General features: G+C 68.2%; 51 protein-coding genes and 1 pseudogene (2 of these 52 only partly in view). 20 read left to right on the top strand and 32 right to left on the bottom strand.

Annotation, left to right across the window (positions count from 1 at the left end):
• Positions 1 to 323 carry the 3' portion of a universal stress protein gene (locus tag IP92_RS20990; RefSeq protein WP_145878716.1) on the top strand. 508 nt of this gene lie to the left of the window's left edge, so the window shows 323 of its 831 coding nt (coding positions 509-831); its start codon lies beyond the left edge, outside the window; the stop codon is at positions 321 to 323.
• Here IP92_RS20990 and IP92_RS20985 read toward each other — a convergent pair whose 3' ends face one another.
• Positions 324 to 3,866, bottom strand: coding sequence for an indolepyruvate ferredoxin oxidoreductase family protein (locus IP92_RS20985; protein WP_145878712.1), 3,543 nt, complete (start codon positions 3,864 to 3,866; stop codon positions 324 to 326).
• Between the two features lie 129 nt (positions 3,867 to 3,995).
• Here IP92_RS20985 and IP92_RS20980 point away from each other — a divergent pair, with 129 nt between their 5' ends.
• Complete coding sequence (locus IP92_RS20980) at positions 3,996 to 4,463, top strand: Lrp/AsnC family transcriptional regulator (RefSeq protein ID WP_145878709.1); 468 nt, start codon at positions 3,996 to 3,998, stop codon at positions 4,461 to 4,463.
• A gap of 4 nt (positions 4,464 to 4,467) precedes the next feature.
• Here the strand turns inward: IP92_RS20980 and IP92_RS20975 are convergent, their stop codons facing one another.
• Complete coding sequence (locus IP92_RS20975; protein ID WP_145878707.1) at positions 4,468 to 4,668, bottom strand: DUF2905 domain-containing protein; 201 nt, start codon at positions 4,666 to 4,668, stop codon at positions 4,468 to 4,470.
• A gap of 56 nt (positions 4,669 to 4,724) precedes the next feature.
• Positions 4,725 to 5,891: a 4-hydroxybenzoate 3-monooxygenase gene (locus IP92_RS20970; protein WP_145878705.1), complete on the bottom strand. Its 1,167-nt coding sequence runs from the start codon at positions 5,889 to 5,891 to the stop codon at positions 4,725 to 4,727.
• Positions 5,892 to 6,011: 120 nt separating this feature from the next.
• Between IP92_RS20970 and IP92_RS20965 the strand changes: the two genes are divergently transcribed.
• Positions 6,012 to 6,902 (top strand): helix-turn-helix domain-containing protein, encoded by an 891-nt coding sequence (locus IP92_RS20965; RefSeq protein ID WP_145878703.1) that lies wholly within the window; start codon positions 6,012 to 6,014, stop codon positions 6,900 to 6,902.
• Between the two features lie 9 nt (positions 6,903 to 6,911).
• Here the strand turns inward: IP92_RS20965 and IP92_RS20960 are convergent, their stop codons facing one another.
• Entirely contained in the window at positions 6,912 to 7,679 is a 768-nt protein-coding gene (locus tag IP92_RS20960) for an IclR family transcriptional regulator domain-containing protein (protein ID WP_145878701.1), read from the bottom strand.
• A 99-nt stretch (positions 7,680 to 7,778) separates the two neighbouring features.
• Between IP92_RS20960 and IP92_RS30815 the strand changes: the two are divergent.
• From IP92_RS30815 to pcaCD, 5 genes and pseudogenes are all read left to right on the top strand, one after another.
• Positions 7,779 to 7,871 (top strand): annotated as a pseudogene (locus tag IP92_RS30815) (hypothetical protein); the annotation flags it as partial.
• A gap of 21 nt (positions 7,872 to 7,892) precedes the next feature.
• A complete protein-coding gene (gene pcaH / locus IP92_RS20955; protein ID WP_371860953.1) occupies positions 7,893 to 8,510 on the top strand; it encodes a protocatechuate 3,4-dioxygenase subunit beta in 618 nt (205 codons plus the stop codon).
• 9 nt (positions 8,511 to 8,519) lie between these two features.
• Positions 8,520 to 9,023, top strand: a complete 504-nt coding sequence (locus IP92_RS20950; RefSeq protein ID WP_145878696.1) for a peptidase associated/transthyretin-like domain-containing protein — start codon at positions 8,520 to 8,522, stop codon at positions 9,021 to 9,023.
• Positions 9,024 to 9,031: 8 nt separating this feature from the next.
• The gene (gene pcaB, locus IP92_RS20945; protein ID WP_145878693.1) at positions 9,032 to 10,432 is read left to right on the top strand and encodes a 3-carboxy-cis,cis-muconate cycloisomerase; all 1,401 of its coding nucleotides are present in this window, start codon (positions 9,032 to 9,034) and stop codon (positions 10,430 to 10,432) included.
• Positions 10,429 to 11,688 (top strand): bifunctional 4-carboxymuconolactone decarboxylase/3-oxoadipate enol-lactonase PcaCD, encoded by a 1,260-nt coding sequence (gene pcaCD, locus IP92_RS20940; RefSeq protein ID WP_145878691.1) that lies wholly within the window; start codon positions 10,429 to 10,431, stop codon positions 11,686 to 11,688. The genes pcaB and pcaCD overlap by 4 nt, the downstream gene beginning before the upstream one ends.
• Before the next feature lie 342 nt (positions 11,689 to 12,030).
• On the opposite strand, the gene IP92_RS20935 is transcribed toward pcaCD, so the two are convergent.
• Genes IP92_RS20935 through IP92_RS20925 form a run of 3 tightly spaced genes read right to left on the bottom strand, consistent with a single transcriptional unit; the run spans position 12,031 to position 15,224 of the window.
• The gene (locus IP92_RS20935) at positions 12,031 to 13,206 is read right to left on the bottom strand and encodes an ABC transporter substrate-binding protein (protein ID WP_145878689.1); all 1,176 of its coding nucleotides are present in this window, start codon (positions 13,204 to 13,206) and stop codon (positions 12,031 to 12,033) included.
• Between the two features lie 24 nt (positions 13,207 to 13,230).
• Complete coding sequence (locus tag IP92_RS20930) at positions 13,231 to 14,187, bottom strand: PDR/VanB family oxidoreductase (protein ID WP_145878687.1); 957 nt, start codon at positions 14,185 to 14,187, stop codon at positions 13,231 to 13,233.
• Entirely contained in the window at positions 14,184 to 15,224 is a 1,041-nt protein-coding gene (locus IP92_RS20925; protein ID WP_145878685.1) for a Rieske 2Fe-2S domain-containing protein, read from the bottom strand. The genes IP92_RS20930 and IP92_RS20925 overlap by 4 nt, the downstream gene beginning before the upstream one ends.
• Positions 15,225 to 15,330: 106 nt before the next feature.
• Here IP92_RS20925 and IP92_RS20920 point away from each other — a divergent pair, with 106 nt between their 5' ends.
• Positions 15,331 to 15,813 (top strand): MarR family winged helix-turn-helix transcriptional regulator, encoded by a 483-nt coding sequence (locus IP92_RS20920; RefSeq protein ID WP_145878683.1) that lies wholly within the window; start codon positions 15,331 to 15,333, stop codon positions 15,811 to 15,813.
• 28 nt (positions 15,814 to 15,841) lie between these two features.
• Here IP92_RS20920 and IP92_RS20915 read toward each other — a convergent pair whose 3' ends face one another.
• The 7 genes from IP92_RS20915 to IP92_RS20885 form a co-directional block, all read right to left on the bottom strand.
• On the bottom strand, positions 15,842 to 16,543 hold the full coding sequence (locus IP92_RS20915; RefSeq protein WP_145878681.1) for an ABC transporter ATP-binding protein: 702 nt from the start codon (positions 16,541 to 16,543) through the stop codon (positions 15,842 to 15,844).
• On the bottom strand, positions 16,536 to 17,306 hold the full coding sequence (locus IP92_RS20910) for an ABC transporter ATP-binding protein (RefSeq protein WP_145878679.1): 771 nt from the start codon (positions 17,304 to 17,306) through the stop codon (positions 16,536 to 16,538). The genes IP92_RS20915 and IP92_RS20910 overlap by 8 nt, the downstream gene beginning before the upstream one ends.
• Entirely contained in the window at positions 17,303 to 18,322 is a 1,020-nt protein-coding gene (locus tag IP92_RS20905) for a branched-chain amino acid ABC transporter permease (protein ID WP_145878782.1), read from the bottom strand. Before IP92_RS20905 ends, IP92_RS20910 begins: the two co-directional genes overlap by 4 nt.
• Before the next feature lie 5 nt (positions 18,323 to 18,327).
• Positions 18,328 to 19,191 carry a branched-chain amino acid ABC transporter permease gene (locus tag IP92_RS20900; RefSeq protein WP_145878677.1) on the bottom strand — a complete coding sequence of 288 codons (864 nt, stop codon included), beginning with the start codon at positions 19,189 to 19,191 and terminating at the stop codon, positions 18,328 to 18,330.
• Between the two features lie 112 nt (positions 19,192 to 19,303).
• Entirely contained in the window at positions 19,304 to 20,506 is a 1,203-nt protein-coding gene (gene pcaF, locus IP92_RS20895) for a 3-oxoadipyl-CoA thiolase (protein ID WP_145878675.1), read from the bottom strand.
• A 3-nt stretch (positions 20,507 to 20,509) separates the two neighbouring features.
• Complete coding sequence (locus IP92_RS20890; RefSeq protein ID WP_199271857.1) at positions 20,510 to 21,163, bottom strand: CoA transferase subunit B; 654 nt, start codon at positions 21,161 to 21,163, stop codon at positions 20,510 to 20,512.
• Positions 21,160 to 21,828: a 3-oxoacid CoA-transferase subunit A gene (locus tag IP92_RS20885; RefSeq protein WP_145878673.1), complete on the bottom strand. Its 669-nt coding sequence runs from the start codon at positions 21,826 to 21,828 to the stop codon at positions 21,160 to 21,162. The genes IP92_RS20890 and IP92_RS20885 overlap by 4 nt, the downstream gene beginning before the upstream one ends.
• Before the next feature lie 174 nt (positions 21,829 to 22,002).
• Here IP92_RS20885 and IP92_RS20880 point away from each other — a divergent pair, with 174 nt between their 5' ends.
• Complete coding sequence (locus IP92_RS20880; protein WP_229418891.1) at positions 22,003 to 22,827, top strand: IclR family transcriptional regulator domain-containing protein; 825 nt, start codon at positions 22,003 to 22,005, stop codon at positions 22,825 to 22,827.
• 158 nt (positions 22,828 to 22,985) lie between these two features.
• On the opposite strand, the gene IP92_RS20875 is transcribed toward IP92_RS20880, so the two are convergent.
• Positions 22,986 to 24,050 carry a porin gene (locus IP92_RS20875; protein WP_145878778.1) on the bottom strand — a complete coding sequence of 355 codons (1,065 nt, stop codon included), beginning with the start codon at positions 24,048 to 24,050 and terminating at the stop codon, positions 22,986 to 22,988.
• Between the two features lie 262 nt (positions 24,051 to 24,312).
• Here IP92_RS20875 and IP92_RS20870 point away from each other — a divergent pair, with 262 nt between their 5' ends.
• On the top strand, positions 24,313 to 25,491 hold the full coding sequence (locus IP92_RS20870; protein ID WP_145878669.1) for an ABC transporter substrate-binding protein: 1,179 nt from the start codon (positions 24,313 to 24,315) through the stop codon (positions 25,489 to 25,491).
• Here the strand turns inward: IP92_RS20870 and IP92_RS20865 are convergent, their stop codons facing one another.
• Positions 25,492 to 26,442 carry a 2-hydroxyacid dehydrogenase gene (locus tag IP92_RS20865; RefSeq protein WP_145878667.1) on the bottom strand — a complete coding sequence of 317 codons (951 nt, stop codon included), beginning with the start codon at positions 26,440 to 26,442 and terminating at the stop codon, positions 25,492 to 25,494.
• A 170-nt stretch (positions 26,443 to 26,612) separates the two neighbouring features.
• On the opposite strand from IP92_RS20865, the gene IP92_RS20860 reads away from it, so the two are divergent.
• A complete protein-coding gene (locus tag IP92_RS20860; protein WP_145878665.1) occupies positions 26,613 to 30,524 on the top strand; it encodes a non-ribosomal peptide synthetase in 3,912 nt (1,303 codons plus the stop codon).
• On the opposite strand, the gene IP92_RS20855 is transcribed toward IP92_RS20860, so the two are convergent.
• Entirely contained in the window at positions 30,521 to 31,429 is a 909-nt protein-coding gene (locus IP92_RS20855; protein WP_199272023.1) for an NAD(P)/FAD-dependent oxidoreductase, read from the bottom strand. The two genes, IP92_RS20860 and IP92_RS20855, sit on opposite strands and share 4 nt — an antisense overlap.
• 116 nt (positions 31,430 to 31,545) lie before the next feature.
• Between IP92_RS20855 and IP92_RS20850 the strand changes: the two genes are divergently transcribed.
• On the top strand, positions 31,546 to 31,980 hold the full coding sequence (locus IP92_RS20850; protein WP_145878662.1) for an Rrf2 family transcriptional regulator: 435 nt from the start codon (positions 31,546 to 31,548) through the stop codon (positions 31,978 to 31,980).
• Between the two features lie 44 nt (positions 31,981 to 32,024).
• Here the strand turns inward: IP92_RS20850 and IP92_RS20845 are convergent, their stop codons facing one another.
• The 4 genes from IP92_RS20845 to IP92_RS20830 all read right to left on the bottom strand — a co-directional run bounded on the left by IP92_RS20845 (position 32,025) and on the right by IP92_RS20830 (position 36,161).
• Entirely contained in the window at positions 32,025 to 32,513 is a 489-nt protein-coding gene (locus IP92_RS20845; RefSeq protein ID WP_158206853.1) for a GNAT family N-acetyltransferase, read from the bottom strand.
• Between the two features lie 135 nt (positions 32,514 to 32,648).
• Positions 32,649 to 33,455 carry an SDR family NAD(P)-dependent oxidoreductase gene (locus IP92_RS20840; protein ID WP_145878657.1) on the bottom strand — a complete coding sequence of 269 codons (807 nt, stop codon included), beginning with the start codon at positions 33,453 to 33,455 and terminating at the stop codon, positions 32,649 to 32,651.
• Positions 33,452 to 34,558 (bottom strand): 2OG-Fe(II) oxygenase, encoded by a 1,107-nt coding sequence (locus tag IP92_RS20835; protein WP_145878654.1) that lies wholly within the window; start codon positions 34,556 to 34,558, stop codon positions 33,452 to 33,454. Before IP92_RS20835 ends, IP92_RS20840 begins: the two co-directional genes overlap by 4 nt.
• Before the next feature lie 67 nt (positions 34,559 to 34,625).
• Entirely contained in the window at positions 34,626 to 36,161 is a 1,536-nt protein-coding gene (locus IP92_RS20830; RefSeq protein ID WP_229418890.1) for a methyl-accepting chemotaxis protein, read from the bottom strand.
• 254 nt (positions 36,162 to 36,415) lie between these two features.
• On the opposite strand from IP92_RS20830, the gene IP92_RS20825 reads away from it, so the two are divergent.
• The 4 genes from IP92_RS20825 (at position 36,416) to IP92_RS29970 (ending at position 41,442) form a co-directional block, all read left to right on the top strand.
• Positions 36,416 to 36,904, top strand: a complete 489-nt coding sequence (locus IP92_RS20825; protein WP_145878650.1) for a hypothetical protein — start codon at positions 36,416 to 36,418, stop codon at positions 36,902 to 36,904.
• A 99-nt stretch (positions 36,905 to 37,003) separates the two neighbouring features.
• Entirely contained in the window at positions 37,004 to 39,514 is a 2,511-nt protein-coding gene (locus IP92_RS20820) for an Ig-like domain-containing protein (protein ID WP_145878648.1), read from the top strand.
• An 870-nt stretch (positions 39,515 to 40,384) separates the two neighbouring features.
• Positions 40,385 to 40,738, top strand: a complete 354-nt coding sequence (locus tag IP92_RS29975; protein WP_158206852.1) for a hypothetical protein — start codon at positions 40,385 to 40,387, stop codon at positions 40,736 to 40,738.
• A gap of 332 nt (positions 40,739 to 41,070) precedes the next feature.
• A complete protein-coding gene (locus IP92_RS29970; protein WP_158206851.1) occupies positions 41,071 to 41,442 on the top strand; it encodes an AraC family ligand binding domain-containing protein in 372 nt (123 codons plus the stop codon).
• Between the two features lie 3 nt (positions 41,443 to 41,445).
• Here IP92_RS29970 and IP92_RS20810 read toward each other — a convergent pair whose 3' ends face one another.
• From IP92_RS20810 to IP92_RS20780, 7 genes are all read right to left on the bottom strand, one after another.
• Entirely contained in the window at positions 41,446 to 43,734 is a 2,289-nt protein-coding gene (locus IP92_RS20810; protein WP_145878643.1) for an FdhF/YdeP family oxidoreductase, read from the bottom strand.
• Between the two features lie 41 nt (positions 43,735 to 43,775).
• Positions 43,776 to 44,789, bottom strand: a complete 1,014-nt coding sequence (locus IP92_RS20805; RefSeq protein WP_145878641.1) for an AI-2E family transporter — start codon at positions 44,787 to 44,789, stop codon at positions 43,776 to 43,778.
• 28 nt (positions 44,790 to 44,817) lie between these two features.
• Positions 44,818 to 45,819, bottom strand: coding sequence for a ribonuclease Z (locus tag IP92_RS20800; RefSeq protein WP_145878639.1), 1,002 nt, complete (start codon positions 45,817 to 45,819; stop codon positions 44,818 to 44,820).
• A gap of 54 nt (positions 45,820 to 45,873) precedes the next feature.
• Entirely contained in the window at positions 45,874 to 46,872 is a 999-nt protein-coding gene (locus tag IP92_RS20795) for an OmpA family protein (protein WP_145878637.1), read from the bottom strand.
• A gap of 74 nt (positions 46,873 to 46,946) precedes the next feature.
• Complete coding sequence (locus tag IP92_RS20790) at positions 46,947 to 49,259, bottom strand: chitinase C-terminal domain-containing protein (RefSeq protein WP_145878635.1); 2,313 nt, start codon at positions 49,257 to 49,259, stop codon at positions 46,947 to 46,949.
• A 13-nt stretch (positions 49,260 to 49,272) separates the two neighbouring features.
• The gene (locus IP92_RS20785) at positions 49,273 to 50,286 is read right to left on the bottom strand and encodes a cupin-like domain-containing protein (RefSeq protein WP_145878633.1); all 1,014 of its coding nucleotides are present in this window, start codon (positions 50,284 to 50,286) and stop codon (positions 49,273 to 49,275) included.
• Positions 50,287 to 50,798: 512 nt separating this feature from the next.
• Positions 50,799 to 52,445: a glycosyl hydrolase family 18 protein gene (locus IP92_RS20780; protein ID WP_145878631.1), complete on the bottom strand. Its 1,647-nt coding sequence runs from the start codon at positions 52,443 to 52,445 to the stop codon at positions 50,799 to 50,801.
• 308 nt (positions 52,446 to 52,753) lie between these two features.
• Here IP92_RS20780 and IP92_RS20775 point away from each other — a divergent pair, with 308 nt between their 5' ends.
• Both IP92_RS20775 and IP92_RS20770 read left to right on the top strand, forming a co-directional pair.
• Positions 52,754 to 53,080: a DUF5710 domain-containing protein gene (locus IP92_RS20775; RefSeq protein WP_145878629.1), complete on the top strand. Its 327-nt coding sequence runs from the start codon at positions 52,754 to 52,756 to the stop codon at positions 53,078 to 53,080.
• A 205-nt stretch (positions 53,081 to 53,285) separates the two neighbouring features.
• A complete protein-coding gene (locus IP92_RS20770) occupies positions 53,286 to 54,488 on the top strand; it encodes a pyridoxal-phosphate-dependent aminotransferase family protein (protein ID WP_145878626.1) in 1,203 nt (400 codons plus the stop codon).
• Between the two features lie 18 nt (positions 54,489 to 54,506).
• On the opposite strand, the gene IP92_RS20765 is transcribed toward IP92_RS20770, so the two are convergent.
• Positions 54,507 to 54,773 carry a UBP-type zinc finger domain-containing protein gene (locus IP92_RS20765; protein WP_145878624.1) on the bottom strand — a complete coding sequence of 89 codons (267 nt, stop codon included), beginning with the start codon at positions 54,771 to 54,773 and terminating at the stop codon, positions 54,507 to 54,509.
• Between the two features lie 99 nt (positions 54,774 to 54,872).
• Positions 54,873 to 55,286 carry a secondary thiamine-phosphate synthase enzyme YjbQ gene (locus tag IP92_RS20760; RefSeq protein ID WP_229418889.1) on the bottom strand — a complete coding sequence of 138 codons (414 nt, stop codon included), beginning with the start codon at positions 55,284 to 55,286 and terminating at the stop codon, positions 54,873 to 54,875.
• A gap of 83 nt (positions 55,287 to 55,369) precedes the next feature.
• On the opposite strand from IP92_RS20760, the gene IP92_RS20755 reads away from it, so the two are divergent.
• Complete coding sequence (locus IP92_RS20755; protein ID WP_145878620.1) at positions 55,370 to 55,618, top strand: DUF3297 family protein; 249 nt, start codon at positions 55,370 to 55,372, stop codon at positions 55,616 to 55,618.
• A 16-nt stretch (positions 55,619 to 55,634) separates the two neighbouring features.
• Here IP92_RS20755 and IP92_RS20750 read toward each other — a convergent pair whose 3' ends face one another.
• On the bottom strand, positions 55,635 to 56,012 hold the full coding sequence (locus tag IP92_RS20750; protein ID WP_145878618.1) for a GFA family protein: 378 nt from the start codon (positions 56,010 to 56,012) through the stop codon (positions 55,635 to 55,637).
• Positions 56,013 to 56,192: 180 nt separating this feature from the next.
• On the bottom strand, positions 56,193 to 56,441 hold the 3' portion of the coding sequence (locus tag IP92_RS20745; RefSeq protein ID WP_145878616.1) for a nuclear transport factor 2 family protein. 204 nt of this gene lie beyond the right edge of the window; the window shows 249 of its 453 coding nt (coding positions 205-453); its start codon lies beyond the right edge, outside the window; its stop codon occupies positions 56,193 to 56,195.

The following is a 56,441-nucleotide window of genomic DNA, read 5'->3' as shown; positions in this document are numbered from 1 at the left end:
TCGCGTTCGCGCTCCCGCTCCTCAAGCGCGCGCGCCGCACCGTCGTCGCCGTGCTCGACCCGTGGCGCGGTAACGCGCATGGCGACCAGCCCGGCGCCGACCTGGCGCTGTACCTGTCACGCCATGGCATCGCAGTTGAGGTGCGCGTGCAGCTGGGCCGCGTCGACCGGGGCGACGCGCTGCTGACCCTCGCAGCCGACCAGGGTGCCGACCTGCTCGTGATGGGCGGCTATGGCCACGCCCGGGCGCGCGAACTGCTGCTGGGCGGCGTCACCAAAACCATCTTGCGCAGCATGACGGTGCCGGTGCTGATGGCGCACTGATCACGCGGCGCGCGCCGCGCCCGCGCCCAGCTGCGCGCGCAGCCGTGCTGCTTCCGTGCGCACCTTCTCCAGCGCGGCATGCTTCACGTGGCCGTAGCCGCGCACCTGTTCCGGCAGCTGCGCCAGCTTCAGCCACACGGCCTTGTCCTCTGCCGTCACCCGTGCGCACAGTTCGTCGACGAACGCCAGGCACTCGTCGCGCCAGGCCCGCTCGGCGCGGCGCTCGGCCGTCCAGCCGAACGGATCGAACGGCGTGCCGCGCAGCCGCTTGCCCGGCGCGAGCAGCCGGAACACGGGCAGCATCCAGCCGCCGACGCGAATCTTCGCCGGCACATCGCTGCCAGGCTTGCGGCGCGCCAGCAGCGGCGGCGCCAGGTGGAACGCCAGCTGGAAGTCGCCATCGAACTGGCTGTCCAGCTGGGTGCGCAGCGTGGCGGCATGCAGGCGCGCGACCTCGTACTCGTCCTTGTACGCCATTGCCTTGTACAGCGACCGCGCGACGGCCTTGGCCAGCGGCTGTTTCGATTGCGGCCCGTCGAGGTCGCGCTCGCGCCGCTCCACGCGCCGCACCGCCTCCACGTAGCGCTGCGCGTACGCGGCATCCTGGTACTGCGCCAGCCGTGCGGTGCGGTCGGCGATCAGCTCTTCCAGCGTCGCTGGCGGCGTGAAGCGCACCACGGCCACGGGCTTGCCGGCCAGCCTATCGAGCACCGCCCCATCGGCGGCGGCCAGGCGACCCAGCAGCAGCGCCTTGCGGTTCATCGCCACGGCCACCCCGTTCAGCTCCACGGCGCGCAGCAGCGCGGCCATGCCGACGGGGACGAGGCCGCGCTGCCACGCATAGCCCAGCATCAGCATATTGCCGGCGATCGGCTCGCCCAACAGGCGCGTCGCCAGGTCCTGCGCGTCGAGCGCATGCACGTGCGCGTCGCCGGCCGCGCGGCGCAGCAGTGCCAGCAGGCCCATCACGTCGTTGCTGGCATCCGGGTTGCGCGTGAACGCGGCCGTCGGAATCTCGCGCTCGTTGGCGATCACCTGCGTATGGCCATGCCGCATCACCGCCAGCGCATCGGGCATCGCGCCGACGACGGCGTCGCACGCCAGCACAGCGTCGGCCTGTTGCAAGTCGATGCGCACCTGGTTCAGCGCCGTGGGCGTGCGGGCGATGCGCACGTGCGACATCACGGCGCCGCCCTTCTGCGCGAAGCCCATGAAGTCCAGCGTCGAAGCGCCCTTGCCTTCCAGGTGCGCGGCCATCGTCACCAGCGCGCCCAGGGTAACGACGCCCGTGCCGCCGACGCCGGCCACCAGCATCTCGAACGGTTTGTCGAACGCGGACGCCGGCGGTGGCGGGAACGCGGCCAGCGCGCGTTCGATCTGCGCCTCGTCGATCGTGGCGGCCTGCGGCTTCTTCAGCTGCCCGCCCGTCACGGAGACGAAGCTGGGGCAGAAGCCTTCCACGCACGAGTAATCCTTGTTGCAGGAAGCCTGCTCGATCTGGCGCTTGCGGCCCAGCGGCGTCTCGAGCGGCACGATCGACAGGCAGTTCGACTGCACGCCGCAATCGCCGCAGCCTTCGCATACTTCCGGGTTAATGACGACGCGCCGCGGCGGGTCGACCATCTCCTTCTTTTTCCGGCGGCGGCGCTTCTCGGCAGCGCACGTCTGGTCGTACACGAGCACCGTCACGCCAGCCGTGTCGCGCAACTGGCGCTGCACCACATCCAGCTCGGCGCGGTGATGCACGGTGACACCGGTCGGCAGCGCCACTTGCGCGTAGTTCTCCGGCTGGTCGGTGACGACGACGGCACGCACCGCCCCTTCGGCCAGCACCTGCTCGACGATCTGCGGCACCGACAGCTTGCCGTCGACGGGTTGGCCGCCCGTCATCGCCACCGCGTCGTTGTACAGGATCTTGTAGGTGATGTTGGTGCGCGCGGCCACGGCCTGGCGCAGCGCCAGCAGGCCGGAATGGTAGTAGGTACCGTCGCCCAGGTTCTGGAACACGTGCTTGCGTGCGACGAAGCGCGACGCGGCCGCCCACGTGACGCCCTCGCCGCCCATCTGCGTCAGCTGCACGGTATCGCGCTCCATCCACGTGGCCATGAAGTGGCAACCGATGCCGGCAATGGCGACGCTGCCTTCCGGGACTTTTGTCGACGTGTTGTGCGGGCAGCCGGAGCAGAAGTACGGCGTGCGCACGGCAGTGCCGGCCGGCGCCTTCAGCTCGGCCGCGCAGAACGCCGGCAGGTACTGTGCCAGGTCCAGTTGCGGCAAGTGCGGCGCCAGCCAGCGGATCAGCGCCGACGCGATGCGCGATGGCCGCAGCTCGCCCAGCGCGGACAGCAGCGGCTGGCCTTGCGCATCCGTCTTGCCCAGCACTTGCGGGCGCACGGTGCGGTTGTACAGGTGGGTTTTGAGCTGCTGCTCGATGACGTCGCCCTTCTCCTCGACGACGAGCACTTCGGCCAGGCCGTCCGCAAAAACATCGAGCCGTGACGGCTCCAGCGGCCACGTGAGGCCCGGCTTGTACAGCCGGATGCCCAGCTCCTCGAGCCGGTCGCGCGTCAAGCCCATGCGCTGCAACGCTTCGATCAAGTCGAGGTAAGCCTTGCCGGCACTGATAATGCCCAGCTTCGCCTCGGCCGGCTGCGTGACGAAGCGGTCGATCGACGGGTTGGCGCGGGCGAACGCGCGCACCGCGTTCAACTTCTCCGCCACGCGCTGCTCGATCTTCAGGCTGGGCAGGTCAGGCCAGCGGTAGTGCAGACCGTCCGGCGGATACGTGTAGTCCGGCGCCGCGAACGCGGGTGCCGGCGGCAGCTCGACGACGGCACCGCCTTCGACGGTTTCCGAGATCGCCTTGAAGCCGACCCACGCGCCGGAAAAACGCGACAGCGCCCAGCCGTACAGGCCGAACGACAGGTATTCCTCGATATTGGCCGGGTTCAGCACCGGCATGCTCCACGCGATCAGCGCCTGCTCGCTCTGGTGCGGCATCGACGACGACACGCAGCCATGGTCGTCGCCCAGCACCACCAGCACGCCGCCGTGCGGCGACGAGCCGTAAGCGTTGCCGTGCTTGAGCGCGTCGCCGGAACGGTCCACGCCGGGGCCCTTGCCGTACCACAGCGCGAACACGCCGTCGACCTTGCGGGTCGGATCCGTCTCGACCTGCTGCGTACCCAGCACGGCGGTCGCGCCCAGGTCCTCGTTGATCGCCGGGAGGAACTCCACGTCGTGCGCCTGCAGCAGGTCCTGAGCGCGCCACATCTCCTGGTCGACGGCACCCAGCGGCGAACCGCGGTAGCCGCTGACGAAACCGGCCGTGCGCAGGCCATTGGCGTCGTCGAGCTGGCGCTGCGCCAGCATCAAGCGCACGAGGGCCTGCGTGCCGGTGAGGAAGACGCGGCCGCTGGTGCGGGTCAGATTGTCCTGCAGCTGATAGTCGGGATCGACGACGGCGCCGTGGCCGGCCGATGGTGTGACGGTGCGCTCGGCGGCTTCGTGGGCCGCTTGCGCGCGCGGATTGATCGCGTTCATTGTTATTCCTTGCCTCGTGGGCTGTAGTCTCCGTGCGGAAATGATAAGTTCGCCGGGACGGAATAATTTTTCTCGTTCTTTTAAAGTGTGCTAGGTTTCCGGAATATTCCTTTCGAAATACACCGAATAATGAAAAATTCCTCTCTCGACCCTGCTTCGCTTAAAATCCTTGCCGCGCTGCAGAAGGATGGCCGCATGTCGACGGCCGAACTGGCCGAGGCCGTGGGCCTGTCCGCCACGCCGTGCTGGCGGCGCCAGAAGGAGTTGGAGGACAGCGGCTACATCGCCCGCTACGCGGCCATCGTCGACCGGCGCAAGGTGGGGCTGATGGTGTGCTGCCTGGCGCACGTGACGCTCAACCGGCACTCGGCCGGCGTCGTCGAGGCGTTCGAGGGCGCGATGCAGGCGCGGCCCGAAGTGGTCGAGTGCTACGAGACGACCGGCAACTCCGACTACACGATCAAGGTGATCGTGCCGGACATGGAGGCCTACCAGAACTTCCTGCACGAGGTGATGTTCAAGCTGCAGGGCGTGGCCCAGGTGAACACCAGCGTGGCGCTGCGCGAGGTGAAGTACCAGACGGCGCTGCCGCTGTAGGCCGTCAGCGGCGCAGGAACCAGATCACGAGCGACACGATCACGGAGATGACGAGGCACGTGACGATCGGGAAGTGGAACGAAAAGCCTTCGCGCACCACATGGATGTCGCCGGGCAGCCGGCCCAGCGGCAGCTTGCGCAGCCAGGGCCAGGCCAGGCCGACGGCCAGCAGCGCGAGGCCGAGCACGATCAGGGTTTGCCGCATGATGGTTCACTGAGAACGTGGATACCGTCAGTGTACCGTGCCCGCGCCGGTACGCGTCAGAACGCGCCCACGTAGTTCTCGGCCAGCGCCTGCGCCAGCGCGCGCGAACCGACGACGTTCTCCAGCTCCGCGCGCTGCATCGCCCGTTCGAACGGCGTGGCGTCGGCGAACGTGTGCAGCATGCGGGTCATCCACCACGAGAAGTATTCGGCGCGCCAGATGCGTTGCAGCGCGCGGGCCGGGTAACCGTCCAGCAGCGCCGTGCCGCCGCCGCGGTAATGGCTGTCCAGCGCCTCGGCCAGGAAGCGCACGTCCGAGACGGCCAGGTTCATCCCCTTCGCGCCCGTCGGCGGCACGATGTGGGCGGCGTCGCCGGCCAGGAACAGCCGGCCGTGGCGCATCGTCGTGCAGACGAAGCTGCGCATGCCGATGATGTTCTTCTGGAAGATGCGGCCTTCGTTGATGCGCCAGCCGTCACTCGTCTCGACGCGCGCATGCAGCTCGGCCCAGATGCGGTCGTCCGGCCAGTGCTCGACGCTGTCGTGCGGGTCGCACTGGAAGTACAGCCGTTGCACGGTCGGCGTGCGGGTGCTGATCAGCGCGAAGCCCCGTTCGTGCTGCGCATAGATCAGTTCCTGCGACGACGGCGCCGACTCGACGAGGATGCCGAACCAGCCGAACGGATAGGTGCGCTGGAATTCCTGACGGGCGCTTGCCGGTATGGCATTGCGCGCCACGCCGTGAAAGCCGTCGCAGCCGATGACGAAGTCGGCCTCCAGGCGTTCGTGCTCGCCCCGGTACGTGAACGTGACGGTGGGCGCGTCCGTGTCGATGCCGCCGATCGCCACGTCGGCCACTTCGAACAGGATCTGGCCCTGTGCCGCCAGGCGGGCCGCGACGAGGTCGCGGATCACTTCATGCTGCGGGTAGACGGTGATCGCCTTGCCCGTCAGTTCCGTCAGGTCGATGCGGTGGCGGCGGCAGCCGAACGCCAGCTCGATACCGTGGTGCAGCGCACCCTGTGCGCGCATCCGTTCACCGACGCCGGCATTGGTGAGGATGTCCATCGTGCCCTGTTCGAGCACCCCGGCGCGGATCGTCGATTCGATGTCGGCCCGGCTGCGCGTCTCCAGCACGACCGATTCGATGCCCTGCAAATGCAGGAGGTGGGACAGCAGCAGGCCCGCGGGGCCGGCGCCGATGATGGCTGCCTGGGTACGCATAAGATGTCTCCGTCTTGTATTAATTCTTTGGTTAGACGGATCGTACTGCCCCAACCGCGAGAAAAAAATGGATGAAGCGGGGAAAAGCTTGTACTATTTTACGCAGCCGCCCATGAGACCATGAAGAGACTGACCCGCGAGATTCCCCAGTTCGCCCTGTATGGCGACAATACGCCGATCGACAACGCCGAGTTCGTGCACATCGAGACGATCGAGGCACGCAGCCGCCTGTACGACTGGCACATCGGCCCGCACACGCACCGCGGCCTGTTCCAGGTGCTGTTCCTGATGTCCGGCCAGGTCAATGCGCAGGTCGATTCGATGGTGTGGAACTGTGATGGCCCTACGGTGATCACGATCCACCCCAGCGTCGTGCATGCGTTCGATTTTTCCAAGGACGCGCAGGGCTGGGTGCTGACGCTGGACCAGAACGTGGTGCTGTCGGTGGACCTGTTCGCGCCGCTGTTCGTGCGCCCGCAGGCGCTGCGGCTGCACGAGAATCCCACGCTGCAGGAACGTGTTTCCGCGCTGCTGCAGCAGCTGATGCTGGAAGTGGCCGGGCCCCGCTACGGCCGCGCGCTGATGCTGGAATGGCTGGCGCGCAGCGTGCTGTTGCTGCTGGTCCGGCTGGAAACGGAGCGCCGCCTGGCGGACCAGTCGGGCCGCCTCGAGTTCGAACTGTTCAGCCGCTTCCGCGCGCTGATCGAGGAGCACTTTCGCGAACAATGGCTCGTCGGCCGCTATGCGGACGAGCTGCGCGTGACGGCGCCGCGCCTGAACCGGCTGTGCATGAAACTGGCCGGCAAATCGGCGTTCGAGATGACGCAGGACCGGCTGATGCTCGAAGCGTGCCGCAACCTCACCTACGTGCCCGCGTCGATCGCGACGATCAGCTACGAGCTGGGCTTCCAGGACCCGGCCTACTTCAGCCGGCTGTTCCGCAAGCGGATGGGCGTGACGCCGAAGGAATTTCGCGAGCGGGCGCACAACGCGACCGAGCAGGCGGCCTGACGCCCTGCCCTACAACAGCGCCGACAACTCGGCCTGGATCTTCACCATCGCGGGCAGGCAGCGCTCCACCATTGCGTCGAGCGGCATACGCCCTTCGTGCACGCTGACGTTCATCGCGGCGACGATCTCGCCGCGGAAGTTGCGCAGCGGGACGGCGATGGCCCGCAAACCCAGCTCCAGTTCCTGGTCGACCAGCGCATAGCCCTGCTCGCGCGCCCGCGCGATCTCCAGTGCGAGGCGTTCGCGGTGCACGATCGTGTGCGCCGTGATCCGCTCCGGCTCGACGGTGGCGAGATACCGCTCCACCTCGTCCGGCGGCAGGTGTGCCAGCAGCACGCGGCCGTTCGCGGTGCAGTAGGCGGGCACGCGGGTGCCCGGCTGCAGCGTCGTCGACACCAGGCGGCCCGCGCTGACGGCGGCCACGCAGACCAGCTGGCCATCATCGAGCACGCCGCACGACGCGGCCTCGCCCAGCGAATACGCGAGCCGGTACAGCAGCGGTTGGGCGATGCGCGGCAGCCGCGCCGAATGCAGGTAGGACTGGCCGAGCCGCAGCACGGCCGGCGTCAGCGAGAACAGCTTGTTCTCGTGCCGCATATAGCCCAGGTGCGTCAACGTGATCAGGTAGCGCCGCGCGGCGGCCCGCGTCAGGCCAGTGCGCGCCGCCACTTCGGCGATCGTCAGCCGTGCGCGTTCCTGGTCGAATGCCTCGATCACCTGCAAGCCTTTTTCCAGCCCGGCGACGAGGTCGCGCGGCAGCGGTGCGCCCTGCTCCATCAAATATCTCCTGTTTTGTGCGATTATCGCACAAGGTGTGCGAGTAGCGGACGCCCCGTGCATTGCCCCGCTTGAGCGTCCCGGCCGCAATTGCCTACCATGGTCGCACCCCGATTACACAAGGAGACCTGCGTGAAATTCGACACCGTGCCGCCGGGCGTCTACCCGGACCTCGTCTACCCGCCCTATAAATCCACCGTCAAGCGCGGCCCGTTGCTGGCGCCGCTGCGCGTCGCGGCGGCGCTCCCCGTGACGGCGAACATCGCGATGCCGTCATCGACCATCATCGGCGCGAACGTCGACTTGACGCGGCCGGACGGCTGCGCGGGCGAGGCCATCGGCGAGCGCATCGTCGTGACCGGCCGGGTGACGGACGAAGACGGCAAGCCGGTGCGCAATTCGCTGGTCGAGGTCTGGCAGTGCAATGCGGCGGGCCGCTACCGCCACAAGAAGGACCAGCACAACGCGCCGCTGGACCCGAACTTCAACGGCTGGGGCAAGATGCTGACGGACGACGACGGCCGTTACCGCTTCGTGACGGTCAAGCCGGGCCCCTACCCGTGGGGCAACCACCACAAGGCGTTCCGGCCCGCGCATATCCACTTCTCGCTGTTCGGGAACGTGTATGCGCAGCGGCTCGTGACGCAGATGTACTTCCCGAACGACCCGCTGTTCGACTACGACCCGATATTCCAGAGCATTCCCGATGAAGCGGCGCGGCGCCGCCTCGTCTCCCGCTACAGCCTGGAAGAGACCATGCACGAGCACCTGCTGGGCTATGAATTCGACATCGTCCTGCGCGGACGCGATGCCACCCCGATGGGAATTTAAGGACACCACATGAGCAAGATCACCACTTCGCAGACGATCGGCCCGTTCTCGCACGAGGCGTGGCAATGGGCGGTGGACCTGTCCGACCGCGCCGAGCCAGCCGCACACACCGTGACGATCCACGGCATCATCCACGATGGCGACGGCGTGCCGATCGACGACGCCCAGCTGGAAGCATGGACGCCGCACGCTGCCGGCGCCGAAGCGCGGCAGCCGATGGCGGGCTTCCGGCGCATTCCCAGCGGCGCCGGCGGCGAGTTCGCTTTCCGGCTGTCGCTGGGCGAAGGCGAATCCGATGGCCCGGCGGCCTTTGTCACCGTGTTCGCGCGCGGCCTGGTAAAACACCAGTTCACGGCCGTGTTCCTGGAAGATGGGGCCCCATCACCGCTGCTGGCGCAGGTGCCGGAAGAACGCCGCGCGACGCTGCTGGCCCGGCGAGAGCCGGACGGCAGCTACCGTTGGGACATCCATATGCAAGGCCCGCACGAGACGGTATTCTTCGACTACGTGTAAGGGAGAGCATGAGCGTATCGATCTTCGACAGTTTCCTGACGACGGGCGACATGATCGCCGTCTTCGACGATGCTGCCATCGTGCAGGCGATGCTGCGCTTCGAGCAGGCGCTGGCCGCCGCGCAAGCGGAGGAAGGCGTCATCCCGGCCGCGGCCGCGCGGGCCATTGCGGGCGTGTGCAACGCGCAGCTGTACGACATCCCGGCGCTGATCGCCGCCAGCCGCCGCGCCGGCTCGCTCGCGATCCCGCTGGTGAAGGAGCTGACCCACACGGTGGGGCTGTACGACAAGGAGTGTGCCGCCTGGGTGCATTGGGGCAGCACGAGCCAGGACGTCGTCGACACGGCGATGGTGCTGGCCACGCGCGACGCGCTGGCGCTGATCGAGGCCAGCCTCGCGCGGCTGTGCGACAGCCTGCTGGCACTGGCCGCGGCGCACGTCGACACACCCGTGCTGGCGCGCACGTTGATGCAGCCGGCGCAGGTGACGAGCTTCGGCTGGAAGGTGCTGGGCTGGACGGCCCCGCTGCTGCGCGCCCGCGCGCGACTGCGTGAGGCGGCCGCGCGGGCGCTGCGCCTGCAGCTGGGCGGCGCCGTCGGCACGCTGGCCGTGCTGGACGAGCATGGCGATGCCGTCGCGCAGCGCGTCGCGCACGAGCTGGGCCTGCAAACAGCCGACGCGCCGTGGCATACGCAGCGCGACGAATGGGTGCGCCTGGGGATGGAAATCGCAGTGCTGACGGGCAGCCTGGGCAAGCTCGCGACGGACCTGGCGCTGATGGCACAGGGCGAGGTGGGCGAACTGGCCGAACCTTCCGGCCAGGGGCGCGGCGGCTCGTCGGCGATGCCGCACAAGCGCAATCCCGTGTCGGCGATGATCGCGCTGGCCGCGGCCGGCCGAGCGCCACAGCATGCCGCCGCGCTGCTGCAGGCGATGGGCCAGCAGCACGAGCGAGGCCTGGGCAACTGGCAGGCCGAACTGGCCGAATGGCCGCCGCTGTTCATCGGCGCGCATGGCGCGCTGCAGGCGCTGAACGACGCGTTCGACGGCCTGACGGTCGATACGGCCCGCATGCGCGCCAATATCGATGCGTTGCAGGGGCTGATCTTCGCGGAGGCGCTGTCGATCGCGCTGGCCGCCGCGATCGGCCGCCCGGCGGCACACGCATTCGTCGAAACGCTGTCGCAGCGGGCGGTACGCGAAGGCCGCCACCTGGCCGAACTGCTGCCGGAAGCGATCGCCGCGCACGACGACCTGCGTGAGCGCTGCGACATGGCGGCGTTGCAGGCGCTGTTCGACCCGGCCGTTGCCGCGGCACCGGCCCGGCGGCTCGCGGTGCGTCAGCTCGCTCAGTTGCGTTCTCAATTGCGGCAGGAAGCCGCATCCTCCACGATGGAATCCGCACGATGACCTACGACCCCTTCCAGCACGACTTCGAGCGCGGCCTGCGCAACCGCCGCCGCATCCTGGGCGACGAATGGGTCGACCGCTCGCTCGACAATGCCACCGACTTCAACGCCGAGTTCCAGAACCTGATCACCCGCTTCGCATGGAACGAAATCTGGGGCCGGCCCGGCCTCGAAGCAAAGACGCGCCGGGCGATCGTCCTGGCGATCACGATCGCGCTGGGCCGGTGGGAGGAATTCGAACTGCACGTGCGCGCCGCGCTGCTGGGCGGCGAACAAGGCATGGCGCCGGACGAAGTGAAGGAAGTGCTGATGCAGTCGGCGATCTATGCGGGCGTGCCGGCCGCGAACACGGCGTTCGCGCATACGCAGAAGATCCTGCGCGAAATCGGCGAACGGATCGGCTATGCACCGGCGGCAGCCGCACCGGCGCAGGCGGTTCATCCGGGCGTGGGCCGCACAGGCCGCACAGGCAGCCGTCCCGCGCTGCACTACAGCGTGCGTGAACCACGCCATGGCGGCGCACCGCGCCACACGATCGTGCTGAGTCACGCGCTGGGCATGGACCTGTCGATGTGGGACGACCTGGCGAACGAACTGGCGCTTGAGTGCCGCGTGATCGCCTACGACCACCGCGGCCACGGCGGGTCGGACGCGCCGGACGGCCCATACGACATGGCGGCGCTGGCCGACGACGCGGCCCGGCTGCTGCTGGAGCTGGCGACGGGGCCGGTCATCTGGATCGGGCTGTCGATGGGCGGCATGGTGGGCCAGGAACTGGCGCTGCGGCACCCGAAGATGGTGCGCGCGCTGGTGATCGCGAACTCGACGTCCGGCTACCCGGAAGCGGCCCGCGAAGGCTGGCGCCAGCGCGTCGCGACGGTGCGCGAACACGGCCTCGAAGCGATCGCCGACACCGTGATGGCCCGCTACTTCCACCCCGCGTTCCGCGCCGCGCAAGCGGCCACAGTAGCCCGCTGGCGCCGCCGCCTGACGAGCACCGACCCGGCCGGTTACGTCACCTGCTGCGACGCGGTAGGCAACGTCGACACGACAGCCCGCCTGCCCGGCATCGTCGTGCCGACACTGGTGATCGCGGGCGCACTGGATCAGGGAGCGCCGGTGGCGATGTCCGAAACGATCGCCAACGCGATCCCGGGCGCACGGCTTGTCGTGCTGGCGGAGGCGTCGCATATTGCGGCGGTGGAGCAGCCGGTGGCGTTCAGCCGGGCGGTGCGGGAATTCCTGGCAGGGCTGTAGCAGAGACCGGATTTAATGCCGAGCCCGTGTCCCTTTAGTGCCAGGCACCAGGGGACACAGCCTCGACTGTAGGAAACGTTCTCATGCTACCTACTGCTGAGCTTATGTCTCTTTGGTGCCTGGCACCAGGGACACGGGCTCGACCGTAGCAAACGTTATCATACTATCTACTGCTAAGCTCGTGTCTCTTTGATGCCTGGCAGTGGGGCCATGGCCCCACGGGACACGGGCTCGACCGTAGCAAACGTTCTCATGCTATCTACTGCTAAGCTCGTGTCCCTTTAGTGCCAGGCAGTGGGACCATGGTCCCACGGACACAGGCTCAGCTATTGAACCACGCCCTCAAACACCCGGGTCCGCCACATTCTCGACCTTGTCGAACTCGACGTTGTACATCCCCCCATCCACCTGCGCGGCCCTGCGGATGTACACGGTCTGCACGATGTCGCGGCTCGTCGGGTCGATGCGGACGGGGCCGCGCACGCTCGTCCACGCCATGCCCTTCATCGCCGCCAGCAGTTGCGCGCCGTCGGCGTTGCCGTTCGTCTTTGCCAGCGCCTGGTACAGCAGGTGCATGCCGTCGTAGGCGCCCACCGAGTGGAAGTTCGGGCGCATGCCTTTGTTCGCCCGCGTGAACGCTTCCACGTAAGCCTTGTTTCCCGGTGACGGATGCGCGGCCGAGTAGTGATGGCTGCTGACGACGCCGTCCGCCGCGTTGCCGATGCCCGTCATCAGGTCGTCGTCCAGCACGTCGCCCGTGCAGATCAGCCGGACGCCGGCCGCGGCCAGGCCGCGGTCGTTGAACTGCTTCAGCACGGCCGCACCCTCGCCCGACGGCACGAAGACGAACAGCGCGTCCGGCTTCGCATCCTTGACGCGGGCTAGGAACGGCGCGTAGTCGGGATTGCGCAGCGGCGCGCGCAAGGCGTCGAGTACCTTGCCGCCGCCTGCCGTAAAGCGCTTCCCGAACACCTTTTCGGCATCCAGGCCCGGTCCGTAGTCCGTCACCAGCGTCATCGCCCGGCCCACCTTGTTCTTTGCCGCCCAGTCGGCCAGCGGCGCCGTCACCTGCGCCAGCGTGAAGCCGGTACGCACGATGTACGGCGAGCGTTGCGGGATGATCGACGTCGCCGCCGCCATCACGATCATCGGCACCTTGGCCTGCGTCGCGACGGGTGCCGCAGCCAGCGCCAGCGGTGTCAGGCCGAAGCCCGCCAGCACCTGCACCTTGTCGCGCGCCACCAGTTCCTGCGCGAGGCGCTTCGTCACGTCCGGCGACACGCCGCCGTCGTCCTTCAGCACAATCTCGATCTTGCGGCCGGCGACGGTGTCGCCATGCTGTTGCTGGTACAGCTTCACGGCCGCTTCGATCTGCCGCCCCGTCGAAGCGAACGGGCCGGACATCGGCACGATCAGCCCCACCTTCAACGGCGGCGCGGCAAATGCGAATGTGGGCAGCAGTCCCGCGGCGGCCGCGCCCGCGAGCAGGGCGCGGCGCCTGGCCTGGTATGTCGTCATGTCTCCTCCTTTGGTTTTTTGTCGTTACAGATCCAGCACCAGCAACGGGCTTTTCGCCCGCGAGCAGCACGGCGTGAAGTGATCGTTGGCGGCCTGTTCCTCCTCCGTCTGGTACAGGTCGCGGTGCTCCGGTATGCCTTCCAGCACGCGCGTCAGGCATGTGCCGCAGATGCCCTGCTCGCACGACACCGGCACGTCCACACCTTGCTCCTGCAGCACTTGCACGACGCTGCGCCCCGGCGGCACCGTGTACGTCGCGCCCGTGCTGGCGATGCGCACGTCGAACGGCTGCTCGCCTTCCGCCGGCGCCTCGGGCACCGCGCCGAAGTACTCGCGATGCAACCGGTCGTCGCCCCAGCCGAGACCGCGCGCTGTCTCCAGCACGTGGCCGATGTAGCCGGCCGGGCCGCACACGTACAGGTGCGTCCCAGGCGGACATTGCGCCAGCACGGCCGCCACGTCCACGCCCGTGCCTTCGCTGGCGACGTGCAGGTGCACGGACGCTGCGAACGGCGCCTCTTCCAGCCGGCGGCGGAATGCGGCGCGCTGCGGCGAGCGCACGCTGTAGTGCAGCGCGAACGGCAAGCCCTCCTTGTGCAGGTGCTCGGCCATCGCCAGCAGCGGCGTGATGCCGATGCCGCCGGCGAACAGCACGCTGAAGTGGCGGCCTTCGTGCAGCGCGAACTGGTTGCGCGGCGCGCCGACCTCCAGCTCGGCGCCTTCGGCAAAGCGCTCGTGCAGCGCCACGGAGCCGCCGCGCGATTCCGGCTCGCGCAGCACGCCGATCACATAGCGGTGCTGCTCATGCGGCGCATTGCACAGCGAGTACTGGCGCACCAGCCCCGGGCCCAGGTGCACGTCGATGTGCGCGCCGGCCGTAAACGGCGGCAGCGGCGCGCCGTCCGCGGACACGAGCTCGTAGCTGCGGATTCCTTCCGCCTCGTCGATCCTGCGCGCGATCTTCATCCGCAGGGTGCTCATGCCGCCACCTGCGCCTGCTGTTCGCGCGCGAGCCACCGCTCGATCACCTTGCGCGACTGGACGCCGCCCGCATCGATGTTCAGCATCAGCAGCTTGCGCTCCGGGTGGCGCAGGATGTTGGCCTGCTGCTGTTCCAGCATCGCCCGGTCCTCGCCGAAGATCTTGCCCTGGCCCGTGCGGATCGTGTCGGTCAGCGCGGCATCGCTTGGTTTGAAATTGCGCGCCATGCCCCAGAAGTACCAGTGCGTGGTGTCCGTCTCCGGCGTGATGAAGTCGACGACGATCGACGATGCCTTCACGTCGGCCGGCGCGTCGTAGCCGCCCCGCCCCGCCAGCGCGACGCCGACTTCGATCAGCACGTGGCTGGGCGGCGTGAAGTGGCAGATCTGCCAGCGGTCGACCGGCACGTCATCCGGCAGGCCGTTGCCGCGCAGCGCCGCCTGCCAGAATGGCGGCGGCATCACGTTCTGCATGTGGCGGCTCGTGATCACCTCGTCGCCGACGGTCTTCGTCGTGACGGACGCCTCGTCGATCTCCTTCTGCCCGATCGACGACGCGTGCACATAGGTCTCGTGCGTCAGGTCCATCAGATTATCGATCATCAGCCGGTAATCGCAGCCGATGTGATACAGGCCGCCGCCATATGCCCACTGGGGGCTGACAGCCCATTCCAGGTGCGGGATCGCGGCCGCATCGGCCTGCGCCGCATCGCCCGGCCACACCCAGATGAAGCCATACCGTTCGACGGCCGGGTAGCTGCGGATGCATGGGAAACCGCGCACCCGCTGGCCGGGCATCGCGACGGGCTTGCCGTCGCAGCCCATCTGCAGGCCGTGGTAGCCGCATACGAGCGTGCCGTCCCGCACGAATCCTAGCGACAGCGGCGCGCCGCGGTGCGGGCAGAAATCCTCGACGGCCGCGACGCCCTCGGCGCCGCGATAGAACACGATCTTCTCGCCACAGATCTGGCGCCCCAGCGGCCCGGCGGCGATTTCATCGGGCGTGCAGGCAACGTACCAGGCGTTTTTCGGGTACATGGTGTCTCCTCCTTTTGCTATATGATGCACTTTGCATATTCAGTGCACTGAATGTTTGGGCCAGTATAGTCCCGTCCGATTCGAATGAACCACATTTTTTACGCCCATGGACCATGACGAACTGAGCGACCTGCTCGACCTGCACGAACACCCCGGCCACCTGCTGCGACGCGCGCAGCAGATCTCCGTGTCGATCTTCCACGACGAATTGCAGGGCGCGCTGACGCCCGTGCAATACGCGCTGCTGCGCACCCTCGCCGCCCGCCCCGGCATCGACCAGGTGACCTTGGCGGGCCTCGTCGCGATCGACACGTCGACGGGCGCCAGCGTCTGCGCCCGGCTCGAAGAGAAGGGTCTGCTGGAGCGCAAGGTCATCCCCCACAACCGCCGCCAGCGCGCGTTGACGATCACGCCGGCGGGAAGCCAACTGCTGAAGCACCTCGACCCGGCCGTCCACCGCCTGCGCGAACGCCTGCTGGCGCCGCTGACGGATGACGAACAGCGGCAATTCATGACGCTGCTGAACAAGCTGGTGCTCGAGAACAACGAACAAAGCCGGGCACCGCTGGCCAGGCCCGACGCCGCTTAAGCCAACGGACCATGAACGCGACCTTAGCCTACGCCACGGCCACCAGCCGATCCAGCTTCGCGCCGTCGTCCAGCAGCGACTGGCTGTCCGAATCGTGCACGATGCAGCCGCGGTCCAGCACGATGGCGCGCTGCGTCAGCGACAGCGCCAGCCGCGCATGCTGTTCGACGACGATCACCGCCAGCCCCTCGTCCCGCACCAGCCGCTTCATCACGCCCAGCAGCTCCTGCACGATGATCGGCGCCAGGCCTTCCATCGGCTCGTCCAGCAGCAGCATGCGCGGGTTCGTCATCAGCGCCCGCGCGATCGCCACCATCTGCTGCTCGCCGCCGGACAGCTGGTTGCCCATGTTCGCGCGCCGCTCCTGCAGCCGCGGGAACAGCTCGTAGATCCGCTTCACGTCCCATGGCCCCGGCCGCGCGACGACCGTCAGGTGCTCCTCGACCGTCAGCGACGGATACATATGCCGCTCCTGCGGCACCCAGCCCAGCCCCGCGCGGGCGCGCCGGTAGGACGGCACCTTCGCGATGTCATTGCCGGCCCACCGGATCGCGCCCTTGTGCAGCCGCGTCAATCCCATCAAGGTGACGAGCAGGCTCGTTTTGCCGACGCCGTTGCGCCCCAACAGCGCCAGGCTGTCGCCTTCGCCCAGCGCGAACGACACGTCTTCCAGCACGACGGATTCGCCATAGCCGGCCGTCACCCGCTCCACCGCCAGCAGCTCAGTCATGACCGCCCTCCCCCAGGTAGACTTCCTTCACGCGCGGGTCCGCCGCGATTTCCGCGGGCGTCCCTTCCGTCAGCACCTTGCCGCCGACGAGCACCGTGATCCGCTCGGCGAAGCGGAACACGAGACCCATATCGTGTTCGATGAAGAGGATCGTCACATCGCGCGGCAGTTGCGCGATCACTTCGAACAGCTCGCGGCTCTCGGCCTGCGGGATGCCGGCGGCCGGTTCGTCCAGCAGCAGGATCTTCGGCTGCGTCGCCAGCGCCAGCGCGATTTCCACGAGCCGCTGCTTGCCATAGGCCATGCCGCGCGTGACGCTGTTGGCCTGGTCGGCAAGACGCAGCGACTGCAGCAGCGCCATCGCCTCGTCGACGACGTCGCGATGCTGCGCCACCGTTTTCCACCACACGTTCTGCAGGCCGCGCCGCTCGCTGATCGCCAGCACGACGGATTCCAGCACCGTCAGCCCGGCGAACAGCGTGTTGATCTGGAACGTGCGCGTCATGCCGCGCTTGACGCGCTGGTGCTGCGGCAGCCGCGTGATGTCCTCGCCGCCCAGGTACACGCGGCCGGCGGTCGGCGCGAAGCCGCCCGTCAAGAGGTTGATGAACGTCGTCTTGCCGGCGCCGTTCGGGCCGATCAGCGCATGCCGCGCACCGGGCGCGAACGTCAGCGACACGTCGCTGTTGGCCTTGAACGCGCCCCAGCTCTTCGACAGGCCTTCGGTCCGCAATGTGGTATCGATCATCGTGGTATCGCTCATTTGCCCTCCTTGCGCTCGCCCAGCCGTCGCACGATCTTCGCGGCGCCGCCGACGATGCCGCCCTTCGCGAACAGCACGATGCAGACCAGCAGCAGCCCGATCCAGAATTGCCAGTACGTGGGATTGATGCCGGCGATGCGGTCCTGCGCGATCATGAACACGGCCGCGCCGATCAGCGCGCCGTACAGCCGCCCCGTCCCGCCCAGCACCAGCATGATCAGGAGCTCGGCCGAACGGGGAAAGCTCAGCACATCGAGGCCGACGAACTGCGTCGTCTGCGCCAGCAGCGCGCCGGCGACGCCAGCCACCACCGCGCCCACCGTGAACACGGCACGCAGCCGGCGGTTGACGTTCGCGCCGATCGCCGGCATGCGCCGTCCACCTTCGCGGATGCCCGTCAGCCCCAACCCGAACGGCGAATGCACGAGGCGCCGCAGCAGCACGAACACGGCAAACAGCACCACGTAGCTGTACACGAACGCCGTTTTCCCCTGCAGGTCGAACTCGAAAACGCCCAGCAAATTGGACACCATCATGCCGGACAGGCCATCGACGCCGCCCGTCAGCCACGATGCCTTGTTGGCCGCCTCGAACAGCATCAGGCCGATGCCCAATGTGACCATCAGCCGCGTCAGGTCCTGGCCACGGACGACAAGGAAGCTGACGATCCAGCCGAACAACCCGGCAACCACGGCACCCGCGAGCAGGCCGGTGACGGGCTCGCCCCAGCCATGCACGGCCAGCAGCCCGGCCGTGTAGGCACCCAGGCCGAAGAATGCGGCATGGCCCAGCGAGACGATGCCCGCGTAGCCGAGGATCAGGTCCAGCGACAGCGCGAACAGCCCGACGATCATGATCTGGCTGGCCAGCACCAGGTAGTCCGGGAACAGGAACCAGCTCGCGACCGGCAGCAGCCAGAACATCAGTTCAGGGGCCTTCCAGCGGCCGTCCGGCAGGCGCGGTGCAGGCAGGGGCACAGGCGGCGTCACGACCTGGTCGACTTCAGCGTGCGACATCGCATTCATGCTTTCCTCCGGATCAGGCCAGCGGGGAACAGGATCAGCAGCACGACCATCAACGCGTAGATGACGAACGCGCCGATCTCCGGCACATAGTATTTGCCGGCCACGTCGAACACGCCCAGCACGACGGCGGCCAGCAGCGGCCCCGTGATCGTGCCGGCGCCGCCGACGGCGACGACCAGCAGGAAGTACACCATGTACTTGACGGGGAAGCTGGGATCGAGCCCCAGCACGTCGATGCCCAGGCCGCCGCCGAGGCCCGCCAGGCCCGAGCCCAGCGCGAACGTCAGGCTGAACACGCGGCCGACGTTGATGCCCAGGCCTTCGGATGCCGTCTGGTTATCGACGGAAGCGCGGATCTGCGCGCCGAAGCGGGTGCGCTCGATCAAGAGGCCGAGCGCCCCGGTGACGAGGACGACGACGGCGATCAGGAACAGCCGGTAGCTGCCCACTTCAAGGCCCAGCAACGACACCTGGCCGCGCAGCCAGTCCGGCAGGGTGACCGGTTGCTGCGTCGGGCCGAAGAAGTACGTGGCACCGGCCACCGCCATGAACGTCAGGCCGATCGAGAACAGCACCTGGTCCAGGTGGCTGGCCTTGTACAGCCGGCGGTACAGCGTGCGCTCGAGAACAAAGCCCGCCAGCGCTGCCGCGAGGAAGGCCAGCGGCAACGTGGCCAGGAACGGCACGCCGGCGCGATCGAGCAGCAGCACGCACACGTAACCGCCCAGCATCGCGAACGCGCCGTGCGCCAGGTTGATGAAGTTCATCATGCCCATCGTAACGGACAGGCCGACACTGATCATGAACAGCAGGCTGCCGTACGCCACGCCGTCGAACAGGACACCGATCACATTACCCATCGGCGCCCCCAGCGAGGTTGATTGAAGCGAGGTTGTTTCATATTGTCTCCTGATTCTCCAAGCCGGATGCACGCGGCCGCCGGTCTGCGCCGGCTGGCCGCATGCAATCCACTTACACCCGTTCGATGACGAGCGCGATGCCCTGCCCCACGCCGATACACATCGTACACAAAGCGTAACGGCCGCCGCCGCGCTGCAGCTGGTTCAGCGCCGTCGTCACGAGCCGGGCGCCGCTCATGCCGAGCGGATGGCCCAGCGCGATCGCGCCGCCCCACGGGTTCACGCGCGGATCGTCGTCGCGCAGCCCCAGCTCACGCAGCACGGCCAGCGCCTGCGCCGCGAACGCTTCGTTCAACTCGATCACGTCCATCTGCTCCAGCTTCAGGCCCGTCTGCGCCAGCACCTTCACAGTGGCCGGCAGCGGCCCGATACCCATCACGCGCGGCGGCACGCCGGCCGTCGCCATGCCGACGATGCGCGCCCGCGGCACCAGGCCATGCGCGCTGGCTGCCCGTTCGCCGGCCAGCAGCAATGCACAGGCGCCGTCGTTGACGCCGGACGCGTTACCGGCCGTGACCGTGCCGTCCGGCCGCACGACGCCCTTCAGCTTCGCCAGCGCTTCGAGCGACGTGGCACGCGGATGTTCGTCGCGGGCGAACACGATCGGTTCGCTTTTTTTGACGGGTATGGTCACCGGCATGATCTCGCTGTCGAACCAGCCCGCCGCCTGCGCGGCCGCGGCCTTCTGCTGGCTCGCCAGCGCGAAGCGGTCCTGGTCGGCGCGGTTGATGCCGTATTCACCGGCCACGTTCTCCGCCGTCTCCGGCATCGAATCGGTGCCGTGCAGCTTGTGCATCAGCGGGTTCGGGAAGCGCCAGCCGATCGTCGTGTCGTAGATCTCGGCGCTGCGCGCAAAGGCGCTGTCGGCCTTGCCCATCACGAACGGCGCGCGAGTCATCGATTCGACGCCGCCGGCGATCATCAGCGCCGTGTCGCCGGAGCGGATCGCCCGCGCGGCAGTGCCGACGGCATCCATGCCCGAGCCGCACAGACGGTTCACGGTGGACCCGGGCACGCGCGCCGGCAGGCCGGCCAGCAGCGCGGCCATGCGCGCCACGTTGCGATTGTCCTCGCCGGCCTGGTTGGCACAGCCATAGATCACGTCGTCGACGGCTTCCCAGTCGACGGTGGGATTGCGGCGCATCAGCTCCGCGATCGGCAGCGCGCCCAGGTCGTCCGCCCGCACGTCCTTCAGCGCGCCGCCGTAGCGGCCGATCGGTGTGCGGATCGCATCGCAGATGAATGCGTCGTTCATTCGTCAGTTCTCCTTCATTTCAAGCAGCGGCGCGGCGGTGCGGCGGCGCAGTTCGTCGAGGCTCAATCCATCGACCATCTCGCGCACCATCAGGCCTTCCGGCGTGACGTCGAGGACGGCCAGGTCCGTGTAGATGCGGTTCACGCAGCCGATGCCCGTCAGCGGATACGTGCAGCGTTCGACGATCTTGCTGTCGCCCGTCTTGGTCTGGTGTTCCATCATCACGAACACCTGGCGCGCGCCGATGGCGAGATCCATCGCGCCGCCGACGGCGGGGATGGCATCCGGAGCGCCCGTGTGCCAGTTGGCCAGGTCGCCCGTGGCCGAGACCTGGAATGCGCCCAGCACGCAGATGTCCAGGTGGCCGCCGCGCATCATCGCGAACGAATCGCCGTGATGGAAGTAGGCGCCACCCTTCAGCAACGTCACGGGCTGCTTGCCGGCGTTGATCAGGTCCTCGTCTTCCTCGCCCGGTGCGGGCGCGGGGCCCATGCCCAGCAGGCCGTTCTCGCTGTGCAGGAAGATCTCGCGCTCGGATGGCAGGTAGTTCGCCACCAAGGTCGGCAGGCCGATGCCCAGGTTGACGTAGGCGCCTTCGTGGATGTCGCGCGCCACGCGCTGCGCCATCTGTTCGCGGGAGAGTTTCGTGATGGTCATCGTGCGTCCTCCTGCACCACGCGCTGCACGAAGATGCCGGGCGTGACGATGTGTTCCGGGTCGAGTTCACCCAGTTCGACGACCCGCGTCACCTGCGCAATCGTCACCCTGGCGGCGGTGGCCATGATCGGGCCGAAGTTACGCGCCGTCTTGCGGTACACGAGGTTGCCCCAGCGATCGCCCTGATGCGCCTTGATCAGCGCGAAGTCGGCGTGGATCGGCGCCTCCAGCACATAGTGCCTGCCGTTGATGAGGCGCGTCTCCTTGCCTTCGGCCAGCAAGGTGCCGTAGCCGGTCGGCGTGAAGAAGCCGCCGATGCCGGCGCCGGCCGCGCGGATGCGTTCGGCCAGGTTGCCCTGCGGCGTCAGCTCCAGCTCGATCTCGCCGGCGCGGAACAAAGCATCGAACACCTGCGAGTCCGCCTGGCGCGGGAACGAGCAGATGATCTTTTTCACGCGCCTGGCCTTCAGCAGCGCGGCCAGGCCCGTTTCGCCGTTGCCGGCATTGTTGTTGACGATGGTGAGGTCGCGGGCGCCTTGCGCGATCAGCGCATCGATCAGCGCGGCCGGCATGCCGGCGTTGCCGAAGCCGCCGATCATCACCGTCGCACCGTCATGGATGCCGGCGACCGCCTCCACCATCGTGCCGATGGTCTTGTCTATCACATTCTTCCCTTTTCAATTTAATGCTGATGTTCGATAATCACGTTGTTCGATAATCGAACTATAGTTTGTTAATCGAACGCCTTCAGTGTCGCACCACGGTTCAAGCAGGTCAAGAAAAAACCGCAACCGCGCTGGGGGCATCCGGTAAAATCGCTGCACTTTTCAATGAATGCCATGTCCAGAACCCCGACCCACACTACCGAACCGGAACCCGAACCCACGATCGCCGAGCAGATCGACGCACTGGCCGATCCCAGCTTCATGACGTCGCTGGCGCGCGGCCTGGCGGTGCTGCAGGCGTTTTCCGATTCACGCCGCAGCCTGACGATCGCGCAGATCAGCCAGAAGACGGGCATCCCGCGCGCCGCCGTCAGCCGCTGCCTGTACACGCTGAAGCAGCTCGGCTATGCGGAGTCCGACGTCAACAACTACTCGCTGCGCCCGAAGGTGCTGACGCTGGGTTACTCGTACCTGTCGTCGACGCCGCTGACGGTGTCCGCCCAGCCCTACCTGAACCAGATCAGCCGCACGCTGAACGAATCGTGCTCGCTGGCGGTGCTGGACGATAACGAGGTGCTGTACGTGGCCCGCTCGGCGACGTCGCGCGTGATGTCGGTGGCGCTGAACACGGGCAGCCGGCTGCCGGCCTACTGCACGTCGCTGGGCCGCGTGATGCTGGCCCACCTGCCGGAAGCGGAGCTGCAGGCCTACCTAGACAAGGTGCGCCTGAAGCCGCTGACGGAGCACACGATCACGAGCCAGAAGCGGCTGCGCGCCGTGCTGCACGAGGTGCGCGAACAGGGCTACGCGATCAACAACGAGGAACTCGAAGTGGGCCTGCGCTCGATCGCCGTCCCCGTCCGCGGCGCCTCCGGCACCGTGCACGCCGCGTTGAACGTCGGCGCCCAGGCCGGCCGCGTCAGCGCAAAGCAGATGGAGCAGGAATTCCTGCCCGTGCTGCAGCAAGGCGCCCGCGAGCTGGCGGTGCTGCTGCCGTAACCCGCCACACGGCTGAGCCCGTGTCCACTTTCAACACATCTGGGGTCAGACCCGGACAGGACACGAGCTCGGCAGGATCTCCACAGCTCAGTCCGTGTCCAGTTGTCCGGGTCTGACCCTAGGTTGTCAGATGTGGACACGAATCCGGCTGTGCGACGTCAGAAGTGGTGCCGGATGCCCGCCATGACGCCGTTCTGCGCCTTGCCTGCGCCCACTGTGCCGCCGGCGTCCAGCGCGACCGCGGCGGCGCCGTCGTTGTCCATCCGGCCCAGCGCGCCGTAGATCGCCGTGCGGGTGGACAGGTAGTACGTCAGCCGCGCCACGATCATCTTGGTGTCATCGCCACTGTGCTTGACGTCCTTGCGGGCGACTTGCGCGTCGAACGTCAGCAGCGGCGTGACCGGGTGGCTCACGCCCAGGTAGTACAGGTCCGATTCGGTGACGCCCGTCGCGGCGTCCGTCTTGCGGTCGACGACGCCCGCGCCCAGCTTCGTGCCGCCGAACATCCAGTAGCCGTTGACGGTCACGCGCCGGTCGAAGTTGCGGCTCGATGTCAGGCCGTTCGCCGCGCCCACATTCCCGTGCAGCTTGTCGTAGGTCGCGTTGATGCCGTAGGCCTTGACCTCGTAGCCCAGCATCGCCGTGTATTGGCGGCAGGCCTTCGAGTCCGCCGCCGATTCGCCCGCGCAGTTCGTCGCCGCGGGGCCGCCGGCGCTGGACGTGTCGCGGCCGAAGCTGTACGTGGCGCCAACCACGAGGCCGTCGAAATTGCCCAGGTACGCCACCGAGTTGTCGCTGCGCGCGTTCGGCAAGTAAGGGTCGATGCTGCCGATCGCGAACAGGTTCGGGCCCAGCACGTCGGCCTTCAGCATCGCGATGTACGTCATGTTGATCTGGCGCCCCAGCTGCAGCGTGCCCCACTTGCCTTTCAGGCCGACGGTGGCCTGGCGGCCGAACAGGCGTCCGCCCTGCCCCATCGTGCCGGTGTCCGGGCCGAAGCCCGATTCCAGCGTGAAGATCGCGGCCAGGCCGCCGCCCAGGTCCTCGGTGCCGCGAAAGCCGATGCGCGATGGGAAGGAGCCCGTCAGCGACGGCATCTTCGTCACCGAGTCGCCGTTCGCGTTCGTGTTGTCGACCCGCGTCAGCGCGGTATCGATGATGCCGTAGACCGTGACGTTGCTTTGCGCCTGCGCCGTGCCGGCCGCCAGCAGCGCCAGCGCCATCACCACCGGCGCCCCGGCGCGCGCTGCGGTTCGTGCGTTGGACGCACGCCTGCCTTGGTTTGCGAACTTCATGCTGTCTCCTGTATTGGAATCGTTATGTGGGCGTGATGCGGATCGGAGTGTCCGATTATCGAACAATCGATTGCTTATCGAACGCTTAGCCGATACTATTGCCGTTATCCGGGCCTTGTCAAGAATCTCAAGGAGCCTGATGATGGGTGTGTCCGCGCACGCCACACAAACAAATACGAGGAGACCTGCAATGAAGTTCCGTACCCATGCCATCGCCGCGCTGCTGGCCGGCTTCCACGTCCTGGTGCTGCCCGCGGCGCACGCTCAGGACACGATCAAGGTCGGCGTGGTCGCCGCCTTTTCCGGCCCGTTCGCCGACTACGGCAAGCAAATGGAAGGCGGCATCAAGGCCTATATGGCGCAGCACGGCGACACCGTCGCCGGCAAGAAGATCCAGATCATCGTGAAGGACACCACGGGCCCGTCGCCGGAAGTGGCGAAGCGGCTCGCGCAGGAACTCGTCGTGCGCGACAAGGTCGACTTCCTGGCCGGCTTCGGCCTGACGCCGGAAGCGCTGGCCGCCGCGCCGATCGCGCAGCAGGCGAAAAAGCCGATGATCATCATGAATGCGGCGACGTCGGCGATCACGACGAAATCCACCTACATCGCGCGCTTCTCGATGACGCTGCCGCAGATCTCCGCGCCAATGGGCACGTGGGCCGCGAAGAACAAGTTGAACAAGGTCGTCACGCTGGTGGCGGACTACGGTCCCGGCATGGACGCGGAAGCAGCCTTCAAGACCACGCTGGAGAAGGCCGGCGGCAAGGTCACCGAGAGCATCCGCGTGCCGCTGCGCAATCCGGAATTCGCACCGTTCATCCAGCGCATCAAGGATGCCAAGCCGGATGCGATCTTCGTGTTCGTGCCCGCCGGCGAGCAAAGCATCGCGTTCATGAAGGGGTACCGCGAGCGCGGTCTGGCGGAAGCGGGCATCAAGGTCATCGCGACGGGCGACCTGACGGACGACCACGTGCTGCCCGCGATGGGCGACGCGACGCTCGGCGTGATCACCACGTTCCACTACTCGGCCGCCCACGATTCGCCGGAGAACAAGGCCTTCCTGAAGAGCTATGCGGGCGCGAACCCGAACGGCGGCCGGCCCAACTTCATGGCCGTGGCGGCGTATGACGGCATGGCCGCGATCTACGAAGTGGCGCGCCAGCTGAACGGCAAGATCGACGGCGACAAGGCGATGGCCGTGCTGAAGACGATCAAGATGAACAGCCCGCGCGGCCCGATCGCGATCGACCCGGCCACGCGCGACATCATCCAGACCGTGTACGTGCGCAAGGTGGAAAAGGTGGGCAACGACGTCTACAACGTGGAGTTCGACAAGTACCCGGGCCTGAAGGACCCGGGCAAGCAGTGATCACGCCACCGGCGTAAGCAGGTCGCGGCCGGCGAAGTGGGCCAGCAGGTTGTCGACGACCAGCTGGCCCATCGCCTGGCGCGTCTCCACCGTCAGGCTGCCCACGTGCGGCGTCAGCACCACGTTCGGCAGCGCCATCAATGCTTGCGGCACCGCGGGCTCCTCGGCAAACACGTCCAGCGCGGCCGCACCGAGGCGGCCCTGTTCCAGCGCGGCGACCAGCGCCGGCTCGTCGACGATCGAGCCGCGCGCCACGTTCACCAAAGTGCCCTCCGGCCCGAGCGCCGCCAGCACGTCGGCATCGATCAAGCCCTTCGTCGCCGCGCCGCCCGGCGCGCACACCACCAGGTAATCGCTGTCGCGCGCCAGGTCCAATAACGACGCGCTGCGCGGCACATCCGTCCCCGCCACCACGTTCGGCTGCCAGTAGCGCAGCTGCAGCCCGAACGCGGCCAGCCGCTGCGCCACCGCCTTGCCGATGCGGCCGAAGCCGTAGATGCCGGCGACCTTGCCGCGCACCGCGCGCGCCGGCGGAATCGCGACGCCCTGCTGCCAGCGCCCCGCGCGAACATACGTGTCGAGCGCGGGAATGCGCCGGCCCGCGGCCAGCAGCAGCGCGACGGCCAGGTCGGCCACGTCGTCCGTCAGCACGCCGGGCGTGTTCGTGACGCGGATGCCGCGTGGGCGCAGCGCCGCGAAATCGACGGCATCCACGCCGATACCGTTCACGGCCACGATCTCCAGCAGCGGCAGGCGCGCGGCCAGTGCCGCATCGATGCCGATCGTGCCCGTCGTCGCCAGGCCGCGCACGCGCGGCGCCACGCCGGCCAGCCAGGCATCGCGCTCCGGCGCGGCTACGCGCCACAGGTGGTGGCAGTGGAAATGCTCGTCCAGCTGCGCCATCACGGCGGCGGAAGGACTGGGGGCCATCACGAGGATCTCTGGTTTCATCGGCGGGGCAAGGATCGTGGATCGGGCACCCATTCTAAGACGCATGACACTTTCTTACAATTTCCGCACATTCGAATACCCAGCCCGCATGGCGAAAAAGGCAATATAGGCGTCCCGCCGCGCGGCCTGGGCAACCGCGCGCCATCGCTTTGCAATCAAGAGGCAGGACCATGAGTTTGAACGACAACCGGGCCGGCGCGTGCATCCACCGCCGTTTCGAGCGCCAGGCCGCGCACGCACCGCACGCGAGCGCGCTGCAAGGCCCCGAGGGCAGCGCGACCTATGCGGAGCTGAACGCGCGCGCGAACCGGCTGGCGCGCCACCTGTGCCGGCAAGGCGTGCGGCCCGGCGCACTGGTGGCGCTGTGCCTCGAACGGGGCGCGGCATTGGTCACCTCCATGCTGGCGGTGCTGAAGACCGGCGCCGCCTATGTGCCCGTCGATCCCGCCTATCCGGCCGCCCGCATCGCGTTCATGCTGGCCGATGCCGACCCGGCGCTGACGCTTGCCACCCGCGCATCGGCCGCGGTGCTGCCGGCCAGCGCACGGCCGCTGCTGCTGGACGAGGCGCCATGGCAGGCCGAAGATGACATCGACCTGCCGCGCGACGTCGATGCGGGCAGCCTCGCGTACGTGATGTACACGTCCGGTTCCAGCGGCCGGCCGAAGGGCGTGCTGGTCGAGCACCGCCAGCTGGCCTGCCACGTGGACGCGTTCACCGCCCTCGTCGGCCTGACGGCGCGCGACCGCGTGCTGCAGTTCGCCGCCCCCGCGTTTGACGTGCTGGCCGAGGAAGTGTGGCCCACCCTGCTGGCCGGCGCGACGCTGGTGCTGCGCGATCCCGGTCCCGCCGACGCGCTCGCCGCGTTCACCCGCCAGGTCGAGACGCGCCGCATCACGGTGCTGAACCTGCCCGCCTCGTTCTGGCACCCGTGGTGCGACCACGTGCTGTCGTCCGGCGCGCGGCTCGCGGCGCTGCGCCAGCTGGTCGTCGGCAGCGAAGTCGTGCAGCCGGGCCGCGTGCGCGCCTGGCAAGCCCATTTCGGCTACCGCATCGCGATTGCGAACGCGTACGGCCCTACAGAGACCACCATCACGGCGACGGCCCAGCAACTTCCGCCTCTGCCCGCGCACGCGGCGCGCGTGCCGATCGGCCAGCCGCTGGCCGGGACAAGCGTCGCCGTGCTCGATGCGCAAGGGCTCCCGGTCGCAGCGGGCGAGCCGGGTGAGCTGTACATCGGCGGCGCGCGGCTGGCGCGGGGCTACCTGAACCGCCCCGACCACACCGAGGAATGCTTCGTCACCGTCGGCGGGCAGCGCATGTACCGCACCGGCGACCTGGTCGCGCGGCTGCCGGATGGCGCCCTCGACTTCCTCGGCCGCATCGACGGCCAGCTGAAGGTGCACGGCCACCGGGTCGAACCGGGCGACGTGGAAGCGTGCCTGGTGAGGCATCCGCGCGTGGGCGCGGCCGTCGTCATCGCCGACGATGGCGGCCTGGTTGCGTACGTGACGCCGGCCGATGCGCAGCCGGTGCCGGCGCCGGCCGAGCTGCACGCGCTGGCCCGCGCCGCGCTGCCGCCGTACATGGTGCCCGCCGCCTACGTGCGGCTCGATGCGCTGCCGCTGACGGCCAACGGCAAGCTCGATCGGCGCGCGCTGCCCGCACCATGCCCGGCCGCCTATCCGGCGCAGGACTACGATGCGCCGCAGGGCGACGCCGAGCGCGAACTGGCCGCGCTGTGGTGCGCGCTGCTGAAACTGCCGCGGGTGGGCCGGCACGACGATTTCTTTGCGCTGGGGGCCGACGTGCCGGCCGCGCTGGGCCTCGTGGCAAGGCTGCGCGACCGCGGGATGGCGATCGACGTGACGGGGTTGTGCCGCCGGCCCACGCTGGCCACGCTGGCCGCGCTGGCAGCAGCGCCGCCGCACGGCGCCGCAGTGGCGTACGTCGATGCCGATGGCGACACGCCGACATCCGCATTCGGCCTGCACGCGCGGGCGCACGGCACGCCCGCCACCGCACGGCGCCACGTCGATCCCGCGCTGGCGCTGCGGCTGCGCGCCCAGGCACGCCGGCTCGTCGTGATGCTGGCCGGCGTGGTCCACGTGGCGTGGGCCCTCGTGCTGGCGCGCGGTGCCGGCACGGACGACGTCACGTTCGGCACCGTGCTGCCCGGCATGCCGACGTGTGCCGGCTCGGGCGCGACCGGCCCCGCCGCGGCGCTCCCGTTGCGGTTGACCTTGGGCGGACTGGATGCCGCCCACGCCGTGCGCAACGCCCACGCCGCATTGGCCACGCTGCTCGATCGCCCCACCGCAGCGGCGGCCTGTGGACCTTTCCACGCCTTGCTCGAATACCGCCACGGCACCGCCGCGGCGCCGCCGCCCAGTGCGCCGGACTGCCCGCTCGTGCTGACGGTAGACGACGTGGACGGCGCCCTGCGCCTGACGGTGCGCGGCGACGCCGCCATCGGCCCGGCGCGCATCGGCGACTTCCTCGACTGCGCGCTGTACAAGCTGGCCGACGCGCTGGAACACGCGGCGACGGGCCCGGTCACCGCGCTCGACGTGATGCCCGCGCCGGAGCGCGCCCGTCTGCTGGGCTTTGCCGAGGCGCGAGCCCTGCCCGACCAGGGCTGCCTGCATGGGCTGGTGGAAGCGGCGGCGGCACGAGCACCGGAAGCGGTCGCACTGGTCAGTGGTGCCGAGCGGCTGACCTACGAGGCATTGAACGAGCGCGCGAATCGCCTCGCCCACCACCTGCAGGCGTTGGGCGTGGGACCTGACCAGCCGGTGGTGCTGTACCTGCCGGCCGGCACGGCGCTGGCCGTCGCGGCGCTGGCCGTGCTGAAGGCGGGCGGCGCGTGCGCCGCGGTGGACCGCCAGGCCAGCGCCGAGCGGCTGGCGTTCGTGCTGGCCGATACCGGTGCCCGCGTGCTGCTGACGGAATCCGGCGTCGCCGTGCCGGACGGGTCCGCCGCCGTGCTGCGGCTGGACGAAGCGGGACCATGGCGGGCGATGCCGCGTGCGAACCCGGCATCGGCGACGACGCCGGCGCACCTGGCGTGGATCGTCCACGGCCGCAGCGGCGCCGGCGTGCCGCTGGCGCACCGCAACGTGACGCGGCTGTTCCCGGCCACGTTCGCGCACATCGATTGCGGCGCCGACGATGCCTGGGCCGTCTGTGCATCGCCCGCGTCGGACCTGTTCGTGTGGGAGCTGTGGGGCGCGCTGGTGACGGGCGCGCGCGCCGTCCTGGTGCCGCCTGCCGCAAGCCGCTCGGCGCCCCGCCTCCTCCGGCTGCTCGAGCGCGAACGGGTCACGGTACTGAACCAGCGTGCCGGCCAGTTCGCGCAACTGGCCCGTGCGGACAAGCGCCATCCTGCCGAACTGGCACTGCGCCACGTGATCTTCCGCGGCGACGCGCCGCCGGCCGACATGCTTGCCGCCTGGCTGGCACGGCGCAGCGTACCGCCGCGCATGCATGCGCTGCACGGCAGTGCGGAAGTCGGCATCCACGCGACGTGGCGTGCGCTCGATCCGGCAGGTGCGGATGGCGGCCCGGACGGCGGCACCGTCGGCCGTCCGCTGGCGGACATCGCGCTGTACGTGCTGGACGCGCGCGGCCTGCCGGCGCCGATCGGCGTGGCCGGCGAGGTGCACGTGGGCGGGCCCGGTCTCGCGGCCGCTTACCTGAACCGCCCGGACCTGACGGCACGGCGCTTCGTCGTCCATCCGCTCGCGCCGGGGGAACGGCTGTTCCGCACCGGCGTGCGGGCTTGCTGGCGGGTGGACGGCACGCTGGATGCCGCCGCTGCGGGCACCGCGGTCATACAAGCGCCCACGGCACCGGCCGAGATACTCGCTTCCTCCCCCGCCCCCGCGCTGCCGCCGCCCATGCGCCTGCAGTCGGCGCCGCGGGCCTGTCACGGCGGCGTGGCGCGGCAGGCACCGGCCCGCGCACGCCATGTGCTCGGCGCGGGCGGCGAACTGGCGCTGCTGCCGACGTCTCCCGTCCCGCCCCCGCCGGCGCTGCGCAAGTCACCGTTGCGCGCGCGCCGCCGCGCCCTGGGACACTAGCCAAACACCAGCGAATGGTGGGTGTGCACGCCCGCCAGTGCCCCGGCCGCAGCGGCCAGGATACCGCTGTGCATCGCGGCGGCCACGTCGCCGGCCGCGAACACGCCAGGCACCGTCGTGCGCTTGGTGTCGTCGACGCGCAGGACGGGGCCGAACGGGCCATCGTCGAACGCACAGCCCAGCTGCGCGGCAAGCGGGCTGGCGGGCTGCGTCCGTGGCGACACGAACAGCGCGCCCAGCGCCACCTGCCGGCCGTCGGCGAGGCGCACGGCCTCCAGTTCCGGCGCGCCGCCCAGCAGAGCGACGACGGGCGTGCGCTCAATCGTCACGCCGCGCGCGGCCAGCACGGCTACCTGCTCCGCCGCCACCTCCTCGCCCTGCGTGAACAGGATCGCCGGGCCCCAGTCCGGAATGATCGCCGCCTTGTACGCCGTCATCGGATCGCCGCCGAGGATGCCCAGCGTGCGCCCGGCCACTTCGTAGCCGTGGCAGTACGGGCAGTGGATCACCGTGTGGCCCCACCGCTCCGTCATGCCGGGCAGTGGCGGCAGCTCGTCGCGTACGCCCGTTGCCAGCAGCAAGCGGCGTCCGCGCTCCTCGCGGCGCCCTTCCGCCGTATCGAACGCGACAACGAAGCCGCCGTCCACCGCCTGCGCATCGGCGGCCACGCCATCCGCGAACGCCACCGTGGGATAGGCCGCCAGCTGAGCGCGTCCTTCCGCGCGGATCTGATGGGGCGGCTTGCCGTCGTGCCCGAGAAAGCCGTGGGCGCTGGCGGCAAAGCGGTTGCGCGGTTCGCCCGCATCCACCAGCAGCACGCGGCGCCGCGCCCGCGCCAGCTGCAGTGCGCCGGACAGTCCGGCAAAGCCGCCGCCGACAACGATCGCATCGAACATCGGATCCATCATGACTCGCTCCTTATGTACTTTCGAGAGTTACATGATAACGCAAATCCGCATTCATGCAACAAACAGAGTTACACAAGTTCCAGCCTGACGGCTTTCTTGCTATGATCGCGGCCATGAGACACGACAGCCGCCTTTCCCGCATGCTCCACGTGCTGATCCACATGGACAGCCTGGACACCCCCGCCACGTCCGAGACGATCGCCGGCATGCTGAACACGAATCCCGTGGTCGTGCGCCGGACGATGGCGGGTCTGCGCGAACAGGGTTACGTCCAGTCGGGCAAGGGCCATGGCGGCGGCTGGGCGCTGGCGCGGCCGCTGGCCGAGATCACGCTGCTGGACATCCACCACGCGCTGGGCGATCCGCCCGTTTTCGCGCTGGGCACGACGGACGAGCATGCGGACTGCCTGGTCGAGCGCGCCGTCAACGCGGCGCTGGGCGATGCGCTGCGCGAGGCGGAGCAGATGCTGCTGCAGCGCTTCGGCAGCGTGACGCTGGCCGACCTGGCGAAGACGGTCAAGGCGCAGCCGCGCAAACGCAAGGCCTGAGCCGGACCCGAGCCGGGGAAACTGCGCCCGGCGCAGGCACCGTGCTAGAGCCTTCGGTACATCACGTAAGCATCCACATAGCCGAGCTGGTCATGCCGGAACGCAGCGGGGATGCAACCGGCTTCGATGAACCCGAGGCTCCGGTACAGCGCGAGCGCGGCATGGTTGGTGCTGACCACCTGGTTGAACTGCATGGCCTGGTAACCCGCGGCCTTCGCGGCATCGAGGCAATGCGTGACGAGGGCACGGCCGATCCCCTGCCCTCGCGCGTCCGGGCTCACGGCGAAAGTCGCCGTGCAAATATGGCTGCCGCGGCCGGGCATGATCGTACCGTAGCGGTACATCCCCAGCAGCACGGCACCGCGGCAAGCCACGACACAACCTGCCGCCCGCAGCCATTGCGACGCGATGAAATCCCCATCGAGCCCTTCGAGGAAGGGGAGCGCGTCCCCCTCCGCTGCGACGGTTTGCAGGAGCGCCAGCATGGCGGCTGTGTCGGCAGGCGCCGCGGCGCGCAACGCGACGCTGCTCATGCGGCGACTCCTGCCGCGGCGCGGTAGCGCTGTCCGGTCACTTGTCCGGTAACGCTCGCGGCCCGATTTAGTGCGGCACGCATTCGATTCTCCTTCCATGGACAGATCGAAGGGAGGATTGCGCCTGAACGGCGCTCAACCCAACAGCGCCTTCATCACCCGCCAGTGATGCACCGGCACCAGCCGCTCGAGCAGCGCGACGAACTTTGCGTCGCCGCCAACGAGGATGCGCGCCCGGCGCCGCTCGACGCCGGTGACGATCAGGTGCGCGGCGCGGTCCGGCGGCATGCGCAGCAGCTTTTCCATCTTCGCCTGGTGCCGGGCGATGCGTTCCGGCGGCGTGCCGGGCGGCACACGCACGTTCTTCGCGATCGATGTCGCCACGCCGCCCGGGTGCACCAGCGTCACGCCGACCGTGGTGCCGGCCAGCTCGTGGCGCAGCGCGTTCGAGAAGCCGCGCACGGCGAACTTGCTGGCCGAGTAGGCCGCCTCGCCCGGTGGCGAGACCAGGCCCCACAGGCTGGAGATGTTGACGATGCGCGCGTCGTCGCTGGCGTGCAGCAGCGGCAGGAACGCCCGCGTCATGCGCACGACGGCGTGGAAGTTAATCTCCATCAGCCAGTCGAAGTCTTCCTCGCTGACCTGCTCGAAACGCCCTCCCAGCGCCACGCCGGCCACGTTGCACAGCAGGTCGACGCGGCCGTGCGCCGCCTGCACGGCCGGCGCGAAAGCCTTCACGGCATCGCGGCTGGCCACGTCCAGCCGGTGGTGCGTCGCGCGCACGCCGAGCGCCTGCGCGTCCCGCGCCGTCGACTGCGCGCCCGCCTCGTCGATGTCGGCCAGCGCCAGGTGACAACCGCGCCGGGCCAGTGCCAGCGCCAGCGCGCGGCCGATGCCGCTGGCCGCGCCCGTGACGACGGCCACCCTGCCCTGCAGCTTCATGGCGCGCTCCCCGGCGCGGCCACCAGCGTGTGCTGGTTGCGGGCTCGGATGGCCGCCGCCGCGTCGTCGTACAGGAACGGCAGGAACGCGTAGCGCCGGCCGCGCGTGACGGGCGTTGCCTCGTGCAGCAGCGAGCATGAGAAGACGACGGCGCCGCCGGTCGGCGCGCGGTATGTCTGCGCGCCGAATTCGGGGAAGCGCAGCTCGCCGCCGTCGTAGTCCTCGGCGTTCAGATTGATCGTGCAGGCAAAGCGGCGGTGGGCCGTGCCCGGCGTCGTGTTGTCGCGGTGGGCGCGGAAGAAGCCGCCCGCCGCGCCGTCGTAGCAGGCCACGATGTAGCGCTCGATGCGCGTCGCGTCGAACTGGAACGCCTTGCGGATTTCCGGCACCAGCCGGCGCGTCAGGCGGGCGCGCACGGCGGCGCGCAGCGGTTCGAAGTCGTCGCCCGCGTCGAACGTGAAATCCTGGCGGCGCTTGAAGCTGCTCTCCAGCACGCCAACCGTCTTGCCGTCCACTTCGCGCATGAAGCCGGACTCGGTGCCGCCATGGCGCTCGTACAGGCCGATCAACTGGCGGCAGAATTCAGGCTCGAACACGCGCGGCAGCACCAGCACCGGGGCCGGCGTGGCAGGCGGCGCCGGCAGGCGGGCAAGCACGCGCTCCAGCGCCTCGGCGTGCTGGCCTGCGGAAGCGACCGGAATACAGGCCAGCACGCGCAGCATCGGGTCGAGCACGAGCGTGAACGGCGCGTATTCCAGCTTGCCGTCGGTGGTGCCGCGCACGGCGCCGTAGCGCGTGCTGACGGCGCGGTCGAAGTCCCAGAAGTAGCGGATGCCGGGGGTGATCTGCGCCACGCGCGCCAGGCGTTCATCGTCGGGATCGACGCTGATGCCGAACCAGCACACGTGCTCGTCGTCGAACAATGCGCGCTGCGCGGCGATGTGCGCATTGATGGCGCGGCCGGTGTCGTTCGCCGCGCTGCCGTAGAACGTCAGCACGATATGGCGGCCGGCCGCCGTGTTGAAGTGGAACTTCGCGCTGTTGCTGGAGCGGACGGCGAAGTCGGGCACCGGGTCGCCCGGCAGCCAGGTGGGAATGGTCATGCGCTTGCCTCAAGATCGGGATAGCGCATTATCGCAGAGCCGCCGGCGGCGGCCCTGCGTGGCGCCGTTACACGCCGCGCAGCTTGAACACGGCCACCGCGTCGTCCAGCTGGCGGGCCTGCTCGCGCAGCGATTCGGCTGCCGCGGCGGCCTCCTCGACCAGCGCGGCATTCTGCTGCGTGGCGCTGTCGATGAACGACACGGCCTCGCCGATCTGCTCGATGCCCTGCTGCTGCTCGCCGGACGCCAGCGAGATCTGCTGCACGACGGCCGTCACCTGCTGCACGCTGTCGAGCACTTCGCGCATCGTCGCGCCGGCACGGTCCACCAGCGCGCGGCCCGTTTCCACTTCCGACACGGAAGCGGTGATCAGCTCGCGGATCTCCTTCGCGGCCAGCGACGAGCGCTGCGCCAGGTTGCGCACTTCGCCGGCAACGACGGCGAAGCCGCGGCCCTGCTCGCCCGCCCGCGCCGCCTCGACCGCCGCATTCAGCGCGAGGATATTGGTCTGGAACGCGATACCGTCGATGACGCCGATGATCTCGGCGATCTTGCCGGACGTGCCGTTGATCGTGCTCATCGTCGCGACCACCTCGGCCACCGTGGCGCTGCCGCGGGTGGACACGGCCGTGGCCTGTTCGGCCAGCTGCGCCGCCGTATTGGCGTTGTCGCTGTTCTGGCGCACGGTGCTCGTCAGCTCGCTCATCGACGATGCCGTCTCTTCCAGCGAGCTGGCCTGCGTCTCGGTGCGGGCCGACAGGTCCGCGTTGCCGGTGGCGATTTCAGCGGACGCCAGCGAGATCGCCTGCGTGCCGGTGCGCACCCGCGCCACGATGTTCGACAGATTTCCGCTCATCGTCGACAGCGCGCGCAGCAGCTCGCCGATCTCGTCCTGCCGCGAGCTCTGCACGTCGTTGCGCAAGTCGCCGGCGGCCACTTCCTGCGCGATCTCCAGCGCCCGGGACAGCGGCACGGTGATCCCGCGGATCAGCATCACGACGATCAGCGAGCCGAACGCCACGGCCGCGGCCAGCAGCGCCAGCAGCACCAGCACGGAATTGCGGTAGACGCTGTCGTTCTGCTCCTCGACGGCCTTCACGCGCGCGGTGGCTTCCTTCTGGATCGCGGCGACGATGGCATCGATCTTCTCGGTGGGCTCGCGGTCCATGCCCTTGACGAGCGCATCGACCTTTTGCGCGCCCTGCGGGTCGGCGCCGTCGAACTGCTTCAGCGCCTGCATGTAGCGCTGCACCAGTTCGCCATGGACGCGCAGCGCCTCGTCGACGGCTGCCGTCTCCAGGCCCAGCTTGGCCATCGTGCCCTTCAGTTCCTTCAGCTCGGCAGTGGTGGCTTCACCGCTGGTGCCGAACGCCTTCGTGTATTTTTCCAGCGTGGCCGCGTCCTTGCCGCGCAGCAGGATGTTCTTCCACTCCTGCACCTGCACCTTGAACTCGACCTGGGCCGAGCGGGCACTGTCCACGGCCTCCATCAGCTGGCCCGCTTCGGCGAAGCCGGCCGCGTTACGCTGGTTCATGTCGCGCAGCGCGTTCCAGCCCGTGAAGCCAACCAGCAGCACGGTGACTAGGAAGAATGCGGCGAGCAAAGACAGGCGAACGCCAATTTTCAGATTAGCTAGTTTCATGGGATCGAAAGATAAAAAGCGGGCGGCCGGAGGGGCCGCGGCGTTCGGACGGGGTTGGGGGCCGAGAGATGGCAAGCAAAAATGCCGTAAGCCAATGCTACCACCGGCTTTTTGAAATCTCACAGATTTTCACACTTCGACGGCGGCAGGTGGCGCGTCCGTGCAACGCTGTCTTGCACTTTGTGTACACTGATGTTTTTCAGTCCACGCCACAGATGTCCATTTTTACCAAAGCCGCGATCAAGCACGAGGCGGACCTTGCCGCCGCCCAGCAGGCCGCGCAGGAACAGGCCGCGCGCCAGGCCCGGCTCGACTTTCGCGAACAGTACCGGCTCACGCTGGAAAACGTCATCCGCCCGCAGTTCGCCGCGATGCGCAAGCAGATGTACGAGCATGACTACGACGGCAAGATCGAGGAAGGCAACGACGGCTGGAGCGACTTCGTGCGCCTGACCTTCGTGCCGGACAAGAACCGGCTGGCCGCCCATGCGGGTCGCGATGCGTGCACCCTGACCTTCACCGCGATCGAGAGCAGCTGCCTGCTGGAATGGGAAAGCGTGTTCGACCGCCATGCCCGCGACGGTTCCGGCAAGGAAGGCGGCACGATCGCCTGCAACCAGCTGACGCCGGAACGGCTCGAGCAGATGCTGGGTGCGTTCTTCGAGAAATCGTTCGCCGCGCGGCGCGAGCGCCGGCTGACATGAGCCATCTGAAATTATTGCCTAGCGGATAATCTTCGTGCATGATGCTGTCTTTCTGATCAGCATTATTTGCCGCGCCCTGCCGGCGCACGAGGAACCCACATGGCATCCGCTCCAACCATCGCTTCGGTCTCGTCCACCGACAACGGCTTCTACGGCATCGGCAAGACCATCCACCTGTCGATCACGTTCAACGAGGCCGTCGTCGTCGCCGGCGGCACGCCGGCCCTGCAGCTGGAAACGGGACCTACCGACCGCCTTGCCACGTACGTGGACGGCAGCGGCAGCACGACGCTGAACTTCACCTACACGGTGCAGGCCGGCGACAGCAGCGCCGACCTTGACTATCTGAGCTCCGCGGCACTGACGCTCGCCGGCGCGACGATCCGTTCGGTTGCCGGTGGCACCGACGCGATCCTGACCTTGCCGCAGCCCGGCACCGCCGGCTCGCTGGGCGCGAACGAGGCGATCATCATCGATGGCGACGTGCCCGCGGCGCCGTCCGCGCCGGACCTGATTGCCGCCAGCGACCATGGCGTGTCCTCCACCGATAACCTGACCAACGACAATGCGCCGACCTTCCGCGGCAGCGGCGCCCAGCCGTTCGCCAGGGTGACGCTGTACGACACGAACGGCACGGTGCTGGGCACCGATGACGCCGACGACGCCGGGTCATGGACGATCGTGGCCGGCACGCTGGCCGACGGTGCCCATCAGATCACGGCCACGGTGACGGACACGGCCGGCAACGAGAGTCCCCGCTCGCCCGCCACCACGGTAACGATCGACACGCAGGGGCCGACCATGTCGATCTCGAGCGACAAGGCGAGCTTGAAAGCGGGTACGACGTCGACGATCACGTTCACGTTGAGCGACGACCCGGACGGCACGTTCTCGGCGGGCGACATCACGGTCCATGGCGGCTCGCTGGGCCCGCTGACGGGCAGCGGCACCAGCTACACGGCCACCTTCACACCGCAGGCCGGCCTGGAAGATCTGGCCACCATCACCGTCAGCGGCGGCGCCTATGCCGACAAGGCCGGCAACGCCGGCGGCACGGGCGTCACGCCGGTCCTGTGGGTGGACACGGTGGCGCCGGCCGCGCCGGGCACGCCGACGCTGGCCGCGGCCAGCGACACGGGCACCGTCGGCGACGGCATCACGGCCAGTGCCACCCAGGTGATCGAAGGAACGGGCGCGATCGACGCGACCGTCACGCTGTACGATGGTCTCGTGGCGCTCGGCACCGCCAAGGTCGGCACCGATGGCAAGTGGAGCTACACGGCCCACCTCGCCGACGGCGCCCACATGCTGATGGCGCTCCAGGCCGATACAGCGGGCAACGCGTCGCCGGCAAGCGCAGCGTTCCAGCTGACCGTCGCCCTGCCGCCACCCCCGCCACCGCCGCCGCAGGACAGCGACGACGACGACGTCACGCTGGTCGACGGCGCGCCGGTCACCACCACCACGACCGTGCTGCCCGGCGGCTTGCTGGCCACCCGCATCGAGATGCCCGTCGCCGGCACCGGCATGGGCGGCACGGACGGCATCGTCGACATCCCGCTGGCCGGCACCAGCCTCGTCGCGCACCTGCCGGCCGGTTACGGCCTGACGGCTTCCAGCGCCCAGGGGAACCTGGCTCACGCCGCCGCCTTCGTGACCGGCTCCGTCGTCGCTGCCGCCGACCAGGCGCACTTCACGCACGCCGCCGAGCAGTTCCTCGCCGGGGTGAGCGCGCAGACGGTGCAGCTGGCGTCGCTCGCACCGGTCGCCGCCGCGCACCCTGCCGGCACGCTCGCGATCGGCGCATCGACGCCGTTCGCCGCCATCATCGACGCCCGGTACATCACGGCGGACAGCTCGCTCGCGTTGACCGGCACGGGTTTCACCGGCGTGCTGGGCACGGCCACCGTCGCCTTGCACGGCGGCGGCGTGCTGGCCGGCGACCAGGCGCACCAGGACCTGACGGCCTACGCCGGCGATGCGACGCAGGTGCTGGCCGGCGGCGGCGACGATACGCTGCGCCTCGCCATGCCGGCAGCCACGTCCGGGTCGGGCACGGTCACGCTACACGGTGGCGCCGGTAACGACACGGCCGTCTTTACGGGCGCGCGTGCCGACTACGACCTGGCGTTCCACAACGGCTATGTGCTGGTGTCCGCCAAGGCCGCCCCGCAGGCGCTGGCGCAGGTGGTCAACGTCGAGCAGCTGCAATTTGCCGACGCCACCGTGCAGGTCGGTGCCGACAGCACCGGCGCGGCGGTCGCCGGCCTGTACGAGACGGTGCTGGGGCGCCAGGCGGACCTGGCCGGCTTCACGTTCTGGGCGGATCGCCACGCGGCCGGCGAGAGCTGGGGCGCGCTGGCGCTGGGCATGCTCGACTCCGCCGAATACCGTGCCGGCCACGACGGCCTGACGGGCGACGCCGCGCACGACATCGCACTGCTGTACCAGGCCTTGCTCGGCCGTGCGCCGGACGCCGCGGGCTACGCGTTCTGGCAAGCCAAGCTGGCGGGCGGCGCGAGCATGGAACAGGTGGCCGGCGGGTTCGTGATGTCGGTCGAGATGATCGGTCACCAGCCGGCGGCGGCCGATTGGGATTTCAGCCTGTAAGGCAGACCTGCCGGTGAAGCGCGGCCGGTGATGCGGGGGCGCGACCGCTGGCGCGGGTGGTCGCGTTTATCTGGCGCTGTTCGCGCGAACAGCGCCATTTCTTTCTAATGCCGGCACCGTCCACGATTGTTGCAAGCGCCTGGGGCGCGCCAACGTGCATGGCTGGCAGGAAGGAGACACGCGTGACGGTGGCTGAACACTGCTTGTGCGGCCGCGTGGAAGCAGCCCCGACTGCATGCGGTGGCATGCCGCCGCGCGCTGGCCAGCGAAATATCGCGATGCATCCACTCCAAACCCATCTAAAACTCACGACCGTGTGCTGAAGCTGCGGCTGTTTTAGACTTTTTCGCTTTTGAATTAGATCGAAGCAGATCAATACCGGTTTTTTATAGACCTCATTAGGCGCGTCATTCCGCACGGTAGAGTGGATTAGACTCTCCTGGGCCATATTGGAGCGATTTGGACATTGAAGCGCCGGCGGGTACCCCACGGGCTGGTGAAATCGTGGGCGGAGTAGCGCGCGAACAGCATGCCGGTGGGAGCGCACGACCACGGAACAAATCCGCCAATCGCTCGAGCATATCGCCGGGAATATCCCGCACCTCGAAGCCGGCGCCGCTCAACGTACCAACTCGACGCCCCTCACCTCTTCAGAGGAGGGAGGGCGTCCAGAAGTGCGAAAATCTAAACGATGCCAATACAAGCCGAACGAGTCTGGTCCGCTCTATTCTTAAGGACGAAGCGCCTGATTCGCACTATAAAAATATCGTCTCGACCTTATTTGATCTATTTCTAATTCAGGAGAATCTAAACCAACCTTATTCCAGAGTCCCGGTCCAATGTATTAGATCGTTTAAATCGGAGCCGACTATGGAATACATACCAACGAAACCGGTGAATCTTCCCCTCGCTGAGTTCATGGCGCTGGAATTCTATTTGATGGACAACCGGCCGGGTGTGAAGCCTGAGCTGTTCGTAACCGAACTGGTAAAACGATGGCTGGCTGTCGAGAATGAGCGCCTGGCGCTGCGGCGGGACGGCGCTGCGCTGACGCCATCGCAATTTGCCAACCAGCGTGCGAAGGGGCGCAATGTATGGCGCTTCGTCTGGCTGCGCTTTCCCGGCAACGAGCGCTGGGTGCGCGCCGACGACTGCCGGGTGCGACCGCACCGCGGTGGAGATCGTCACGCTTCGCCCGATCACATTCGCACCGGCTCTGGATGACCGGGCCGGCGGCCTTTCCCGAATTGCCGCCAGCCCGCCGCGGTGCGCGATGCGATCGCGGCCCCATGCGGCCGTGCGGGGCGTGGCGCTTCGGCGATCGCATGACGGGGGGCTTTGGGCGCGTGCGATCCGCAATGTCTCCACGCGGCCGAACCAGCGGCGTCCACGTACCGGCACGCGTGTCTCCTTCCTGCCCGCCATGCACGGCAGCGCTGCGCGAACGCTTGGAACAAACTCGACGCAAGTGCCGACAGAAGATTTTCTCGCACGACGGCGTGCTCGTCCGACCTCCACGGGACTACCATGGGATGTCGACAAGAAGGAGGACGACCATGCAAGTACGCCACATCGACACCATCGCGCCGGTCGCGCTGCCGGGCATCGAACACCGGACGCTGGCGAACCGCGCCGCGGGCATCGCTTCGTTCGAAGTCTGGCAGCAGGCGCTGGCGCAGGGCACCGCCACGCCGCTGCACCGTCACGATTGCGAGGAAGTGATCGTGTTCACCGGCGGGCACGGCGTGATGCGCCACGCGGGCCGCGAGGTGCCGTGCGGGCCCGGCACGGTGCTGCTGTGCGCGCCGAACGAGCTGCACCAGATCGTCAACACGGGTGACGCGGCGCTGACGCTGTACGGCATCCTGTCCGCATCGCCGGTGCCCGTGATGGATGCCGACGGCAACCCGATCCCGCTGCCGTGGTGAGCGTCAGCCGGCCCGTTCCAGCAGCACGGGAATCTGCTTGAACGCGGGCGTGTTGGCGCCGCGCGCGACGAGCAGCGGCGACAGCAGCGGCGTCAGCTCGGGGAAATAGCCGAACACGTCGTCGTGGCCGTAGTCGATCGCGACGAGGCGGATGCCGTCCACGTGGCGCTCGATGCCGTCCGGCGCCGCGGCGCGCACGCGCACGATGTCGCCGTCCGCGAACCCCAGTCGCGCCAACGTGCCGGCGCCGGCGAACAGCACGTGGCGGCTGCCGTGCACGCCCCGGTAGCGGTCCACCTCCCCTTTCGGGTCGCGGTACACGGTCGTGTTGTACTGCCGGTGCGCGCGGATCGTGGCCAGGCACAGCACGCCGTTGCCGTAACGGGCCCGGGCGCGTGCCATGATCGTATCGGCCGGCAGCGCGTGTGCGATGAAGCGTGCCTTGCCCGTCGCCGTGCGCCACTCGCGCCGGCCGGCGCTGTTCGGCAAATGGAAGCCCTTGTCGTGACGGATCTTCGCGTTGAAGTCGTCGAAGCCGTCGACGGCGCCGTCGGCCACGCGCTCGATCAGCGCGCGGATCGCGTCATAGTCGGTACCCAGCGCATTCCAGTCGATATTCCAATCGATGCCGCTCTCCGGCAGCGTGTTGCGCGCCAGCTGGCTGACGATGTACGGCTCGGAGCGGAGCAACGGGCTGGCGGGCCGGTTGCGGCCCATCGATGCATGCACCATCGACGCGGTATCCTCGACACTGACGAACTGCGCGCCGCCCGGCTGCATGTCCAGCTCCGTGCGGCCGATGCACGGCAACAGCAGGCCGGTGCGGCCCGGGTACAGGTGCGTGCGGTTCAGGCGCGTGGCCACGTGCACCGTCAGGCGCGTGCGAGACAACGCCTCGAGCACGCGCGGCGTATCCGGGGCGGCGACGGCAAAGTTGCCGCCCAGCGCCACGAAGGCTTGCACGACGCCGTCCAGCAGGCCGTCGATCGTGCCGACCGCGTCGAGGCCGGGCGCGCCGGGCGCCTGGATGCCGAACACGCGGCGCAGGCCCGCCAGCCACTCGGGCTTCGGCCGGCTCGTGATGCCCACCGTGCGGTCGCCCTGCACGTTCGAGTGCCCCCGCACCGGCATCAGGCCGGCGCCCGGTTTGCCCACGTTCCCGCGCAACAGCATCAGGTTGACGAGCATCTGGATTGTCTCGACGGCGAACTCGTTCTGCGTCAGCCCCATGCACCAGGCGGCGATCGTGGCGGGCGACGCGATGTAATAGCTGGCCGCTTCTTCCATCTGGGCGCGCGTCAGGCCGCTGGCGGCCTCGATGGCGGGCCATGCCTGGCCGGCGACGGTGGCGCAGAAGGATCCAAAGCCGTCGGTGTGCGCGGCGATGAAGTCCGGGTCCGCCGCATCGCGCTCCAGCACCGCCTTGACGATGCCGGTGATCGCGGCCAGGTCGCCGCCGACGCGCACCTGGTAATACGCGTCCGCCAGCCGGGTGCCGCCGTTCACCAGTTCGGCCGGCGCCTGCGGATCGGCGAACGCCTCCAGGCCCCGCTCGCGCAGCGGGTTGAAGATGATGATGCGGCAGCCGCGCCGCTTCGCCTCGCGCAGGTCGGCCAGCATGCGCGGGTGGTTCGAGCCGGGGTTGTGGCCAAAGCTCATGATCAGCCGGGCGTGGGCGAAGTCGGCACGCGTGACGGTGGACTTGCCGACGCCGAGCGACATCGTCAACGCCTGGCCGGACGATTCGTGGCACAGGTTCGACGAATCGGGCAGGTTGTTGGTGCCGTAGGCGCGCGCGAACAGCTGGTACAGGAACGCCGCCTCGTTGCTGGTGCGGCCGGACGTGTAGAACACGGCGCGTTGCGGGTCGCCCAGCGCGCGCAGCTCGGCGCCGGCCAGCGCGAACGCGGCCTCCCAGCCGATCTCGCGGTACCGGTCCGTGGCCTGGTCGTACAACATCGGCGCGGTGAGGCGGCCGGCGCCCTCCAGCGTCACGTGGTCCCATGCACGCAGGGCCGTGACAGTGTGCTCGGCGAAGAACTCCGGTGCGGCGCGGCGCTTGCCGCCTTCGTGCGCGATGGCCCAGGCGCCCTGCTCGCAGAAGTCGACGGACTTGCTGTCCGGCGAATCGGGGTAGGCGCAGCCGGGGCAATCGACGCCGCGCGGCTGGTTCAGCCGGGGCAGCGTGGCCAGCGCCGCGCCGTTGCCGATCAGCGCCTTCGCGGCGCCGTGCAGGGCGCCCAGGCCGCCGGCCGGTTTGTCATAGGGTCGGATGGGGATCGTCTTCGTCAATCGGGTCTTTCGCTATCTCGTTCGTGGTGCGCCTGGCGGCATCAGATCAGCTCGCGCGCGCGCAGCTCGTCCTTGATGTAGGCGTAGTAGACGGGCGCCGCGATCACGCCGGGCAGGCCGAACACGGCTTCGGCAAACAGCATTGCCGTCAGCAGTTCCCAGGCACGGGCGTTGATGTGCGAGCCGATGATGCGGGCGTTCAGGAAGTATTCGAGCTTGTGCACGACAATCATGAAGACCAGCCCCGCCACCGCCACGTGCAGCGAGTGCGACAGGCTGACGATTACCAGCACCGTGTTCGAGATCAGGTTGCCGATCACGGGCAGCAGGCCGGCCAGGAACGTGATGGCGACCACCGTCTTCGCCAGCGGCAGCTTGACGCCCGCCAGCGGCAGCACGATCAGGACGAAGATCGCCGTGATGGCCGTATTGATCGCCGAGATCCATACCTGGGCAAACACGATGTTGCGGAAGGCATGCGCCAGCAGGCGGGCGCGCTGCACCAGCGCCTCGGTGAACGGGCGGCGCGGCGAGCTGTCCTTGTTGGTGTCGTGCAGCGACGCCATCAGGCCGATGATCATGCCGAGCAGTACCCGCGTCAGCGTCTTGCCCGCCTCGGCGCCGAACGCCTGGGCGGCGCCGGCATGTTCGCGCAGCCACGCGGTGACGGCCTCGCGCAGGCCGTCGGCGCTGACGGGAATGTGCTCGCTGATCCACGGCGGGATCTGGTCGCGCGAGGTGTCGATGATGTCCGCCAGCCGGACGAATACATTGGTCAGGCTGTTCGCATCGATGCGGAACAGCACGATCAGGCCCCATGTCAGCAGCGCGATCAGCGCGACGATGACGGCGCCGATCGCCGCCGCGGCGATCATCCGCGCCCGCGTGTCGCTGATGCGGCGCCCCAGCGCCGGCGCGATCGCATGGATCAGCGAGTACATCAACAGGCCGGCGAACAGTGCGCCCAGCAGGCCGTGCTTCAGCACGAGCAGCAGGAACACGCCCGTCAGCAGGTAGGAAGCGATGGCAACGTATTCGGTGGTCTTGTTTGTCATTGGCGCATGCGGTAATTGTGCAGCCGCATTATGCCTGAGCCGGCGGCGCATCTCCCATCCGCGCCAGGCGGCCGTCGCGGTCCAGCGCATAGCGGGCGAAGTCGCTGGCCAGGAACAGATTGCCGCGGTAGGCCGCGCGTGCCTCCGCTTCGACGTCGCCCAGCGTCAGCGGCCCGCCGCCTTTCTCCCCGTTGCCCGCGCCCTTGTCCTGATAGCGCGGGCTGAAATGCGTCAGCACGAGGTTCGGCAAGCCGGCGTCGCGCGCCGCCTCCGCGACCATCCGCGCGGAGCTGTGCTGCGGGCCGGGGCCGACCTTTGCCAGCACGGCATCCGTGTAGGTGGCTTCGTGCACCAGCACGTGCGCGTCGCGCGCTGCCTCGACCAGCAAGGCGGGCGTGTCGTTGTCGCCTGCGACGATCACCTTGCGCGGACGGCGCGGCGGCAGCAGCACGTCGTCCGGCCGCAGTACCCGCCCGTCCGGCAGCGTGACGGCGCCGCCGTTCAGCAGTTGGCCCCACAACGGTCCGCGCGGCACGCCGGCCGCCGTCAACCTGGCCGTGTCGAGCCGGCGCTCGACCGACTTTTCCGTGAACGCGTAGGCGTACGACGGCACGCGGTGCGACAGCGCATGCGCGGTGACGGCAAGATCGGGCAGCACGTCCGCTTGCGGCAGCGCGGCCACGTCGACGAACGTCACCGGGTACGGCAGGCGCAACTCCGTGGTCTCCATCACGCCGCGCACGTAGCGCTCCAGCGGGGCGGGCCCGACGATCGCCAGCGGCTCGGTGCGGTTCAGCAGCCCGGCGCTGGCCAGCAGCCCGGGCAAGCCGTAGCAATGGTCGCCGTGCAGGTGCGTGATGAAGATCGCGCGCAGGTCGCGCGGCGACAGGCTCGTAAAGAGAATGCGGTGCTGCGTGCCCTCGCCGCAATCGACGAGGGCCCAGCCGCCGGCCGTGCGCAGCGCCAGACCGGCGACGTTGCGCGTTTTCGTGGGGGTGCCCGATGAGGTGCCGAGAAATTCCAGTTCCATGCCCGGATTATCGGGCATCTTGCGGCGGCGTGGCGCGAACGCCGTCCGATCGGCCTATTGCTTCACCAGCTCGACGCGGCGGTTCTTCTCGCGGCCCGCCTCGGCATCGTTCGACGCCACCGGTGCATACGCGCCGACGCCCTTCGCGGACAGCCGCTTGCCGTCGATCTTGTACTCGGTGGTGAGCTGCTTCACGACCGACTCGGCACGCTTTTGCGACAGCTCGATGTTGTGCGCGACGCTACCCTGGTTGTCCGTGTGGCCGACGATGTGCACCTTCAGCTTCGGATCCTGCTGCAGCAGCTTGGCCATCTCGCCCAGAGCCGCCTTCGAATCGGGCTTCACGTCCGCCTTGTCCGTATCGAAGTAGACGCCGTACACGGCCACCTTGCCTTCGCTGGCGATCGACTTGGCCATCTCGCCTGCGTTCAAAGTGGCGGACACCTTGCCCGTCTCCATCGGCTTGCCCTCGACGATCTGCAGATACACCCCGCCCAGGTCGCCCCGCGCCGGCGGCACGACGTACACGGCCACATGCACCGTGCCTCCGTCAGGCTGCGTGCCCTTCGCCACCAGGTAGCGCGGCTCGTGCGCGCCGGAGTTGAACGTGTTGCGGTAGTCGCTGCCGCCCTTGATGAAGCCGTCCACCTCGACCTGGCGCAGCATATGGTTGCCCAGGTTCTCGCCGCAGCTCTCCTTGGCGCAGGTGAACACCGTCTTCAGCCCCGCCTTGTCGAGCGCCGCCTGGTAGTTGCGGAACACTTCCAGCGACGAGCGGTCCACCGGGTAGACATAGACGATGCGGGTGTACTTGCCTTCCGGCTTCAGCACGCTGTCGAACATCAGCTGGTTGTTCTTGTAATACGGCTTGCTGGTCGGGAGTGCCGCCTCGTCGAACTGCTTGACTTCGTAGGCCACCATCTTCGAGCCTTCGAAGCGCGACAGCATCGGATGATCCTTGGCCCCCTTCACCGTGTCGTTGGCGGGCACGCCGGCAAAGGCGCTGGGCAGGATGGCGCACAGCGCCAGGAAGCGGATCGAGTTGGCGTACATGGATTTCCCGTTGAAGTGATGAACACGGCGGATTGTAAAAAGAAAATGCATTTTTTACAATCCGCTGCGCATCGTCACTTCAATGCCACCGGCAGGTCGGGATATTCGTCCGCCAGCGCGTACTTCACGCCGTTGACGGTGATCGTGTATGCGGACGGCCCGGAGATCGGCAGCTGGTAGTTCAACGTCAGCGACCCCGACGCGCCGGGCGCCAGCGATTGCCACGCGGGGATCGTGAACTTCGCGTGATTGAAGTTGGCCTTGAAGCCGCCGATATTGTTCGGGCCCGTGTAGCCGGCCTTCGTCACCGTCAGCCCGTAGCCCGACTGGTCGCTCATGTTGGCCGGCGCGGAGACGGGATAGTCGAACTCCACGACCGAGCCGCCGGGAATCGTCGCGGACGTGTTGTTCGTCACCGTCATCACGGGGTTGATCGGGTAATTGCTGTCGCCCAGCTTCCAGCCGCCCAGCGTGATCGACACCTTCGCGCTCGTCGACGGCATTGCCGATTCGGCGCGCACCGCGCCATAGGGACTCGCGGTTTTGAACGCGTTGGCGATGTTCGTCGTCAGCGTCTGCCCCATGAAGTACTCGCCCTTGCCGCCGTTCTTGCTTGCGTCCCACGCGTAGTCGCCGGCCAGCTCCCAGATCATGATGCCGCCGATGCCGTTGTCGACGATGTACTGGGTCTTCGCGGCGATCGACTGCGCCGTCTCCGTCGAGATGAACACGCGGCGCGTGGCGTTCCACAGCCATGGTGCGGCCATCGTCGCGCTGTAGTTCGCCGCGTACGTGCCCGTGATCGTCTTCTCGGTGATGCCGTAGGCGTCCAGGTAGTCCGGCACGATGCCGTTCTGCAGGTTCAGCGCGTGCCACAGCGGGTTGCCCCCGCCGGGGATCGGCTGGCCGTTCGTATCGAGGTCGTGCCACACGTTGTCGATGCCCGTCGCCCCCGTGCCGCACGTCTTCACGCCGGCACACGTGACGGTATTGCTGACGATGGCCGTGGTGCCCCACAGGCCGTTGCTGCCGCCCGTGACGTCCTTCCAGCCGCGCGTGTAGTACGGCACGCCGATGTTGATGCGGCCGGCCTGCAGCGCGCCCCGGTAGTAGCGGTAGGCCCAGTCGACGTTCAGGTAGCCGATGCCGCCGAACTGGTACGCGTTACCGGCCTTCAGCTCGGCGTCGTTGCCGTCGTCGAACAGCGCCGCGTTCGGGCCCACGTACTGGTTCCAGCCGCCGTGCAGGTCGTAGGACATCAGGTTGGCGTAGTCGAGGTAGCGCAAGGCTGACAGGTTCTCCTCGCCGCGCAGGATCCAGCCGGAGGCGGAGCCGGCGATCGTCAGCAGGTAGTAGCGGTTGTCGGCGACGGCGGCCGCGTCCAGCTTCTGGCGCACGACCTTCAGCAGCTCGTTATAGCCCTTCATCAGCCCTGCCAGCCGGGGCTTGGAGACGCCGAAGTCGAGCGGGTTGCCGGCTTCATTGTTGGTGGTGGGGTGCTCGTAGTCGACGTCGATGCCGTCGAAGAACGGGTACTTGCGCAGGAACGCGACGAACGAATCGGCCAGCGTGTTGATGCCCGCCGTGTTGACGGTGCCGTCTGCATTCACCGTGGCCGTATAGAAGCCGCCGCTGCCGGCCCAGCCGCCGACCGACAGCAGCACCTTCACGCCCGGGTATTTTTTCTTGTACTGGGCGAGCAGGTTGAAGTGGCCCTGGTATGGCAGGCTCGCATCCATGGCGGCGCCGGGCACGTTCGGCCACGTCATGCCGGTATCCGGATTGTTCGCGCCGCTGCCGATCTGCACCCGCGCGCTCGCATCGACGGTGGCGAACGCGTAGTTCACGTGCGTGATGCGGTCCCACGGGATGTTGTTGATGAGGTAGGCCGGCTGGCCGTTCGTGCCGGTGCGCCAGCTGGTGAAATAGCCGACGATGCGGCGGTTCAACCCATTGGCCAGCTTCTCGCGGCCGTTCGCGTCGTACATGCCGCAGTAGTTCACGTTCGGTACGGGCGAGACGAGGCCGTCGGGGCGGCAGGCGACCGGGGTCGGTGTCGGCGTGGGTGTCGGCGTGGGCGTCGGGGTCGGCGTGGGAGTCGGTGTAGGGGTCGGCGTGGGCGTGGTGTCCTGCAGGGACCATGGGCCCCACTGCTCGGCGCCCGGCACGTTGTTCTGGGTCCACCACTTGGCGACGTACGTCTTGCCCTGGTAGGTGACGCAATCGCCGTTGTTGTAGACGGCGCTGGCGCTCCATTCGGGGCAGGACGATGCGACGAGGGCGGCCGCGAGGCGCTGCGGCTGCGCGGTGACGCCGCCGTCGCCGCCGCCACAGGCGGCCAGGGTGCTGCCGGCCAGCGCCAGCATCAGGAAGCTGCGGATGTTCATGGGGTCTCCGATGTCAGAAATCGTGGTTCGACGGGTAGCTGCTGTAGAAGTCGTTATCCCAGCGGAAGTGGGTGGCCGAGATCGTGATCGACACGTCCAGCGCCTCGACGTGGTGCCACCAGCCGACCGGCAGGAACAGGATGTCGCCCGGCTCCAGCACGCAGTCGGCGATGGGCATGCCGGCCGTCGCGGGGAAGCGCTGCGTATCGATGGCGCGGCCGTCCACGGGCGTGAAGCAGTGGCGGTGGTTGTACAGGTTCGGCGTCTCGCAGGGCGCGATCAGGCGCACACGCTTGCGGCCCATCACCTGCATCATGAAGTTGTTGGTGAGGTCGTGGTGGAACGGCGTCACTGTGCCGGCCGGGCCAAGCCAGAAGAAGCCCTTGCGCTCGCCGTTCAGGTAGTCGGGCAGCGCGGGCATGTCCTGCCACAGCTCGTCGAGCGCGGCGCGGTTGCGGCCATCGTTATTGGCCGTCATGTAGAAGTCGTTGGTGGGCCCGCTGGCACGGATCAGCGCGACGTACTCGCCGAACGGCATCACGCGCTTGTGCGCGATGCTGTTCATCTCGTACTCGGGATCCGCATCGCGGCCGCACTGCACTTCGACGAGCCGCGTGCCGAAACGCTCGGCGAGGGTGTCGAGGGTCCAGGCGCGTGCCGGACTGTCGTCCAGCATGCCCGTGATGATGACGGGACGGTTCGTCACGTAATGCTCGCGCAGGAACACGTCGCCGGACAGCCGCGCGCGCCACTCGACCTGCGGCGGCACGATCCGATCGAGCCGCGCCTGGATACCGAGCACCCAGTCGCGCTTCGCGAGCCGATTGGTCAACCGCCGCGCCCCATGCAGATAGGGACTCGCCAGCGCCTGCGCAATCTCGACCCGCGCCACCTGCGCCGGCACGCCGGAACGGCCGAGGATCGCGACGAGCGTATCGGGATGGCTGCCGAGCACGAGGTTCTCGGCAATCCAGCGCCGCCACTCGTCGCCGATGCCGATGGGGTGGACTGTTGCACGACGTTTCATCGCGAGGCTCCTTGTTGGTCGGTTCGTCCGGTACTGTTCAGTTTGTGTCTCCTTGGTGCCAGGCACCAGAGACACGAGCTCAGCCGGTTACACTGTTCAGCCTGTGTCCCCTGGTGCCAGGCACTAAAGGGACACAAGCTCAGCCGTTGGCTACTGTTCAGCCCGTGTCTGCGATGCCAGTGGCATCGCTGCCAGGCACCGGTGACACAAGCTCATCCGTCAGCTGCTGTTCAGTTCGTGTCACTGGTACCTGGCACCGGTGACACAAGCTCAGCCGTCAGCTACTGTTCAGTTCGTGTCACTGGTGCCTGGCACCGGTGACACAAGCTCAGCCGTTGGCTATTGTTCAGCCCGTGTCACTGGTGCCAGGCACCGGTGACACAAGCTCAGCCGTTGGCTACTGTTCAGCCCGTGTCACTGGTGCCAGGCACCGGTGACACAAGCTCATCCGTCAGCTGCTGTTCAGTTCGTGTCCCTGGTGCCAGGCACTAAAGAGACACAAACTCATCCACTCACCGTCCCTGCCACACGGCACTGGTCAGCTGCCCGTTCGCATCGCCGTCCAGCTCCCACGAGAACGCTCCGCGCAGGCCCTGATCGCGGACGTATTGCATCTTCGACGCGATCACGGTCGGGTCGTCGTAGCTCCACCATTCGCCCGTGGTCGTGTACAGGTACAGCTGCTTCGTCTGCGGGTGGTACCAGCGCTGGCCGGCCTTCGCGATCAGCTCCTTGTAGTCGTCGATGCCCTGCTCGTACTTGCCCATGGCGGCGCCGCCGGCCGATTGGTACAGGCCGTTGCCGTTCGGGCCCGCCGCGACGCTCTTCCAGCCGCGTCCGTAGAACGGCACGCCCAGCAGGATCTTGTTCTTCGGCATACCGGCGGCGACAAGTGCCGTGATCGCGTCGTTGGCGTTGTACTTCGCCACATTGCCCGTCGACGGGTCGGCGGGGTCGTGGTACAGCGCCGCATGGAAGTTCGTGCCCGGGTCCCAGGCGCCGTGGAAGTCATACGTCATCACGTTGACCCAGTCCATGTACGGGCTGTACTTGGCCGGCTCCGTGTTGGCGATCTTGTCGACGCCCGCGCCGATCGCCGCCGTCAGTGCGTAGCGCTTGCCGTCGGCCGCTCCTTGCGCATCGAGCTGGGCGCGGAACTCGGCCATCAGCAAGGTGAAGTTCTGCTTGTCCGCCGCGTCCACCGTGTTGTACGGCTGGCCGCCGCCGCCCGGGTATTCCCAGTCGATGTCGATGCCGTCGAACACGCCCTTCGCCGCGCCCGCGCCACCGCGGCCATCCTGCACGGGCAGGTCGCCGGCGATGAACATCTTCACGCACGACTTCGCGAGCTGCTTGCGCAGCGCATCCGTCTTCGCGGCCGCCGAGAAGTATTTCGACCAGCTCCAGCCGCCCAGCGAGATGAACACCTTCAGGTTCGGGTGCGCCGCTTTCAACAGCTTCAGTTGCTGGAAGTTGCCGGACAACGGAGCGTCCCACGGCACCGCCTGGCCGTTGACGGTGCGCGCCGGACTGCGCTGGTAATCCGCATACGCGTCGCCGCCGGTGCCGTCGCCCGATTCGGCGCGCGTGACCATGTCGCATTCGTAGCCGCCGTTCTTCGCGTAGACGTTGCCGAACGCGTAGTTGATGAACGTGAGCTGGTCGGCGATGCTGGTCTGCACGCCGTTCACCGGCGTCTTCGTCGTGTGGATGTCCGCCACCTCGTAGCCGCGGCCATACACGCCCCACTGCGCGAAGTACGAGCCGATCTCGCGGCCGTTCGGGGTCGGGGTCGGAGTCGGAGTCGGCGTGGGCGTCGGAGTGGGCGTCGGAGTGGGAGTAGGCGTTGGCGTTGGAGTAGGCGTTGGAGTCGGTGTCGGCGTGGTTGTCTGCAGCTCCCACGGGCCCCACTGCTCCGTGCCGGGCACGTTCCCCTGGGTCCACCACTTGGCCTGGTAGACTGCGCCGTTATACGTCACGCACATGCCTACCGTGTAGATCGCGCTCGAGCTCCATGCGGGGCAATCGGCCGCCGCCGACATCGCCAAGAGGCGCGTGGCCTGCGGCGAGTCCCCGGCGCCGCCGCCGCCACCGCAGGCGGCGAGCATCGCGCCGATCAGGCCGACTACTAGGGTGCTTCCTGGGATTGCACGTTCCATCGTTTCCTCCGTTTCAGTGGTCGCTTGGTGGTCCCCCCACCTGCTTCAACCAGCATGTGCGCGCACAAAGTGGTAGTCAAGTGGTTTCAATTAATGCCACCAATCCAATACCAGTTGCAACAGGGGAAGCGCGCCGAAAGCGCCTGCACTGGACCATACCGAGCGGTCGCCCAGAGGGAAAACGACGAATGTTCAAAATGGGACACCGTGTTAAATCGCTAGTACCAATTTTTCGCCGCGGCGAAGTGGTACGGTGACGGTCCGGTGCGGGCTATAATGCCCGCCCGGATTCTCCACGCATTGACGACATGACGACCGAACCGCCTTTCGCCCCGCCCTACAAGCTCGCCATCGATACGCCGGAAGGCCGCCGCTGGGTTGAAGTCCTGGCCGACGGCAGCCAGGTCGACTCGACGCCGCCGGCCACCACCCTCGCCCCGCCGGGATCCGCATCGTCCACATCGTCCGCCCCGCCGCGCAGCGCCGGCGGCAAGGCGCAAGCCTTCCTGAACGTGCCGTATGCGGAGAAGGACGAGGCCAAGCAGCTCGGCGCGCGCTGGGACCCCGCCCGCAAGAAATGGTATGTGCCGCATGGCGTGGACCTGCAGCCGTTCAGCCGCTGGACGGCCACGTAAGCCCTCATGCAAGCCCCATGGTAGACTTACCTTGAAGTCAACCGCGGCGCCCCACCTTGGCGCCGCCCTCCTTCGCGCGCCGGGCGACCGGCCAGGCGGCGCGAACGGCCCCTTCGTGCGGCGACCGGCTGCGCGGCCTGCCGCGACGCCACTTGACCGTCCCCTTGACCGTCCCCTTGATCGCCAGCCGAAGAGAGCCTGAAAGATGATTGCCCAACCCGACGTCCAACCGCTGGACTCCCTGCTGCCCGCCGAACCGCTGCTCATGATGGGTGCCGGCCCCGTGCCGATTCCCGCCCGCGTCGCGCATGCGAACTCGATCGTGATCAACCACCTGGGCGACACGATGGCCCGCGTGATCGGCCAGGTGCAGTCGATGGCGCGCTACGTGTTCCAGACCGAATCGCCGTGGATCCTCGGCGTGGCGGGCCCCGGCTCCGCCGCGATGGAGATGAGCATCGCCAACCTGGTGTGGCCGGGGACGAAGGTACTGTCGATCGTCAACGGCTACTTCAGCGGCCGCTTCGCCGAGATGGCGCGGCGCGTCGGCGGCGACGTGACGACGCTCGACGTGCCCCTCGGCGAAGCCGCCGATCCGCAGGCCGTCGCCGAAGTGCTGGAGCGCGTGCGCCCGGCCGTCCTGACGATCGTCCAGGGCGAAACGTCGTCGACAACGTTCAACCACCGCCTCCCCGAGATTGCCCAGCTGGCGCGCCAGGCGGGATGCCTGATCGTTGTCGATGCCGTGTGCACGCTGTCGACGACGCCGCTGCCGATGGACGATTGGGGCATCGATGCCGTGGTGACGGGCGGCCAGAAAGGCCTGTCGTCGATTCCCGGCGTGTCGCTGATCGCGCTGTCGCAGCGCGCGTGGGAGCGCATCGAGTCGCGCCCGGCCGCGCCGCCGCAATGGTGCCTGGACGCCCGACTGGCCGCGCAGTTCTGGCACCACGATTCGTATCACTACACGGCGCCCGTGTCCGGCATCCTGGCGCTGCACGAGGCGCTGCACCTGGTGTGCCAGGAGACGCTGGAGCGGCGCTTCGCACGCCACGCCAGCTGCTCGTCGGCGATGCAGCACGCGATCGAGGCGCTTGGCCTGTCGCTGTACGGCCAGCCGGCGGCGCGGCTGCATTCCGTGATCGGCATCGAGGTGCCGGACGGGATCGACCGGGCCCGCGTCTGCGCGCACATCTCGGCGCGCTACCGCGTCGAGATCTCCGGCTCGTTCGGCCTCAACATCGTGCGCATCGGCCAGATGGGCGAGCAATGCCGCGCGCACCACCTGTTCCGCACCTTGCACGCCTTCGGCTCGACGATGCGCGACCTGGGCGCGCCGGTGGACCTGCCGTCCGCCGCGGCGGAACTGGAGCGCGCGCTGGCGAAGATGCCGGATGATGCGGTGTAATGCGCGCCGTATAACGCGTCAGATCGGGTCGAAGAACCGCTTGTCGACGTAGCACCAGCCCCACGTCTCGCCCGGCTCCTTCGAGCGGATCAGCGGGTGGCCCGTCTCGTGGAAGTGGCGCGTCGCATGCTTGTTCTTCGACTGGTCGCAGCAGCCCACGTGGCCGCACACGAGGCAGGTACGCAGGTGCACCCACGTGTCGCCCAGCCGCAGGCATTCCTCGCAACCGGCGCTGTTTGGTTTATACGTGTGGATCTGGTTGAAGTGTTCGCACTGGTCGCTCATCGTTGTCCTCTTCGATACATGCGCCGAGCTTAGCGCGGTTGGCCGGCGCGCCGCCTCTCTCTTTTCGGCAGGCAGCGCAATACGGTCCGCCCTGCGCAGTCAACCCAACACTGTGACGACCACCGTGCGCCGGTGCGGCGCCGTGCGGTGCTCCCACAGGAAGATGCCCTGCCACGTGCCCAGCAGCAGCCGGCCGCCGCCGATCGGCACCGTCAGCCCGGTATCGGTCAGCATCGTGCGCGCATGCGCAGCCATGTCGTCCGGCCCTTCCGTATCGTGGCGGTAGCGCGGGTCGCCGTCCGGCGCCAGGCCGGAAACGATCGTTTCCAGGTCGCGCCGCACGTCCGGGTCGGCATTCTCGGTGATCGTCAGCGAGCAGCTCGTGTGCTGCACGAACACGTGGGCCAGGCCGCATTGCACGCCCGATTCGCGCACGGCCCGCTCGACGGCGTCCGTGATGTTGCGGGTGCCGCGGCCGGACGTGGAAAATTCAAGGATGGATTGATGAGCCAAGAGGGTACTTTCCGGATCGGGCGCCGCGCGCGTGGGTGGCGCCGGGTTGTCGCGCGCGCGCATCTGAAGGATAATTGGCGCCCATGAACGATACCACTTCCCGCCCCACCCTGCCGGACCGTCTGTCGACGGATCCCCGCAGCTCTTTCCACGTGCCTGCCGTGTTCGAACACGACATCGGCATCCGCTTCAACGACAAGGAACGCTTCGACGTGTCCGAATACTGCATCAGCGAAGGCTGGATCAAGGTCCCGGCCGGCAAGACGCTGGACCGCAAGGGCAACCCGATGCTGATCAAGCTGAAAGGCAAGGTCGAGGCGTTCTACAAGTAACGCTACAAATAGGCTCTCAGCGCACGGGCAACCACTTCGGCTTGGTGTCCGTGTGCAGCTCGCGCTCGACGGGGCCGTCGTATTCCGGCTCCATCGTGCCGAGCGTCAGCGCGATCCGGTCCGGCGCCTGTTCGCTGCGCCAGTACAAGGTCGAGCCGCAGACGCGGCAAAAACCACGCCGTCCATGCTCGGACGACGCATATTCCGTCACCATCTCCTCGCCCCGCTCGAAGCGGAAGCCCGCCCGCGCCACATTGGCATACGTGCCTGCCGCGGCGCCATGCTGCTTCTGGCACATCGTGCAATAGCAATGGCTCGCGTGGCTGACGGGCCCCGCGGCCTCGTAGGCCACCAGGCCGCACAGGCAGCGCCCGCGTAACTTCTGCTCTTCCATCCTGTCTCCTCGTTCAAGGTCCTGTTCATCGGCGTACCAGATCCGCGACGGCGCCCTGGTGTACACGAAAGCGCGGGCGGATCGCCGCGCCGCGGGCGTCGTCAGTGAAGTGTTAATAATAATCCGCCGAGAATGGCGTTCCAACCCGGCGATCGCACGTTTCGCGCGCGCGCCGTCGGATCAGGGCTTGGCGGCCAGGTTCATCGTCTGCACCGCGAGCAGCTTGCACTGCCCGTCCACGTTGACGTAGGTGCGCATGAACTGGTAGCGGTTGGTGCGGAACGTGGCACCATCCGCGTTCCACTGTTCGACGATGGACAGCCCGCGCAGCACGACCGTCTCGCCCTGCGCATGCACGTGCACGTCGCTCGTCGTGCGCGACTTGAACGCCGCCTGTCCCTTCAACCCCTGCAACCGCTCCAGCAGCAC

It is taken from the genome of Pseudoduganella flava (assembly GCF_007830495.1).
Lineage (GTDB): Bacteria > Pseudomonadota > Gammaproteobacteria > Burkholderiales > Burkholderiaceae_D > Rugamonas > Rugamonas flava.
Note: the sequence above shows the minus strand (reverse complement) of the source record. Positions and strands in the feature narration are given on the sequence as shown.

Coding starts and splice junctions, on each gene's coding strand:
- IP92_RS20985 (WP_145878712.1), bottom strand. CDS start 3,866: ATGAACGCGATCAATCCGCGCGCGCAAGCGGCCCACGAAGCCGCCGAG.
- IP92_RS20980 (WP_145878709.1), top strand. CDS start 3,996: ATGAAAAATTCCTCTCTCGACCCTGCTTCGCTTAAAATCCTTGCCGCG.
- IP92_RS20975 (WP_145878707.1), bottom strand. CDS start 4,668: ATGCGGCAAACCCTGATCGTGCTCGGCCTCGCGCTGCTGGCCGTCGGC.
- IP92_RS20970 (WP_145878705.1), bottom strand. CDS start 5,891: ATGCGTACCCAGGCAGCCATCATCGGCGCCGGCCCCGCGGGCCTGCTG.
- IP92_RS20965 (WP_145878703.1), top strand. CDS start 6,012: ATGAAGAGACTGACCCGCGAGATTCCCCAGTTCGCCCTGTATGGCGAC.
- IP92_RS20960 (WP_145878701.1), bottom strand. CDS start 7,679: ATGGAGCAGGGCGCACCGCTGCCGCGCGACCTCGTCGCCGGGCTGGAA.
- IP92_RS20950 (WP_145878696.1), top strand. CDS start 8,520: ATGAGCAAGATCACCACTTCGCAGACGATCGGCCCGTTCTCGCACGAG.
- pcaB (WP_145878693.1), top strand. CDS start 9,032: ATGAGCGTATCGATCTTCGACAGTTTCCTGACGACGGGCGACATGATC.
- pcaCD (WP_145878691.1), top strand. CDS start 10,429: ATGACCTACGACCCCTTCCAGCACGACTTCGAGCGCGGCCTGCGCAAC.
- IP92_RS20935 (WP_145878689.1), bottom strand. CDS start 13,206: ATGACGACATACCAGGCCAGGCGCCGCGCCCTGCTCGCGGGCGCGGCC.
- IP92_RS20930 (WP_145878687.1), bottom strand. CDS start 14,187: ATGAGCACCCTGCGGATGAAGATCGCGCGCAGGATCGACGAGGCGGAA.
- IP92_RS20925 (WP_145878685.1), bottom strand. CDS start 15,224: ATGTACCCGAAAAACGCCTGGTACGTTGCCTGCACGCCCGATGAAATC.
- IP92_RS20920 (WP_145878683.1), top strand. CDS start 15,331: ATGGACCATGACGAACTGAGCGACCTGCTCGACCTGCACGAACACCCC.
- IP92_RS20915 (WP_145878681.1), bottom strand. CDS start 16,543: ATGACTGAGCTGCTGGCGGTGGAGCGGGTGACGGCCGGCTATGGCGAA.
- IP92_RS20910 (WP_145878679.1), bottom strand. CDS start 17,306: ATGAGCGATACCACGATGATCGATACCACATTGCGGACCGAAGGCCTG.
- IP92_RS20905 (WP_145878782.1), bottom strand. CDS start 18,322: ATGTCGCACGCTGAAGTCGACCAGGTCGTGACGCCGCCTGTGCCCCTG.
- IP92_RS20900 (WP_145878677.1), bottom strand. CDS start 19,191: ATGGGTAATGTGATCGGTGTCCTGTTCGACGGCGTGGCGTACGGCAGC.
- pcaF (WP_145878675.1), bottom strand. CDS start 20,506: ATGAACGACGCATTCATCTGCGATGCGATCCGCACACCGATCGGCCGC.
- IP92_RS20890 (WP_199271857.1), bottom strand. CDS start 21,163: ATGACCATCACGAAACTCTCCCGCGAACAGATGGCGCAGCGCGTGGCG.
- IP92_RS20880 (WP_229418891.1), top strand. CDS start 22,003: ATGTCCAGAACCCCGACCCACACTACCGAACCGGAACCCGAACCCACG.
- IP92_RS20875 (WP_145878778.1), bottom strand. CDS start 24,050: ATGGCGCTGGCGCTGCTGGCGGCCGGCACGGCGCAGGCGCAAAGCAAC.
- IP92_RS20870 (WP_145878669.1), top strand. CDS start 24,313: ATGAAGTTCCGTACCCATGCCATCGCCGCGCTGCTGGCCGGCTTCCAC.
- IP92_RS20865 (WP_145878667.1), bottom strand. CDS start 26,442: ATGAAACCAGAGATCCTCGTGATGGCCCCCAGTCCTTCCGCCGCCGTG.
- IP92_RS20860 (WP_145878665.1), top strand. CDS start 26,613: ATGAGTTTGAACGACAACCGGGCCGGCGCGTGCATCCACCGCCGTTTC.
- IP92_RS20855 (WP_199272023.1), bottom strand. CDS start 31,429: ATGGATCCGATGTTCGATGCGATCGTTGTCGGCGGCGGCTTTGCCGGA.
- IP92_RS20850 (WP_145878662.1), top strand. CDS start 31,546: ATGAGACACGACAGCCGCCTTTCCCGCATGCTCCACGTGCTGATCCAC.
- IP92_RS20845 (WP_158206853.1), bottom strand. CDS start 32,513: ATGAGCAGCGTCGCGTTGCGCGCCGCGGCGCCTGCCGACACAGCCGCC.
- IP92_RS20840 (WP_145878657.1), bottom strand. CDS start 33,455: ATGAAGCTGCAGGGCAGGGTGGCCGTCGTCACGGGCGCGGCCAGCGGC.
- IP92_RS20835 (WP_145878654.1), bottom strand. CDS start 34,558: ATGACCATTCCCACCTGGCTGCCGGGCGACCCGGTGCCCGACTTCGCC.
- IP92_RS20825 (WP_145878650.1), top strand. CDS start 36,416: ATGTCCATTTTTACCAAAGCCGCGATCAAGCACGAGGCGGACCTTGCC.
- IP92_RS20820 (WP_145878648.1), top strand. CDS start 37,004: ATGGCATCCGCTCCAACCATCGCTTCGGTCTCGTCCACCGACAACGGC.
- IP92_RS29975 (WP_158206852.1), top strand. CDS start 40,385: ATGGAATACATACCAACGAAACCGGTGAATCTTCCCCTCGCTGAGTTC.
- IP92_RS29970 (WP_158206851.1), top strand. CDS start 41,071: ATGCAAGTACGCCACATCGACACCATCGCGCCGGTCGCGCTGCCGGGC.
- IP92_RS20805 (WP_145878641.1), bottom strand. CDS start 44,789: ATGACAAACAAGACCACCGAATACGTTGCCATCGCTTCCTACCTGCTG.
- IP92_RS20800 (WP_145878639.1), bottom strand. CDS start 45,819: ATGGAACTGGAATTTCTCGGCACCTCATCGGGCACCCCCACGAAAACG.
- IP92_RS20795 (WP_145878637.1), bottom strand. CDS start 46,872: ATGTACGCCAACTCGATCCGCTTCCTGGCGCTGTGCGCCATCCTGCCC.
- IP92_RS20790 (WP_145878635.1), bottom strand. CDS start 49,259: ATGAACATCCGCAGCTTCCTGATGCTGGCGCTGGCCGGCAGCACCCTG.
- IP92_RS20785 (WP_145878633.1), bottom strand. CDS start 50,286: ATGAAACGTCGTGCAACAGTCCACCCCATCGGCATCGGCGACGAGTGG.
- IP92_RS20780 (WP_145878631.1), bottom strand. CDS start 52,445: ATGGAACGTGCAATCCCAGGAAGCACCCTAGTAGTCGGCCTGATCGGC.
- IP92_RS20775 (WP_145878629.1), top strand. CDS start 52,754: ATGACGACCGAACCGCCTTTCGCCCCGCCCTACAAGCTCGCCATCGAT.
- IP92_RS20770 (WP_145878626.1), top strand. CDS start 53,286: ATGATTGCCCAACCCGACGTCCAACCGCTGGACTCCCTGCTGCCCGCC.
- IP92_RS20765 (WP_145878624.1), bottom strand. CDS start 54,773: ATGAGCGACCAGTGCGAACACTTCAACCAGATCCACACGTATAAACCA.
- IP92_RS20755 (WP_145878620.1), top strand. CDS start 55,370: ATGAACGATACCACTTCCCGCCCCACCCTGCCGGACCGTCTGTCGACG.
- IP92_RS20750 (WP_145878618.1), bottom strand. CDS start 56,012: ATGGAAGAGCAGAAGTTACGCGGGCGCTGCCTGTGCGGCCTGGTGGCC.